The 43,837-nt window shown below is 50.5% G+C and carries 44 protein-coding genes, 1 tRNA gene, 1 pseudogene and 1 other annotated feature; of the genes and pseudogenes, 20 read left to right on the top strand and 26 right to left on the bottom strand.

The annotated features are described in order from the left end of the window. Positions 1-791: 791 nt before the first annotated feature. The 14 genes and pseudogenes from BZG84_RS16480 to BZG84_RS12830 form a co-directional block, all read right to left on the bottom strand. A pseudogene (locus tag BZG84_RS16480) lies at positions 792-1,076 on the bottom strand (IS5/IS1182 family transposase); the annotation flags it as partial. Positions 1,077-1,240: 164 nt separating this feature from the next. Next, positions 1,241-1,864: a bifunctional phosphoribosyl-AMP cyclohydrolase/phosphoribosyl-ATP diphosphatase HisIE gene (hisIE, locus tag BZG84_RS12890; RefSeq protein WP_046075334.1), complete on the bottom strand. Its 624-nt coding sequence runs from the start codon at positions 1,862-1,864 to the stop codon at positions 1,241-1,243. Continuing rightward, entirely contained in the window at positions 1,861-2,634 is a 774-nt protein-coding gene (gene hisF / locus BZG84_RS12885; protein ID WP_077480801.1) for an imidazole glycerol phosphate synthase subunit HisF, read from the bottom strand. Before hisF ends, hisIE begins: the two co-directional genes overlap by 4 nt. Continuing rightward, positions 2,616-3,353 (bottom strand): 1-(5-phosphoribosyl)-5-[(5-phosphoribosylamino)methylideneamino]imidazole-4-carboxamide isomerase, encoded by a 738-nt coding sequence (hisA, locus tag BZG84_RS12880; protein WP_077480803.1) that lies wholly within the window; start codon positions 3,351-3,353, stop codon positions 2,616-2,618. The genes hisF and hisA overlap by 19 nt, the downstream gene beginning before the upstream one ends. 6 nt (positions 3,354-3,359) lie before the next feature. Then, a complete protein-coding gene (hisH, locus tag BZG84_RS12875) occupies positions 3,360-3,959 on the bottom strand; it encodes an imidazole glycerol phosphate synthase subunit HisH (RefSeq protein WP_077480805.1) in 600 nt (199 codons plus the stop codon). Further along, complete coding sequence (hisB, locus tag BZG84_RS12870; RefSeq protein WP_077678299.1) at positions 3,959-5,026, bottom strand: bifunctional histidinol-phosphatase/imidazoleglycerol-phosphate dehydratase HisB; 1,068 nt, start codon at positions 5,024-5,026, stop codon at positions 3,959-3,961. Before hisB ends, hisH begins: the two co-directional genes overlap by 1 nt. Before the next feature lie 11 nt (positions 5,027-5,037). Next, complete coding sequence (gene hisC / locus BZG84_RS12865) at positions 5,038-6,090, bottom strand: histidinol-phosphate transaminase (protein ID WP_108743626.1); 1,053 nt, start codon at positions 6,088-6,090, stop codon at positions 5,038-5,040. Between the two features lie 2 nt (positions 6,091-6,092). After that, entirely contained in the window at positions 6,093-7,409 is a 1,317-nt protein-coding gene (gene hisD / locus BZG84_RS12860) for a histidinol dehydrogenase (protein ID WP_077678298.1), read from the bottom strand. Positions 7,410-7,415: 6 nt separating this feature from the next. Next, on the bottom strand, positions 7,416-8,312 hold the full coding sequence (gene hisG / locus BZG84_RS12855) for an ATP phosphoribosyltransferase (protein WP_077678297.1): 897 nt from the start codon (positions 8,310-8,312) through the stop codon (positions 7,416-7,418). A gap of 34 nt (positions 8,313-8,346) precedes the next feature. Beyond that, positions 8,347-8,485: a sequence feature (His leader region), on the bottom strand. Positions 8,486-8,645: 160 nt separating this feature from the next. After that, positions 8,646-8,852, bottom strand: coding sequence for a hypothetical protein (locus BZG84_RS12850; RefSeq protein WP_077678296.1), 207 nt, complete (start codon positions 8,850-8,852; stop codon positions 8,646-8,648). 81 nt (positions 8,853-8,933) lie between these two features. Further along, positions 8,934-9,410 carry a YchJ family metal-binding protein gene (locus tag BZG84_RS12845; protein WP_077678295.1) on the bottom strand — a complete coding sequence of 159 codons (477 nt, stop codon included), beginning with the start codon at positions 9,408-9,410 and terminating at the stop codon, positions 8,934-8,936. 29 nt (positions 9,411-9,439) lie between these two features. Beyond that, the gene (lpxH, locus tag BZG84_RS12840) at positions 9,440-10,174 is read right to left on the bottom strand and encodes a UDP-2,3-diacylglucosamine diphosphatase (RefSeq protein WP_077678294.1); all 735 of its coding nucleotides are present in this window, start codon (positions 10,172-10,174) and stop codon (positions 9,440-9,442) included. Between the two features lie 65 nt (positions 10,175-10,239). Further along, complete coding sequence (locus tag BZG84_RS12835; protein WP_069587326.1) at positions 10,240-10,737, bottom strand: peptidylprolyl isomerase; 498 nt, start codon at positions 10,735-10,737, stop codon at positions 10,240-10,242. Positions 10,738-10,828: 91 nt separating this feature from the next. Next, positions 10,829-11,398 (bottom strand): MarR family winged helix-turn-helix transcriptional regulator, encoded by a 570-nt coding sequence (locus BZG84_RS12830; protein WP_077481406.1) that lies wholly within the window; start codon positions 11,396-11,398, stop codon positions 10,829-10,831. A 238-nt stretch (positions 11,399-11,636) separates the two neighbouring features. On the opposite strand from BZG84_RS12830, the gene cysS reads away from it, so the two are divergent. Next, entirely contained in the window at positions 11,637-13,034 is a 1,398-nt protein-coding gene (gene cysS / locus BZG84_RS12825; protein ID WP_077481404.1) for a cysteine--tRNA ligase, read from the top strand. Positions 13,035-13,175: 141 nt separating this feature from the next. Here the strand turns inward: cysS and BZG84_RS12820 are convergent, their stop codons facing one another. After that, entirely contained in the window at positions 13,176-14,024 is an 849-nt protein-coding gene (locus BZG84_RS12820; RefSeq protein ID WP_077481402.1) for an ion transporter, read from the bottom strand. 103 nt (positions 14,025-14,127) lie between these two features. Beyond that, positions 14,128-14,766 (bottom strand): YchE family NAAT transporter, encoded by a 639-nt coding sequence (locus BZG84_RS12815; RefSeq protein WP_077455429.1) that lies wholly within the window; start codon positions 14,764-14,766, stop codon positions 14,128-14,130. Between the two features lie 582 nt (positions 14,767-15,348). Between BZG84_RS12815 and adhE the strand changes: the two genes are divergently transcribed. Further along, entirely contained in the window at positions 15,349-18,057 is a 2,709-nt protein-coding gene (adhE, locus tag BZG84_RS12810; protein ID WP_077481401.1) for a bifunctional acetaldehyde-CoA/alcohol dehydrogenase, read from the top strand. Positions 18,058-18,208: 151 nt separating this feature from the next. On the opposite strand, the gene BZG84_RS12805 is transcribed toward adhE, so the two are convergent. The 8 genes from BZG84_RS12805 to BZG84_RS12770 all read right to left on the bottom strand — a co-directional run bounded on the left by BZG84_RS12805 (position 18,209) and on the right by BZG84_RS12770 (position 26,091). Further along, positions 18,209-18,862 carry an SDR family NAD(P)-dependent oxidoreductase gene (locus BZG84_RS12805; RefSeq protein ID WP_158011498.1) on the bottom strand — a complete coding sequence of 218 codons (654 nt, stop codon included), beginning with the start codon at positions 18,860-18,862 and terminating at the stop codon, positions 18,209-18,211. Between the two features lie 264 nt (positions 18,863-19,126). Further along, positions 19,127-19,639, bottom strand: coding sequence for a VC2046/SO_2500 family protein (locus BZG84_RS12800; protein ID WP_077678292.1), 513 nt, complete (start codon positions 19,637-19,639; stop codon positions 19,127-19,129). Positions 19,640-19,737: 98 nt separating this feature from the next. Then, entirely contained in the window at positions 19,738-20,745 is a 1,008-nt protein-coding gene (locus BZG84_RS12795; protein ID WP_077480352.1) for an alpha-L-glutamate ligase-like protein, read from the bottom strand. Then, positions 20,726-22,291 (bottom strand): inactive transglutaminase family protein, encoded by a 1,566-nt coding sequence (locus BZG84_RS12790; RefSeq protein ID WP_077678291.1) that lies wholly within the window; start codon positions 22,289-22,291, stop codon positions 20,726-20,728. The genes BZG84_RS12795 and BZG84_RS12790 overlap by 20 nt, the downstream gene beginning before the upstream one ends. A gap of 9 nt (positions 22,292-22,300) precedes the next feature. After that, entirely contained in the window at positions 22,301-23,092 is a 792-nt protein-coding gene (locus BZG84_RS12785; protein WP_241825790.1) for an ATP-dependent zinc protease family protein, read from the bottom strand. 295 nt (positions 23,093-23,387) lie between these two features. Further along, positions 23,388-24,359, bottom strand: a complete 972-nt coding sequence (cmoB, locus tag BZG84_RS12780; protein ID WP_077480355.1) for a tRNA 5-methoxyuridine(34)/uridine 5-oxyacetic acid(34) synthase CmoB — start codon at positions 24,357-24,359, stop codon at positions 23,388-23,390. Between the two features lie 22 nt (positions 24,360-24,381). Then, positions 24,382-25,110 (bottom strand): carboxy-S-adenosyl-L-methionine synthase CmoA, encoded by a 729-nt coding sequence (gene cmoA, locus BZG84_RS12775; protein ID WP_077480356.1) that lies wholly within the window; start codon positions 25,108-25,110, stop codon positions 24,382-24,384. Between the two features lie 102 nt (positions 25,111-25,212). Continuing rightward, entirely contained in the window at positions 25,213-26,091 is an 879-nt protein-coding gene (locus tag BZG84_RS12770; protein WP_077678301.1) for a DUF72 domain-containing protein, read from the bottom strand. A gap of 271 nt (positions 26,092-26,362) precedes the next feature. Here BZG84_RS12770 and aspS point away from each other — a divergent pair, with 271 nt between their 5' ends. From aspS to nadA, 17 genes are all read left to right on the top strand, one after another. After that, entirely contained in the window at positions 26,363-28,138 is a 1,776-nt protein-coding gene (aspS, locus tag BZG84_RS12765; RefSeq protein ID WP_077678290.1) for an aspartate--tRNA ligase, read from the top strand. A gap of 199 nt (positions 28,139-28,337) precedes the next feature. Then, complete coding sequence (locus BZG84_RS12760) at positions 28,338-29,084, top strand: YebC/PmpR family DNA-binding transcriptional regulator (protein WP_069591057.1); 747 nt, start codon at positions 28,338-28,340, stop codon at positions 29,082-29,084. Next, a complete protein-coding gene (gene ruvC, locus BZG84_RS12755; protein ID WP_069591060.1) occupies positions 29,085-29,606 on the top strand; it encodes a crossover junction endodeoxyribonuclease RuvC in 522 nt (173 codons plus the stop codon). A 142-nt stretch (positions 29,607-29,748) separates the two neighbouring features. After that, positions 29,749-30,378 (top strand): Holliday junction branch migration protein RuvA, encoded by a 630-nt coding sequence (ruvA, locus tag BZG84_RS12750; protein ID WP_069591062.1) that lies wholly within the window; start codon positions 29,749-29,751, stop codon positions 30,376-30,378. Between the two features lie 3 nt (positions 30,379-30,381). Then, positions 30,382-31,395: a Holliday junction branch migration DNA helicase RuvB gene (gene ruvB / locus BZG84_RS12745; protein ID WP_069591064.1), complete on the top strand. Its 1,014-nt coding sequence runs from the start codon at positions 30,382-30,384 to the stop codon at positions 31,393-31,395. Positions 31,396-31,882: 487 nt separating this feature from the next. Continuing rightward, entirely contained in the window at positions 31,883-33,466 is a 1,584-nt protein-coding gene (gene cydA / locus BZG84_RS12740; RefSeq protein WP_198532181.1) for a cytochrome ubiquinol oxidase subunit I, read from the top strand. Between the two features lie 11 nt (positions 33,467-33,477). Continuing rightward, positions 33,478-34,614, top strand: a complete 1,137-nt coding sequence (cydB, locus tag BZG84_RS12735; RefSeq protein WP_077678289.1) for a cytochrome d ubiquinol oxidase subunit II — start codon at positions 33,478-33,480, stop codon at positions 34,612-34,614. A 15-nt stretch (positions 34,615-34,629) separates the two neighbouring features. Then, on the top strand, positions 34,630-34,737 hold the full coding sequence (gene cydX / locus BZG84_RS12730) for a cytochrome bd-I oxidase subunit CydX (RefSeq protein WP_069591070.1): 108 nt from the start codon (positions 34,630-34,632) through the stop codon (positions 34,735-34,737). Further along, entirely contained in the window at positions 34,730-35,026 is a 297-nt protein-coding gene (locus BZG84_RS12725) for a cyd operon YbgE family protein (RefSeq protein WP_158011497.1), read from the top strand. Before cydX ends, BZG84_RS12725 begins: the two co-directional genes overlap by 8 nt. A gap of 252 nt (positions 35,027-35,278) precedes the next feature. After that, on the top strand, positions 35,279-35,692 hold the full coding sequence (gene ybgC / locus BZG84_RS12720; RefSeq protein ID WP_077480368.1) for a tol-pal system-associated acyl-CoA thioesterase: 414 nt from the start codon (positions 35,279-35,281) through the stop codon (positions 35,690-35,692). Further along, a complete protein-coding gene (gene tolQ / locus BZG84_RS12715; protein ID WP_069591074.1) occupies positions 35,682-36,368 on the top strand; it encodes a protein TolQ in 687 nt (228 codons plus the stop codon). The genes ybgC and tolQ overlap by 11 nt, the downstream gene beginning before the upstream one ends. Before the next feature lie 3 nt (positions 36,369-36,371). After that, positions 36,372-36,818 carry a protein TolR gene (gene tolR / locus BZG84_RS12710; RefSeq protein ID WP_069591075.1) on the top strand — a complete coding sequence of 149 codons (447 nt, stop codon included), beginning with the start codon at positions 36,372-36,374 and terminating at the stop codon, positions 36,816-36,818. A gap of 9 nt (positions 36,819-36,827) precedes the next feature. After that, entirely contained in the window at positions 36,828-37,871 is a 1,044-nt protein-coding gene (gene tolA / locus BZG84_RS12705; protein ID WP_077678287.1) for a cell envelope integrity protein TolA, read from the top strand. Positions 37,872-37,974: 103 nt separating this feature from the next. Further along, positions 37,975-39,321, top strand: a complete 1,347-nt coding sequence (tolB, locus tag BZG84_RS12700) for a Tol-Pal system beta propeller repeat protein TolB (protein WP_077678300.1) — start codon at positions 37,975-37,977, stop codon at positions 39,319-39,321. Positions 39,322-39,371: 50 nt separating this feature from the next. Next, positions 39,372-39,890, top strand: a complete 519-nt coding sequence (gene pal / locus BZG84_RS12695) for a peptidoglycan-associated lipoprotein Pal (RefSeq protein ID WP_077455413.1) — start codon at positions 39,372-39,374, stop codon at positions 39,888-39,890. Positions 39,891-39,924: 34 nt separating this feature from the next. Then, positions 39,925-40,653: a tol-pal system protein YbgF gene (gene ybgF / locus BZG84_RS12690; RefSeq protein WP_077480361.1), complete on the top strand. Its 729-nt coding sequence runs from the start codon at positions 39,925-39,927 to the stop codon at positions 40,651-40,653. 388 nt (positions 40,654-41,041) lie between these two features. After that, positions 41,042-42,085, top strand: coding sequence for a quinolinate synthase NadA (nadA, locus tag BZG84_RS12685; RefSeq protein ID WP_077678286.1), 1,044 nt, complete (start codon positions 41,042-41,044; stop codon positions 42,083-42,085). 162 nt (positions 42,086-42,247) lie between these two features. Here the strand turns inward: nadA and BZG84_RS12680 are convergent, their stop codons facing one another. After that, positions 42,248-42,826 (bottom strand): UPF0149 family protein, encoded by a 579-nt coding sequence (locus BZG84_RS12680; protein ID WP_077480363.1) that lies wholly within the window; start codon positions 42,824-42,826, stop codon positions 42,248-42,250. 257 nt (positions 42,827-43,083) lie between these two features. Between BZG84_RS12680 and BZG84_RS12675 the strand changes: the two genes are divergently transcribed. Beyond that, positions 43,084-43,171, top strand: a tRNA-Ser gene (locus tag BZG84_RS12675). A 136-nt stretch (positions 43,172-43,307) separates the two neighbouring features. Here BZG84_RS12675 and BZG84_RS12670 read toward each other — a convergent pair. Continuing rightward, on the bottom strand, positions 43,308-43,837 hold a 530-nt coding region (locus tag BZG84_RS12670), incomplete at its 5' end, for a hypothetical protein (RefSeq protein ID WP_077678285.1).

Below are 43,837 nucleotides of genomic sequence, written 5' to 3'. Positions count from 1 at the left end.
AGATAGAAGCATTTTTCCTTAACATATTAATTTGAATAACTGATTAACGATTTCTATCAATCCAGAAATAGACACTGAGAGAATAAAGCCCATAGTCTGGGGGCAAGCCAGCACGAATAGAATATCCACCTATTCCGAGATTTCACCCAACTGCTAGTCCGCGCTGACTGTTGCCGGAACCGGAGTTGAAGTCACTAAAAACATAACTACTAAAGTTAGTGGCAGGCCAAAGTAAATCATCATTTTCAGCGTTAGCAGAATAAGATGTTACAAAAGCTAATAATAGTAAGAGGGGTTTCCTTTTCCTCGTAGAATAGCCTTCCTTTATATTTTATTTCTATATCTAGGAGCTGTTGATTTTTTGTGTTCATTTCTACTGCGTTATCGGATTTTCATATAGGCTAGCTACACGTCAAAATCTCGTCTTTGTATAAACTTCCTACAAAGTGTTATAAAATCTAGATAGAAAGGTCAATAGCTCCTGGTAACAAGTTTATTATTTTTTGTGAGGTTATATTTCTCTATGTTTAGTACATTACATTAATCAACAATCTCGAACATTTCCAAACCAAAACTTTTCGACCAACAATACCCGAACATTGAATAAATAAACATGTAATTTACATAATACTGCGAGCTAAAAATGTTATATAACATTTTCCTTAAATGTCAGCATTTAAGCCATGATTGGGCTAGACCGCGAGCGCTTTTTGACCCAAAAGATCGGTTTGACTAGGCGTTGTTGTTCAAGTTAGTCACCTAACTCACTGATAAGAGTGAGGTTGTTCCCATCAGTCAACTTGGCAACTAACAGGCATATCGAGTTGATTGACTTTGTTCATCACTTTCATGTTGGCCAATGCTTCGCCAACTTGTGCATCGTAATTACGTAGTGTCAGCTGAGGGCTGAGTAACTTTTTGTATTGAGACATCCCTGTTTCTGACAGAGATCGTTGGTGGTAACCCGCTTCTCGTTTCTAGTCTTCCAAGTCAGCGGATTTCAAGGCGTTGACGGCTGCATTGCGCCCCCAGTAACCCGCATTGCTGTGCGGTGGAATGACCGGTTTAATGCCTTTCCCCTGTGACCGATCTTGAGGCTTTGATGGTCTGATCGCCGCTAGAGTGGCAAGTTCAATCATTTAGGAAACAGCGCCGTTTTAAGCGACCGACTACAACTTAAAAAGCGCCGCATGTGGGCGGCGCTGGAGGGACCATGTTTACGCTAACGCGTGCGTGGGCGTTAGCCTTGATGGCGAGAGGCGAGGACTTCGGTCACTTGATGGAGGCTAAGCTCTTGGTCTTGCAGCAATACCAACAGGTGATAGAGCAAATCGGCGCTTTCGTTTAATAGCTCGGCTTTATCGCCTGCCGTGGCAGCGAGGGCGACTTCGACCCCTTCTTCCCCCACTTTTTGCGCGATACGCTTGGTGCCTTTGGCAAATAAGCTTGCGGTGTAAGAGTCATCAGGCGCGGCATCTTTGCGGCTGGCAAGCACTTGCTCTAGGCTCGATAAAAAGCCGGGCCCCGTGTGTGGCGGTTTATTGTCACTGTCAAAGCAGGTGGTCGTGCCGAGGTGACAGGTGGGCCCGTGTGGTGTCGCCGTGACCAACAAGGTGTCTTGATCGCAATCGAGTGCAATGTGCTCAAGGCTTAATACATGGCCGGAGCTTTCGCCTTTTACCCAAAGGCGTGATTTACTGCGTGACCAAAAGGTGACGCGACCGGTTTCGAGCGTCGCGTTCAGTGCATCGGCATTCATGTAGCCCAGCATCAATACTTGGCCGCTATCGCTGTGTTGGATAATCGCAGGCACCAAGCCGGCGTTTTTCTCCCAATCGATACGTTCTACCCACGTCGCCGTCATACTCTTACCTCGATCCCTTGTTGCTTTAGTACTTGTTTTAATTCGCTTATTGCGATGATTTGCTTGTGAAACACCGAGGCGGCCAGTGCGCCATCGACATTCGCTTGTAAAAAGGCGTCGGCGAAATGCGAAATTTCACCGGCACCGCCGGAGGCAATCAGGGGTACCTGACAGCGCTCTCTTACCATTTTGAGTTGGGTTAAGTCATAGCCTTGGCGCACGCCATCGCGGTTCATCATATTGAGTACGATTTCGCCTGCGCCTCGCTGTTGGACTTCTTCAACCCACGCGGCCGTTTGCCAAGGCGTAGCCTGAGTGCGGCTTTCATCGCCGGTAAATTGATAGACGTGATATTTCCCGGTCGCTTCATCGAAGAAGGAATCAATCCCGACCACCACGCACTGCACGCCAAACTTATTGGCCAGCCGTGTGATCAAATTCGGATCGGCCAAGGCCGGTGAGTTAATGGATATCTTATCCGCGCCGAATTCCAAGATTTGCTGGGCATCGGCTTCGGATTTAATCCCACCGGCGACGCAAAAGGGGATATCAATTACTTCCGCGACGCGACTGACCCAGCTTTTATCGACCACCCGGCTGTCACTGGAGGCGGTGATGTCATAAAACACCAGCTCGTCGGCGCCTTCTTCGGCGTAACGTTTGGCGAGCGGGACGATATCGCCGATGATTTCGTGATTGCGAAATTGAACGCCTTTCACTACTTGTCCGTCGCGGACGTCCAAACAAGGAATTATCCGTTTTGCCAGCATGCGATCGCCTCCTCTGCGCTAAAGTTGCCTTCCAGTAGGGCGCGGCCGACGATCACGCCTGCGACGCCAGTGTTGCGTAAGGCGCGAATGTCTTCGAGACGGCCAATGCCGCCTGATGATTGAAATGCAATGCTCGGATAGCGCTGACACAAGTCGCGATAGAGCGCCACATTGCTGCCTTGTAAGGTGCCATCGCGGGAAATATCGGTGCACAGCACATGCTTGAGCCCGACGGACAAATAATCGTCGAGGAGCGCTTCAATGGTGACGCCGGAGTCTTGTTGCCAGCCTGACACCGCCACGCGTCGCGTCCCCTCGCTGTCGATATGAATGTCGAGTGCCAATACAATGCGATCAGGGCCGTAGGTTTGCATCCAGCCTTTAACCAAATCGGGGGATTTAACCGCGGTGGAGCCGATCACTACGCGCTGCGCACCGGTGTTTAGCAGCTCAATCACGTCCATTTCGGTGCGCACGCCACCGCCAATTTGGATATTGGCAGGTGTTGATTGCAAAATCTCGGTGATTAAATCGACCTGACGTGCGGTCGGATCTTTAGCGCCGGTTAAATCCACGAGGTGCAGCCAATCTGCTCCCGCTTGATGGTAACGTGCAAACTGCTCACGCGGGTAAAAACCGTAGTCGGTTTTTTGCTGATAATCTCCTTGATAAAGGCGTACCACTTGGCCGTCTATCAAATCGAGTGCTGGTATAATCATCCTTGCTTACATCTCCAAAAAATTTTGAATCAAACGCGCGCCTACTTTGCCCGAACGCTCGGGGTGAAACTGAACCCCGAAGTAATTGCCTTGATTGATGGCCGCACTGAACGCATGGCCATAATGACATTGTGCCAAGGTGTAATCACCGACCGGCATCGCGTAACTGTGGACAAAGTAAAAGTGGCTGCCTGCGGGAATGCCATCGAATAAGGGATGGTCATTGACGGTGGCAACTCGGTTCCACCCCATGTGGGGCAGAGGCTGCCCTGCGGTATCCATCAGCTTGGTGGGTGCGGGGATGTGGCCGAGGCACTCAACGGGGCTATCGCCTTCATCGGAGTGCGTCCCCAACATTTGCATACCAAGACATATTCCCAGCAGCGGTTGCTCTACTTGCTTAACCAAATCTACCAAGCCGCGCTCGGTGAGGTTTTTCATCGCCTCGCTGGCCGTGCCGACGCCGGGCAAAAAGAGTTTATCTGCCCCTAGCACCACGTCCGGATCGCGGCTTAGTGTCGCTTGATAGCCGAGACGCTCGACAGCAAAGCGCACTGAGGCCACATTGGCGCAGCCGGTATCGATAATGACAGTCTGTTTGCGCATTACAGCACTCCTTTACTGCTTGGCAGGGCGTCGCCTTCGACCTTGATGGCTTGACGCAAGGTGCGGCCAAAGGCTTTAAATAAGCTTTCCACCAAGTGGTGGGTGTTTTCGCCCGACACCGTCAGGTGCAGAGTACAGGCCAAGGTGTCGGTCAATGAGCGGAAGAAGTGTCCAACCATTTCGGTCGACATATCGCCCACTTGTGGCTGTGGGAATCTGGCCTCAAATTTCAAATAGGGACGTCCGGACAAATCCAATGCACATTGCGCCAAGCATTCATCCATCGGCAGGCTAAACCCAAAGCGGCCAATACCGCGTTTATCTCCCAGCGCCCGTTTGAGTGCGTCGCCCAACGCGAGGGCGGTATCTTCAATGGTGTGGTGGTCGTCGATGTGCAAATCGCCTTTAACGCGAACGTTGAGCTGAAAGCCGCCGTGGGTGGCGATTTGATCCAACATGTGGTCAAAAAAGCCCAGTCCGGTTTCAATGCGGCTGCCGCCACTCTTATCCAGGTTAACATCCACCTGAATATCGGTTTCTTTGGTGGTGCGAGTGACACTGGCCAGTCGCGGCTGCTGGGTTAGACGCTCGACAATCTGTGGCCAGCCCATCACGTCACGTTGATATTTGATGCCTTGTAGCGCCATATTGTTCGCTAAGGTGATATCGGCGTCGCGATCGCCAATCACCGCCGATTGGGCGAAATCAATTCGGCCTTGCTGTAGATAGTCTTTCACCAAGCCTAGTTTGGGTTTGCGACAGCTACAGTCATCGCTATCAAAGTGCGGGCAAATCAGTACGTCTTCAAAATCGATCCCTTGTGAGCGAAACAGGGCCATCATCATGTTGTGTGGCGCATCAAAGTCCGCTTGCGGGAAGCTCTCGGTTCCCAGACCATCTTGATTGCTCACCATCACCAAGGTGTAACCCGCCGCTTGCAGGCTGAGTAGTGCAGGGATCACGTCCGGCTCAAAGGCCAATTTATCCAGACGATCCACTTGATAGTCTTCAGGCGGCTCCACAATTAAGGTGCCATCACGGTCAATAAATAAAATCTTGTCTTTCACAGTGGTTGTCCTTATTCACTGAGTTGCTGGCGGATAAAGGCCAGCACTTTTTCACATTCGTCACGGTTACCAATGCTGATGCGCAAGCTGTTGGCAACGGCGGTCTGACGCACAATCATGCCGGCACGCCCTAAACGTGCGAACACCGCGTCAGCGTCATCTAGCGTGATGAGCAGATAATTACCAAAGCCCGGATGCACCTCGACGCCGGGTAGCATACTGAGGCCGGCTTGCAGGTAGGCACGGTTGGCGGTTAAGTCTAAAACTTGATATTTCATCCGCGCTAAACCGGCCTCGGAGAGTGCTTGTTCGGCAATGTCTGCTACGGGGACCGGCACGGGATATGGCGGGATCACCTTGAGCATCAAGTTAATAATCGCGGGACTGGCGAGGGTAAAGCCGCAACGCAGTCCCGCCAGAGCGAACGCTTTTGATAGGGTGCGCAAAATGGCCAGATTATCAAAGCGTGCGAGCAAGTCGGTGCAGGTCGCTTCTGGACTAAATTCAATATAGGCTTCATCCAGTACCACAATCGCGCGATCTTGAGTGTGGGTGAGTAGCGCTTCAATATCGTCGCGGTTAATCAGATTGCCGGTCGGATTATTGGGGCTACACACGAAGATAAGCTTGATGTTGGCATCTGCCTCCAATGCGCTATCAATCCCTGCCATGTCCAGCTGCCAGTCGGCGGTGAGCGGCACTTGGGTGGTGGCGATCCCTTGATTTTCCGCACTGACCGCATACATGCCATAGGTAGGTGGACAAATCAGCACACTATCTTGGTTTGGCTCGCAAAAGGCACGCAGCAACAAATCAATCCCTTCATCGGCGCCACGAGTGGTGATGACTTGGTTCGTTTCGACGCCTGCATAATCCGCATAGGCATTAATCAATGATACCGGCTGGCAGCTGGAGTAGCGATTGAGTCCCTGACCGCTTACGGTGTAAGCGTTGTCAAAGGGTGACTCGTTGGCATTGAGCCAGACATCCCCGCTACCGCCGATACGGCGGGCTGACTGATAGGGAGTAAGCGCTTGTACTTGCTCACGGGCGAGTTTTTCGATGCTCATGCTAACGAGTCCTCTGAGGCTTGAGTTTGTTGTAGTTTAGTGAGACGAATTTCGACCGCTTGGCGGTGTGCATCCAAGCCTTCTGCTTCGGCAATACGCATCACTGTTGGGCCCAGTGCTTGCAAACCGGTGTCACTAAGCTGTTGCACTGTCATTCGCTTGGTAAAGTCGGCCAGCCCAAGGCTGCTGTAGGTGCGCGTATAACCATAGGTGGGGAGCACGTGATTGGTGCCAGAGGCGTAATCGCCCACAGACTCGGGCGAGTATGCGCCCAAGAAAATCGAGCCAGCATTATCCAACAGGGGCAACAAATCCCTTGGCTGTTGAGTTTGCACAATCAAGTGCTCCGGTCCATAGCGGTTAGAAATCGACACGCACTGAGTGAGGGTGTCGGCAATAATAATTACACTGCTGCCCAGCGCTTGCTTGGCAATCTCTGCACGGCTTAACGTCGTTAATTGTTGCTGCACTGCATCTGCCACTTTCTCTGCCATCTCGGGCGCAGGGGTCACCAGCACCACTTGCGAATCGGGGCCGTGCTCCGCTTGGCTGAGTAAATCGGCGGCAACAAAGTCTGGATCCGCGCCGGCATCGGCAATCACTAACACTTCCGAGGGGCCGGCAGGCATATCCATGGCCGCACCATTGGCAGCAAGGCTCACTTGCCGTTTGGCTTCGGTGACATAGGCATTACCCGGGCCAAAGATTTTATCCACCTTGGTTACGCTTTGAGTGCCAAAGGCCATCGCCGCCACCGCCTGTGCGCCGCCCAGAGTATAGATTTCATCAATCTCGCACAGTTTGGCACAGTATAAAATCTCATCGGCTACCGGCGGTGGGGTACACAGCACCACTTTACGGCAGCCTGCAATTTGCGCGGGTACGCCCAGCATCAATACGGTCGAGGGCAAGGGCGCGCTACCGCCAGGAATATACAGCCCCACGCGGTTAATCGGGCGGGTGATGGATTCGCACACCACCCCCGGCATGGTTTCGACTTTCAATGGCTGCGCTTTTTGCGCACGGTGAAAGGTACTGATGTTATCGTAGGCTTGGCGCAGGGATAGCTTGATATCTTCATCCAAGCGCGCTTCAGCGTCGGCCAAAGTCGCTTTGTCGAGTTTGATGCTATCCAGTTCGACACCATCAAACTTTTGGGTCAATGCTTTTAAGCTTTCATCTCCTCGCTCACGGACATCGGCGATGATCTCCGCGACGCTCGCTTGGGTTTGGGCGCCGGTTGTGATTGCAGGGCGGCACATTAAGCCTTCTTTTTGTGACTCTCCGAGTGATTTCCAGACCACAGTACGCATCGTGATTTACTCCATCATCTTTTCAATCGGCAGGACCAAAATTGAGCTTGCGCCCAACTGCTTTAATTTTTCCATGGTTTCCCAGAACAGATTCTCGGTGCTCACAAGGTGCACAGCAACACGGTTTTTCTCGTGAGCTAACGGCAAGATGGTGGGATCTTCCGCGCCGGGGAGTAGCTCGACCACTTGCTCTAAGGTTTCGCTGGGTGCGTGGAGCATGATGTATTTGGACTCTTTGGCTTGGATGACACCTTGCATGCGGGTGAGCAAGCGTTCAATCAATGCGGTTTTCTCTTCACTGAAGCTGCCTTCACGCTGGATCAATACCGCTTTTGAGCGGAATATGACTTCGGCTTCTTTCAAGCCATTGGCTTCTAAGGTGGCGCCGGTTGAGACTAAGTCACAAATCGCATCGGCAAGCCCGGCACGCGGCGCGACTTCGACGGAGCCATTGAGCATACAGGTGCTAAAGCTCACACCTTGTTTGTCCATATAGGCTTTGAGGATGTTGGGGTAGGTGGTCGCAATGCGTTGGTTGGCCAGATCTTGTGGGCCGTTATAGCTTTGGTCTTTATCGAGGGCGATGGAGAGGCGGCAGCCGCCAAAGTCGAGTCGGCGCAGCAGTTGATACTGGCTGGGCTCGCCCAGTTTGATGCGCTCAAGGCGTACTTCCTCTAGTTCGTTTTCGCCAATTACCCCTAAATCAACCACGCCGTCCATGATAAGGCCCGGGATATCATCGTCACGGACCAGCAGCAGATCGAGAGGCATGTTTTCGGCGTGGACCACTAAACGTTCACCGGTGTAATTGATTTTTACCCCGCAGCGTTTAAGCAGCTCTTGGCATTCTTTGGCGAGGCGCCCCTTTTTTTGGATGGCGATACGTAGGCGTTGTGTTTGCATGTGTGCTTCCTTGTCTAAAAATGAAAAGCTAAAAAAGAAAAAACCCTCGGAAGACGGTGCTCCCGAGGGTCTGAATCTGTTAGCTGGCTAATGACCGACGGAAGCGCTTTTTACTCGTCTTCCAGTCGAAACCATTCCTCCCGAAAGACTAGTCAGGATGATGGTGGTGATGCATTGTCATTAGCGTTGAAGTCATTTTTTGATGTCCATTTACGTTGGTCAATCTCGTCTCTTTTCGACAATATCAAAGTGAGCTTAGATTGCAACTCCCAATGTGGAGATTTTTTCACCGCCTACAGCGGCAAGCAGTGACACCAAATTAAACGGTCGCGTCTATACGTAGACATCCAGCGAGCCATCATCTTTTTTGCGTGGCGCGTTGTCTTTTTCAGCTTGTGGTGACGCATCATGATCCGATGGGTCATCCAAGCGGCGTTGTTTGCGCTCTTCAATGCTGGCCTGTTTCTTAATCGCCCAAACTTTGGTGGGTGGTGAAGAGGGCTTTCGGTACACAGGACTTAGGTTGCCAAGCCAATTCATAGTGCGTCCTCCTAGCGTCTTAACTAAAGTATCGACCAGAGAACGCAAAACTTGATTGTTTTTTGAGCAATTTAGGGTGAGTTAGCCACAACACTTTTTAAATTTGCGTCCGCTGCCACACGGGCAGGGGTCATTGCGTCCCGCTTTGACATGGCCGGGGAAGACACCATCGATATATCGCCACTGAAGCTGTCCATCGATCGTTTCTTTGACAAAACGAGAGCGCTCGTACAGACACTGAGGATCACCGTCGGCAATAAAGTGCGCTTTGAATGTCACAAAGCCAAGTTCACCTTGCTGCAGCACCTCGCTATCGAGTACTTCGAGAGATTGCCACTGATGTTGAGTCATGGTGGCAATGTCTTCACGAAACGAGCTGGCGCCACATTCACTGTGATAGGTCGCAACAATAAAATCCACCAAGCCTTTGGGGTGTGCACTATAACGAGCGCGCATCAATTGCTCCGGATGGATAGCATTGGCGGGGTTTTGATGAATGGGCGCGCAACAGTCTTGATAGGTTTTATGGCTGCAACAAGGGCATAAGTCAGTTTGCATAGCTTTCTCTTAACAATAGGCTGAATGGCTTAACGATGGATAAAGTTGCGGGTTTGTAAGTCACACCCTTGGGCACTACACATCAAGACAGAACCGTGCTCATACCAGTCGCCTAACACAATCCGTTGGTACGCGGTGCCGTGGTGATGCCACTGATGAATATGAGGGCGGTGAGTATGGCCGTGAATCATGTTAGTGACTCCCGCTTTATCCAACTGGCGCTGCACTTCTTGTGGCGTCACATCCATGATGGTGGATGACTTTTGCTGGTTGGCATTGGCACTGCCTGCGCGCATTTTGGCCGCAATCTTACGGCGCCATGTTAGCGGCAAGCACAAAAAGAGTCGCTGCAACCAAGGCTGGTGGACTTTGCGGCGAAACGCTTGATAGTCAACATCCTCTAAACACAAGGTATCCCCGTGTAAGATCAGGGTAGGGGTGCCATATAAATCGATGCACTCGAGCTCGTTTAACAGGGTTACGCCGGTTTCCATAGCAAAGCGTTGACCAATCAAAAAATCGCGATTGCCATGAATAAAATATACCGGCACGCCGCGCTCCGTCACCGCAGAAAACGCCGCTTTAATTTGTTGGTGAAACGGGCTGTTATCATCATCACCAATCCATGCTTCGAATAAGTCCCCGAGTACATAGAGCGCGTCGGCGTGTATCACTTCCTGCTGCATAAAACGTTCAAAGCAGTCGGTAATATCGGGCCGCGTTGGGCTTAAATGGAGGTCGGCAATAAAGAGGGTATGTGGCATGCGTTGGCTTTATGATGGTAATAAAAGAAAGGGTAGCCTGAGCTACCCTTGTTGACGAGTGCGGCTTAGTCTTCGATAGTCACGCTATCGATCAAGACTTCTTCAACCGGCACGTCTTGGTGGACATAACCCCAGTTACCGGTGGCAACGCCTTTAATCTTGTTCACGACGTCCATGCCATCAACCACTTCTGCGAATACACAGTAGCCCCAGCCATCTGGCGTTTTAGCTTTGTGATCGAGGAACAGGTTGTCATTAACGTTGATGAAAAACTGCGAGCTTGCTGAGTGCGGCTCCATGGTGCGCGCCATCGCAACCATACCTGTGCGGTTGCTTAAGCCGTTATCCGCTTCGTTTTTAATCGGTGCGCGGGTTGGCTTTTCTTCCATGCCAGAGGCCATGCCACCGCCTTGGACCATAAAGCCGTCAATCACGCGGTGGAACAGGGTTCCGTTGTAAAAGCCGTCACGGCAGTATTGTAAAAAGTTCTCGACCGTAGCCGGTGCTTCGTCCGCAAACATGCGTAATTTGATGTCACCGAACGTGGTATGAAGAGTCACCATGATGTAATCCTGTCATTGGCTTGGCTATAAGGAGCCAAGATTTTAGCCTAACAACGTCTCTGATCAAGCTCGATCCGTGATACAAGCCGAATTAATCCATATTCTCTGGTTCAAAATGATGCAGCAAGGTCTTCAAAAGGCCGGACAATTGGTCTTGTTGTGCTTGACTCAACGGGCTCAATATTTTGTGTAAGTTATCGGTGTGCGCCACCACTGCATCATCAATCAATTGCAGTCCAGCGTCGGTCAATGAAACATAAACACCACGGCGATCATTGGGATCTGGACTGCGTGCAACCAACCCTTTCTGCTCAAGGCGATCAATTCGATTGGTCATTGCACCTGAGGTGAGCATCAGCGATTGCAGCAGTTGGTTGGGGGTAAGCGTGTGCGGTTTGCCTGAACGGCGCAGCGTTGCGAGGACGTCAAACTCCCCCGGGTTTAAGTTGAATTGATTGAACACCTGCTGAAGGCGCGGATTGATATGCCCTACCACGCGCGCCAACCGCCCGGTAATGGCCATCGGAGAGGGGTCGATATCAGGGCGTTCTTGATGCCACTGAGACAAAATTACATCGACTTTATCGGGCGAACCGAACTCAGCTGAAGACGAGGTGGCTGGCGGCTGGGCGACTTGGCGTTGCTTCGTTGATCGTGTCATGAAAATACCGTGGTTTATTTATCGGTAAAGATTCTTTACAAAAAGCTAAGCGATCTTATCCATCAGCTCAACCACTCATGACAGTTTTTAGTAACGAGATGTGAGTGAGATCGTAGACAACAATTCGGGCAAGACAGCCTGTTGCGTGTCTGTCGCGCTTGCGTCAAGCAGGTATAAAAGGTGTAATAGTCCATTCATTCTAATTTTGTCACTATCGTAACGAGTAACCAAAACCACTATGTCGACGCCAACTAACACGTTAAAGATATACAACTCATTGACGCGAGAGAAAGAGATCTTTCAACCCATCACGCCGGGAAAAATCGGCATGTATGTCTGTGGGGTGACCATTTACGATCTTTGTCATATCGGTCATGGGCGTACTTTCGTGGCGTTTGACATGATCTCACGTTATTTGCGCCATCGTGGTTATGACTTAACGTTTGTCCGCAATATTACCGACATCGACGATAAAATTATCAAACGTGCGGCGGAAAACGGCGAAAGCTGTGAGTCACTGACTGAACGTTTGATCAGTGAAATGCATCAAGACTTTGATGCGCTCAACATGGCACGTCCCGATATCGAACCGCGCGCCACCGACTACATTGATGAAATTATCTCGCTAGTCGAAAAGTTGATTGAGCGAGGCTTTGCTTACGTTGCAGACAATGGCGATGTGATGTTTGAAGTCGCGAAATTTGACGATTACGGCAAGCTATCCAAGCAAGATCTTGAACAACTGCAGGCCGGTGCCCGTGTTGATGTGGAAGCGGCGAAGCGTAGCCCTCTCGATTTTGTGTTATGGAAAATGTCTAAGCCGGGCGAACCAACTTGGGAGTCGCCATGGGGGGCCGGTCGTCCGGGCTGGCACATCGAATGTTCGGCGATGAACTCCGCGATTTTAGGTGATCACTTTGATATTCACGGCGGCGGCTCTGACTTGCAGTTCCCTCACCACGAGAATGAAATTGCACAGTCTTGCTGCGCACACAACACCCAGTATGTGAATACGTGGATGCATAGCGGCATGGTGATGGTTGACCGTGAAAAGATGTCCAAATCTTTGGGGAACTTCTTTACTATCCGCGACGTGTTGGCGCACTACGATGCTGAAACCGTGCGCTACTTCTTGCTGTCTGGTCACTATCGTAGCCAGCTCAATTACAGCGATGAAAACCTCAATCAAGCCCGTTCAGCGCTCGAGCGTCTGTACACTGCATTGCGAGGGCTCGACGAGGCAACGCCAGCCGGTGGCGATGAGTACGTGGCACGCTTTGAAGCGGCGATGGACGATGATTTCAACACGCCAGAAGCCTACTCGGTGCTCTTCGATATGGCGCGTGAGATCAACCGCTTACGCGGCGATGATATGGCAGCGGCATCCGCACTGGGTGCGCAAATGCGTAAATTGGCGTCGGTTCTTGGTTTGCTTGAGCAAGATGCCGATAGCTTCTTACAAGGCGATGCGGGCGCGGACGATGAAGTGGCAAAGATTGAAGCCCTCATTCAAACACGCAATGACGCCCGTAAAGCCAAAGACTTTGCGGCTGCCGATGCGGCACGCGATGCGCTCACCGAGATGGGCATTGTGCTAGAAGACGGTCCTCAAGGCACCACTTGGCGTCGTAAGTAAGCCAAAGCATACCGCCCTCGAACGACTCACCCAAAAAACGGAGCCCCAAAGCTCCGTTTTTTCTTATCCGAATCTCATGCTTTTATTGGCGCTCATGTGTTACTCGCGATAGTGGCGGTGCTATTCAAATCAAAGCAGCTGTTACAGTCCGGGTGTCACCACGCGTTTGTCGGCTTCCGGCAGCTCACTACCGCAATGCTTACAAAATGACGCATCGGACTCATGGCCGCTTTTTGAACAATTCGGACACTTTACTAAGTTGCGATGCAGTGACATCTGCTGGCCAATCTCAGCGGTAATGATCCCGGTAGGCACGGCAATGATCGAGTAGCCCATCAACATGGTGAATGACGCCAAGGCCTTACCTACATCTGTTTGCGGCACTATATCACCATAGCCGACCGTGGTGAGGGTGACGATCGCCCAGTAGATGGCATAGGGAATACTGGTAAAGCCGTTTTCTGGTCCTTCAATCACATACATGAGTGCGCCGAACACGGTGACTAGAATTGCCACGGAGAAAAAGAAAATCATCACCTTGCGCGACGATAGCATCATCGAACGGAGTAAGATGTTGGAGTCTTCCAAAAAGCGCATCAACCTCAGAACCCGAAAGATACGTAAAACCCTTAGCAGGCGTACGACCATTAAATAGGTGGTGCCGGGAACAAAAATCGCGATATAGGTCGGCAAAATTGCAAGTAAATCGACGACACCATAAAAGCTACGCGCGTAAGCAGAAGGACGAGGAGAGCAGTATAGGCGCAGTATGTACTCAATGGTAAAGATGCCGGTAAAGCCCCACTCAATCCAATACAACCAGTTGGACCACTTAGCGTGAAAGCTAGCAATCGACTCCAGCATCAGTACCACCATCGAGGCGAGGATCAGCACGATCAACGCGATATCAAATGCTTTTCCATGCGGCGTGTCAGTGCCAAAAATGGTGGTATATAAATAGCGTTGTACTCGGTTTTGCGCGTCGGCCATAAGAGGTCCTTGCTATGAATGACCGTGATATTGGGCCGAAAAAAAACCGGCACTGCAACCTTTGCTGCGTGCCGGTTATACGTAACTGTGGCTCGGATTACATTTAGCTCAGTCCGGGGAACAACGCCCGCATTCCTGAGGCAATAAACTCAATGCCTAACGAGCCTAGAATAAGGCCCATGATCCGAGTAATGACGTTGATACCCGTTTGGCCGAGAAAGCGCACTACCGCAGGGCCAACACGGAACAGTCCCCAAATGCCGGCGGCAAAGATCACTAAGGTGGCAATCAGTGTCAGCGTGCTCCACGTATCTGGGTATTGAGAGCCGTAAACAATGGTGGAGCTGATCGCGCCCGGGCCAGCCAGCAAAGGCATCGCCAGCGGCACTACACCGACTTGTTCCCGACTGATCGACTCAGACTGCTCTTGCTTGTTTTGCTTACCTTCGCCGAGCTTCCCGTTCATCATGGTAAAAGCAATACTCAGTAATAGCATGCCTCCCGCCACGCGGAACGAGTCCAGCGAGATGCTGAACAAATCCAACAACATTTGTCCGGCCAGCAACGAAACAATCAAGATGACAGCGACGGCGATCGCGGCAGTATACGCGGTGCGATTGCGTTCTTGTTCATCGAGATGGGCGGTCAAGGTGACAAAAACGGGCATGATACCAATGGGGTTAACAGCGGCAAAAAGCCCGACAAAAAACTGTACGAAGATCATGGGGTCGAAGGCTGCCATGGCGACTCTCGTGATGCGGTGAGGAAGTCCAGTTTCTCTCGGGTTAATGGTTGCGTCAGTATAGCGAGCTCAGCCCAAAAACCAACCGCGTGAGCTTGCATTTTATGCATTTACTGATTGCGTTTTTTTAAACGGATTTTTTGATGTGCTACAGGTTAGCGATCTCTGTCACGCAACTTTCTCTCAGCAAACTATACTGAGGGTCGAGTGACGTGGACATAAATAACAACTTTAGCGGCTATTTGTTGAAAATTTCATACAACACCCGCCTTTGGCACTGAGGTGTAATGTAAATTAGATGTTGCATTGGTGAAAAAATTAGACACATACTCAGTGTGCTACAAAAATAATAAACCCAGTAACAATGGGGATTAAACGCAGAAATTATTGATATTGATTTGATAACAAATGATCGAGATCAAGTTGTTGATGCTGTGAAAATTTATACTCAGTTTTGAAAGTTATTTACTAAATGCCACGCACCAAACCGCGTCGCTAACTGTCAGAAACATCGGTTAGTCCGCAACAACGCTGCGGCAAGCAATTACTAAATGATTTTCAAATATGAACCAGGAGATGACTATGCCTGTCACTAATATTGCTGAACTCAACGCCATGGTTGAGCGTGTCAAAAAGGCACAAAAAGAATTTGCCACCTACTCACAGGAGCAAGTTGACAAAATCTTCCGTGCAGCCTCGCTTGCCGCGAACAATGCGCGTATCCCTCTGGCCAAACAAGCTGTTGAAGAGTCAGGCATGGGTATCTTGGAAGACAAGGTAATCAAAAACCACTTTGCGTCTGAGTTTATCTATAACAAATACAAAGATGAGAAAACCTGCGGCATTCTAGAAGAGAATGACGAGTTCGGCACCATCACTATCGCTGAGCCTGTAGGTCTTATCTGTGGTATCGTTCCAACCACCAACCCGACCTCTACTGCGATTTTCAAATCACTGATTTCTTTGAAAACCCGTAACGGTATTATCTTCTCGCCACACCCACGTGCGAAAAACTCAACCAATGATGCGGCTAAACTTGTGCTGGAAGCAGCGGTTGCAGCAGGCGCACCGAAAGACATTATCGGCTGGATTGACCAACCTTCAGTTGAGCTTTCTAACGCATTGATGAAGCATGATGACATCAACCTGATCCTTGCGACCGGTGGTCCAGGCATGGTTAAAGCGGCTTACTCATCAGGTAAACCTGCGATTGGTGTTGGTGCAGGTAACGTGCCGGTCGTGATTGACGAAACAGCGGATATCAAACGTGCGGTTGCATCTGTGTTGATGTCAAAAACCTTCGATAACGGTGTGGTCTGTGCATCAGAGCAAGCGGTTATCGTGATGGACGAAGTGTACGACGAAGTGAAAGAACGTTTTGCTTCTCACAAAGCCTATGTCCTGAGCAAAGCCGAAGCAGACAAAGTGCGTAAAGTTATCCTGATTAACGGTAACCTTAACGCAGACATCGTTGGCCAGCCCGCCACTAAGATTGCCGATATGGCCGGTGTGAGCGTACCGTCTGATACCAAGGTACTGATCGGCGAAGGTCTCGAAATCAGCATCGAAGAAGAATTCGCTCACGAGAAACTCTCGCCAACCTTGGGTATGTTCCGTGCGAAAAGCTTCGAGCACGCCGTGGATATGGCATGCAAAATGGTAGAAATGGGCGGTATCGGTCATACCTCTGGCCTTTACACCAACCAAGACGTTAATCAAGATCGTATCAAGTACTTCGGCGACCGCCTGAAAACAGCGCGTATTCTGGTGAACATCCCAACCACTCACGGTGGTATCGGTGACCTGTACAACTTCAACGTTGCACCATCACTCACACTGGGTTGTGGCTCTTGGGGCGGTAACTCGATTTCTGAAAACGTTGGGCCTAAACACCTGATGAACAAGAAAACTGTTGCGAAGCGAGCTGAGAATATGCTGTGGCACAAACTACCAAAATCTATCTACTTCCGTCGCGGCAGCTTGCCAATCGCGCTGAGTGATTTGGAAGACAAGAAACGTGCGATGATCGTGACTGACCGCTTCTTGTTCAACAACGGTTACTCTGACGATATCGAAAAAATGCTCAAAGCACAGGGCATGGATGTGACCACCTTCTTTGAAGTGGAAGCCGATCCTACCTTGAGCGTGGTACGCAAAGGTGCCGACGCGATGAAGAGCTTCCAGCCAGACGTGATCATTGCCCTAGGTGGTGGTTCACCAATGGATGCAGCGAAAATCATGTGGGTTATGTACGAGCACCCTGAAACTGCGTTCGAAGAGCTAGCAATGCGCTTTATGGATATCCGTAAACGTATTTACAAGTTCCCGAAAATGGGTAAAAAAGCGGAACTGGTTTGTGTAACGACCACATCAGGTACAGGCTCAGAAGTAACGCCGTTTGCGGTTGTAACTGACGACGAAACCGGTGCCAAATACCCACTGGCTGATTACGAGCTGACACCACAGATGGCGATTGTTGATGCCAACTTGGTAATGAACATGCCGAAGTCTCTGACTGCCTTTGGTGGTTATGATGCGATTACGCACGCTTTGGAAGCTTATGTGTCAGTACTGGCAAGCGAATACTCTGACGGTCAAGCGCTACAAGCACTGAAACTGCTGAATGAGTATCTACCAGCGAGCTATGCGCACGGTGCGAATGACCCAATTGCACGCGAAAAAGTGCACAATGGTGCGACCATTGCCGGTATCGCGTTTGCTAACGCCTTCTTGGGTGTGTGTCACTCAATGGCGCACAAAATCGGTGCTGAGTTCCACTTACCACACGGCCTTGCTAACGCACTGCTGATTTCAAACGTGGTTCGTTTCAACGCCAACGACAACCCAACCAAACAAACTGCATTCTCACAGTACGACCGCCCACAAGCACGTCGTCGTTATGCAGAAGTTGCGGATCACTTAGGTCTGTCTCAAGCCGGTGACCGCACAGCACAGAAGATTGAGCGTCTCCTCGCTTGGTTGGAAGAAATGAAGTTGAAACTGGATATCCCTGCGTCTATCCAAGCGGCCGGTGTCCCAGAAGCTGACTTCATTGCCAAACTTGATGAGCTTGCGGAAGAAGCGTTCGATGACCAATGTACTGGTGCGAACCCACGCTACCCACTGATCAAAGAGCTGAAAGAAGTACTGTTGGCCTCTTACTATGGTAAGCCATATGTTGAAGGTGAAACCTTCGAAGGCACCACGGTTATCAAGAAAAAAGATGACCAACCAGCGGCCGCGCCAACTAAAGCGGGTGCAGACAAAAAAGGTGCGAAAGCAAAAGCCTAATTTAACCTAGGTCACCGCTTAACGACAAAGACCCGCTCCGGCGGGTCTTTTTGATTTTATCCGTGGCGACGATGGCACTAGAATACAGAGCGCTTTGCTTACGGAATACGGAAAGGACTGCTGCATACTCGTATCGGGGCGTTTGCTCTTTCTACCCACTTGCCTCTAACAATCGGCCGTTAAAAGAATCGTTGGAGACGATATATTCCGCATTACGAATCAGCTCGTCATCCATTCCTCCGCTTGCGCGATTCATCGTACGTCCGCGAGGAACAATACCGCCAACGCGAATTTTGAGCCCAGATAATTCTTTAGCCCACCGCTGAGTGAGACCACCAATCATGGCACTGGCGACCGTATCTGGGGTTAAATGATGGCCAGCGACATTAATAATCACACCGGGGCGCCCACGCTGTTGCATACAAACGGCGGCGCGTTGCACGACGACGTAATAGTGTGAGGTGGAATCGGCGACCGTTTGTGGTATATCAACCAAGTTTCCATTATCCAAAAGGCTAGGCAGTATGTCGCCTTGCCAATGATTGATGAGTACATCAATACCACCAAACAGTGTGACGATTTGAGCAAAGGCATCATTGATGGATTGAGGCTGATAATCGGCTAAACAGATCGGCTGGATCCGGCCGGGATAATCTCGGCACTGATCGGCGCTTAGGCGGAGTGTCGGCCACTCGGTATCAAGCAGTACGACATCGGCGCCTAATGAGCAAAAATGTTCAGCCATGGCACGCCCGGATGGCGAGCCGCCTGCTGTGATGACGACCACCGCGTTATCTATCTTCATGGTCATTTCCTCAATCACATCAACCCTTTACGAAAAATCACTGTCTCTACAATATGTTACGAATTTCATTCACGAGAAAGTGACAACTTACCCCCAGCTTGTTCAAGCGTGGGAAGTTAATACTGGTACAGAAATACGCGGGGTGCGCAAAAAATGTTCAAAACAAGTGGGTAAATTGGGGATCGATTGCTCGGAATATATAGAGGATCACATTTTGGAAAAGGATCGCTATTTATCGTTGGGATCGACTTGCGATCTTGGTGGTTATGCGCTCACACGCATTTTGTCTTGGCAGTGCGCGGTGGTGAGATTTTCGTACAAGGTCGTCGGGTTGAGTGAGAGTCGTGCAGACTCGCTATCTGCCAACTTGCGACGCTGATGACCGGATAAATTGTGATAGACCGCCTCGTCAAATCCGTGGGTGCCTTGGGGCGGGTAGTGCATGGCAGCAGGTGCGAGCTGAAAGCGCAGATGTGCACTGGCAATCCCGCCACGGTGGAAGGCATCGGCTTGCGCACCAGCACGAACGTAATCTTCTTCATTACTGGCCGCCAACGGCTGAGGTGGGGCAAGCTGAAATTGACGACGTAGAACCTCATCATTAGTGGTCTTTTCGTCAAGCGGTGAGAGTGGTGTTGACTCATTGGCATCACCGGACATCAGGGCGAGCATCAACGCAAAATCAGAGCGACGTCCTTGCGTCACTGCATGATTCAGATTGTCTCCAAACTGCACATCACTAATGATGCGTGCTTTGTCGATGGTGTGCACTGTCACTGTCGGCGCCTTACCTTACATGTCAAACCAATGAGTCGGTTACTTTGGTTATCGGCAAGGCGCAGAGAACTTTAGTTTTTTTTTGCCTACTGAGCGTTTTAACTGACTTTCGCTAACCGCGGCTTCAGTGGCTGAGTTTGCTGGCCAGCAAAGTGACGCATGGAAAACTCAACGCGCGCTTCGGGTAACGGTGGATAGCGACAAGGCGGTAAAGACTCGATCAATCGCAGTCTGGGCAACAAGCCACAGCCATTGGCGATTTGAATCGCAAGCCCGGGACGAGCATTGAGCTCCAACACCATTGGGCCTTTGTCTTTATCAAGCACCATATCGGTGCCCATGTAACCGAGCCCAGTCATCTCCCACGCACTGGCGGCAAGGGTGAGCAATTGCTGCCAATGTGGAACCCTAAGCGTATACAAGTCTTGGTGCGTATCAGGGTGGTGAGTGATGGGGCTGTTAAATTGCACCGCTTTTAATGCATAACCAGTTGCAAGATCCAGCCCAACCCCAACCGCGCCTTGGTGCAGGTTAGCCTTACCGTCTGACGCTGAGGTTGAGAGACGCATCATCGCCATCACAGGATAGCCTTGAAACACAATCACACGAATATCAGGCACGCCTTCATAACTAAAGCCGTTAAAGCTGTCATCGAACGCGATTAAGTTCTCAACCACCGCCACATCGGCTTTACCGCCGAGGGAAAACAAGCCCGCCAAGGTGTTGGTAATATGGCGTTCAACGTCGTCATGACTGACTTCTTTGCCGGAGGCTTTAAAATAGCGCCCTTGGTGATTTTGAGTGATCACCATGATCCCTTTACCGCCAGAGCCCTGGGCTGGCTTAATCACAAAGCCCGGCCAGTTTGCGACCATAGCGTGAATGCGCTTAACATCCGCTTGGCTATCAATCACACCAATCAAGTCCGGCACCGTCGCGCCGGCTTGTTGTGCAATCAGTTTGGTTTTGAGCTTATCATCCACCAGTGGATACAAGCGTCTATCGTTGTAGCGGCCAATATAACGAATATTGCGTTGGTTCATGCCCATCACGCCCGCGTCATTGAGGCGAAAGGGCGACGCCAGTTTAGCGAGGAGTGTTCGCATCATCACCTCCTGAGGTGGGCGCAAGGCCGTGACTTTTTTCATTAGCAGCAAGTGGGCGGAAGCGCTTCAGCTCAGAGAGGCGATAGCCCGTGTAGTTACCCAGCATTAAGATCAGGGCCAGAATCACTAACTGCACACCAATGAAGTTAAAGGTCAGATGGCGAACCAACTCATTGGTCATCGCGAGATAGACCAGCACTGCGGTGAGAAGCGAGCCGCCTCCTTGAACAACCACCTCTTTGGCGCCTTCTTCTTCCCATAGAATGGACATCCGTTCTATGGTCCATGACAAGATGATCATTGGGAAGAAGGTAATGGTCAGTCCTTCGATTAAGCCGATGTGGAACGCAATCACACTGAACACGGCGATAATCAAAATCACGGTAATAATCACCGCGGAGATTCGCGCCACCAGCAATAAGTTGAGCCGGGAGAGATAACTTCGGATCACCAAGCCCGTACCAACAATCAGCACAAAGCCAACAATGCCGGTGATTAATTGGGTTTGCACAAACGCGACTGCAATCAATACTGGCATAAAGGTGCCAGAGGTTTTTAAGCCAACAATGACCCGCAAGAACACCACAATCAGCGCGCCAATTGGGATAAGCATGATGGTTTTGAACATCGCTTGCTCTTCAATCGGCAAGCTATGGATCGAAAAGTTGAGCAGATCGTCGGCGTTCACTTTGGCGGTGGTCGCCTGCTGCGGGCTGATATCCTGAGAAATGATTGAGAAGTTGACATGACTGTGCTCACCGCCTGTCACTTCAAGCAAAGGACCGCCCCGTTGGTTCCATAGGAGAACGTCGTCGCGATGGCCATTTTGTCCGGTGGTGAGATCGAATAAATGCCACTGTGTGTCTTGCCACACTTGGATCATTGGTGAGATGCTTTGGCGACGGCGACCGTCTTCTAACTTCAAACCACCCACAACGCGGGCATGGATCCCTTCTAGCGCCAATGTCTTTTGAACCGCATCTGGCTTATCAAAGGCGTTAAGCAACAATGCCGCGTTTTGGCTGTCGGTGCTGTTAAATTGTTTGATTAGCTCTCTGGTCAGGGTGATGTTATCCGCCGAACGAGAGCGAGCACGATCGAGTAAGGCGAGCGCAGCGTTTTTAGCCGCATTGTCCATTACCGGGGCAGCAACGGTGTCGTGCTCCGGTGGCGTCATGGTATAGCGGGCACTGTCATCCACCAGCATTTGGTTTTTGAAATAAAGGGTTTGTTCGCCGGTGGCGGTGCGCGTTGACCATTGCGCTTGGCGACCATAGTCGGTGTCAAGCAAAGAAAACCCATAGCCTGATGACGAGGTGCTTTCGTCAATCAGAGTCAGGCCGGGTTGGCTATCGGGCGCGGCAAGATTCACCTTCACCGGCCCACCGGTGGCATCAAAATTGATGCGCGCTTCAATCTGCCACACTTGGCGAGTTTCATCAGCGAGCCATGGCACGCCGTAAACCATATGACGGTATGCGCTTAACGCGATACCTGCCAAGACCAGAAAACCGATTAAAAAGTAAAATGGAACACGTGAAACCATAAAGGTGACCTATTTTTGGTTAGCGTCGTTACTGCTAGCGTCCGGTTGCGTTTCAGGCTCGTACTTGGGGTGAATATGTTCTTGGCTGACATCGACCACTGCGAGATCTTTGAAGAACTCTCGGCCCAGTAGGACGGGATATTCCATGTTGGTGCGATCAGCGAGCGTAAATTGGGTTTTTTCGTGGATACTGCCGACACGGATCCAAGCTTCCACAACTGGACGGCGATCGGTTTTATCGGTGGAAGATTGGCGAATACGCACCCAGCGCTTCACCGGCATTTCCATAAACACGGGTTCGTCGTTATTTTCGCTGTGATTGACGTTAAACTTCACCCAAGTATCACCATCGCGCTCAAATTCTTGAATATCCACAGCATTCAATGAAGATGTTTCGGCGCCGGTGTCAACGCGAGCTTGGAATGTGCTTTCTACCGCGTCAAACCATACCCATTCACGGGCACCCAATAAGACTTTATCGTCGTTGACCGGGACACGAACCACTTTCTCTTTCACCTTTACTTCCGGTTTGGCATCCGCCATGTTGGCGTACACTTTCGCTTGGGTACGCTGCATCACTTTCAGTTGGCTTTCGATCGCACTGATTTTGTCAGACAGACGAGAAAGCGCATCATCATGATTCGATAATGACGTGGATAGAGTTTGCTGTTGCTGATTGGTTTGTGCGGCAACATGGTCAATTTTGTCCAATGTTTCTTGGTGTTGGTGCTGTGAGGTGAGGGTACAACCTGACATCGTTAAAAAGAGCGCACTAATCAGTGAGCAGCGAAATAACATCATAATCTCCAACCGGTGCAAAAATGGCTCAATCACGCCTCAGTCAGGCGCCGAACGGTGAGCGCAAATTCTAATCGATGCGGCGAAGATGGGTAGGGGTATTCTGTCAAAAGTTAGTCAGGATTGACTGAGTGATGGTTTTATCGACGTTTTCTGTCACTTTTTGCCCGTTATCTTTTTGATCTGGATAGAAAATATGGCGTGAACGGGAAATAAAGTCGAGGCGGTTAAATAATGTTCTGCTTGCTGAACGTCAAGCCAAGGTGCGCCTCTTGTCAAACCAAGAGGCGCACAATCATTAATCAGGGTTACGTGCGACCAAAATGGCACGTTTAGGGGCGGGATAGCCTTCTACCGTAAGATGCGGATTGGCAGGGTCAAGGTAATCGGGCAGTGAATTATGGGTCATCCACTCGGTACTGCGCTGCTCATCCGTGGTGGTGACGCACTCATCGACAATACGCACATCGACAAATCCGACTTTCTCCAGCCACACTTTTAACGCGCGGGCAGACGGGAAAAAGTAGACGTTACGCATTTGTGCATAACGGTCGGAGGGGACCAATACCGCGTTTTCATCGCCGTCAATCACCAGCGTTTCCAGTACCAGCTCGCCATCTTTACGCAATTGATCTTTGAGTTGGATCAGATGATCGAGCGGGGAGCGGCGGTGATATAACACACCCATACTAAACACAGTGTCGAATGCACGCAGCGCTGGTAGTTTTTCGATCCCTAAAGGCAAAAGGTGAGCGCGCTGGTCGTTGCCCATCAAGCGGCGGATAGCGTCGAACTGCATCAAGAAAAGCTCTGATGGATCAATACCGACGGTCAGCGCAGCGCCTTCCCCCAACATACGCCACATGTGATAGCCATTACCACAGCCAACATCCAAGATGTAACGGCCTTTGAGTGGCGAAATATGAGGAAGCACACGATCCCATTTCCAGTCAGAGCGCCATTCGGTATCAATATCAATGCCATGCACCTGATACGGACCTTTGCGCCACGGATGGAAGCTACGTAATAAGTTTTCGAGTTTTTTGCGTTCACCGGACGGCAGGCTTTGGTCATCGCCAATACGCACCGCATCTTTCAGTTCAACCGTCTCGGGCGCGGTAGTTGGGATCTTATTAAGCACCTTAATCCACTTCGGCATATCGCCATGCGGCTGGTTTTGCCACTCCGCTAATTGGGCTGGGAGAACCTCCAACCAGTGGCTTAGGCGATTTTTGGCAATAAGCTGATAGAAGTCAGAAAAATCAAACATGAAACTACTCGTACCGGTTGGCTTACTTGATGGCTAGCATAGAGCCGAAGTTAAAACACTGGAACCACATGGCAACACTACTAAAACCGATATCACTCAATCGGGCTTTGTGGGTGCCAATACTGTCTGGACGCATGACGTTCTCAAGGGCGCTACGCTTTTGGCTAATTTCTAGCTCGCTGTACCCATTGGCACGTTTAAAGTCATGGTGTAGGTCAATCAAAAGCTCGTTGGCGGTGTCATCATCAAAGCAGTACTTTTCCGATAAAATCAGAATGCCACCGGGATTAAGTCCTTGATAAATTTTGTTTAACAAGGCTTGGCGGTCGTCAGGACTTAAAAATTGCAGGGTAAAGTTAAGCACAACCATAGACGCATTTTGGATCTCGATATCTCGAATATCCGCTTCTTTGACCTCTACGTCAGCGGCACCACGGTATGCATTTACATGGAGACGACAGCGTTCGACCATCGCCGATGAGTTATCTACCGCGATAATCTGGCAGCTTGCGTGTTCGATATGGCGACGCATCGATAAGGTGGCCGCGCCCAATGAACAGCCCAAATCGTAGATATTGGTATTTGGCTTGGCAAAACGCTGCGCCAACATCCCAATCGCCGAAATGATATTGCTATAGCCCGGTACGGATCGTTGAATCATGTCCGGAAAGACTTCGGCGACGTTCGCGTCGAAGGTAAAATCACCCAGTTTTTCAATGGGCGCCGCGAAAATTTTATCCTGATTAGCCATGAGAGCCCCTACAAATCAGCCAATGCCCAGCAGTAAAAGCGGCGTATTGTAGTGAATTTTTCCCCGTCTGTCTTTATTCTGCCTTGCCATTGTCCCAGGCGATTACAGCAGCGAGAACTGCTGTGACTGTGCCGCGCGTTGCACACTGGCGAGAGGGGGTGATAATTCAAGGCGTTGGTAAAGCGCCGCGGCAAGCGCAGGAGCCTGATCATTATCTGAAGTATGGATCATTAAATAAGGTGTTTTCCCTTCATTCATCCAGTGCTGCAATTTGGCGATCCACGGCGTAAAGAACGCGGCATTTTCATCGAGAGTTGGGTGACCGATAAAGCGCACCATGGGCGCATCATGGGTGGCGATAGCATGAACCGGCACGCGGGGCTTTTTCTGTTGTGCGTCAATAATCGCCGGCGAGTCCGGTTTGGCGGCGAACACGGGGCGGCTGTCCATGATCACACGATTCGCCTTATGTTCCAGTAACAGGCGATTCAATTGACGCTCGGCGTCGCCTTTGGCAAAAAATGCTGGGTGACGGACCTCGACGCCAACTGAAAAATCCGCGGGTAATTGCTTTAAAAAAACAGCCAATGCCGGCAAGCCCTCGGGACCAAAACGGGCAGGGAGTTGGATGGTCCATTGCCCTACCTTTTCATGGAGCGGCGCCATCAGGGTGATGAAATCTTGCGTCAATGTTTGTGCATGGCGCAATTGGCACTGATGGGTAATGGTTTGCGGAAATTTAAAGGTAAACCGAAACGTATCCGGCGTAGCCGCGGCCCAATTGGCGACTGACGTGCTCGAGGGTGAGGCATAAAAAGTCGTATTGCCTTCAACCGTATTAAACACCTCCGCATAGCGCGCTAAACGATCGGCCGTCTTAGTGCCCGGAGGATAAAAGTGATGTTGCCAGCTGGGGTGGGACCATTGTGTCAGCCCAAGGCGCAGGGGCGGTACGGAAACGTGATTTAACGTCAGGGACATGGCTTGGCTTTTATCGGTCAATCGAGATGGTGATAGCCTAATCGGAAGTGCGCCAAAAAACCATTCATCGCCCAAACAGAATAAAAAAGCGCGATCGCTTTACCAAGGGAGGGGCTTTTCCTTTATAATGGCAGGTCTTTGACAGTAACGGCACCAATGGGGGCGTACCGTCAGGTACGACAGACGCTGTTACCCGAATTCCCCTCAGTATTTGGCAGGCTTGTGCCCAAGGGGGCAAGCGGAATAATCAGAATCAGATCAGGAATACTCTATGCGCACCCAATATTGTGGTCACCTGAATAAAGCCCATGTCGGGCAAGAAGTAAGTCTTTGTGGTTGGGTTAACCGTCGTCGTGATTTGGGCGGATTGATTTTTATCGATATGCGAGACCGTGAAGGGCTCGTGCAGGTCGTGATCGATCCTGATATGGGTGATGTTTACGAGCAAGCGAACAAGCTACGTAACGAATTCTGTATCCAAATTCGCGGTGAAGTGCGTGCGCGTCCAGACAGCCAAATCAACCGTGATATGGCGACCGGTGAAGTTGAAGTGGTGGCAACTGGGTTAGACATCATTAACCGCAGTGCCCCGTTACCGATCGACTTCAACCAATTCATCTCTGAAGAACAGCGTTTGAAGTACCGCTATCTTGACCTGCGTCGTCCAGAAATGAGCGACCGCATCAAATTGCGTGCGAAAGCGACCAGCTTCGTCCGTCGTTTCTTGGATAGCAATGACTTTTTGGATATCGAAACGCCGGTGTTGACCAAAGCAACGCCAGAAGGCGCGCGTGACTACTTGGTTCCTAGCCGTGTGCACAAAGGCAGCTTCTATGCCTTGCCACAATCGCCTCAGCTGTTTAAGCAGTTGTTGATGATGTCAGGTTTTGACCGTTACTACCAAATCGTGAAGTGCTTCCGTGATGAAGACTTGCGTGCTGACCGTCAGCCAGAATTTACACAGATCGATATCGAAACCTCGTTCATGAGCGCCGAGCAAGTGCGCGAAGTGACCGAGAAAATGATTCGCGAAATGTGGCAGTCGCTGCTTGACGTCGACTTGGGTGCCTTCCCAGTCATGAAATATGAAGAAGCGATGCGTCGCTTTGGCTCTGACAAACCGGATCTGCGTAACCCGCTTGAAATCGTCGATGTGGCGGATCTGGTCAAAGACGTTGAATTTAAAGTCTTCTCAGGCCCAGCAAACGATGAAAAAGGCCGCGTTGCCGTCATCCGTGTACCGGGCGGTGCCAGCCTGTCTCGCAAGCAAATTGACGAATACACCAAGTTTGTGGGTATCTATGGCGCCAAAGGACTTGCATGGCTGAAAGTCAATGACCGTGACGCAGGCTTGGACGGTGTTCAGTCACCGGTAGCGAAATTCCTTAATGCGGACGTGGTTGAAGGGATCCTTTCACGTACTGAAGCACAAACCGGTGATATCATCCTGTTTGGCTCAGATAAAAAGTCAGTAGTCACCGAAGCGTTGGGCGCATTGCGCGTGAAGCTTGGTCTGGATCTCGAACTGACAGATACCCAAGCATGGGCACCGCTGTGGGTGGTTGACTTCCCAATGTTTGAGGAAGACGACGAAGGTAACCTTCATGCAATGCACCACCCATTCACCGCGCCAACTGACGTGACCCCAGAAGCGCTGAAAGCGAATCCGGCAGCGGCGAACTCGAATGCTTACGACATGGTTATCAATGGCTATGAAGTGGGTGGCGGCTCAGTACGTATCCACAACCCAGAGATGCAAGCGGCAGTATTCGAAACCCTTGGTATTGGCGAACAAGAGCAGCGCGAGAAGTTTGGCTTCTTGCTGGATGCACTCAAATTTGGTACCCCACCACACGCAGGTCTGGCGTTTGGTATGGACCGCTTGGTGATGCTGCTGTCTGGCACTGAAAACATTCGTGACGTGATTGCTTTCCCGAAAACCACGGCAGCGGCCTGTTTGATGACAGATGCGCCAAGCATTGCTAACGAAGCAGCGCTTGAAGAACTGGCGCTTAGCATTACTGCGGCGGCGGAACAAAGCGAGTAACGTCATCCAGAGACGATAAGTCCGATCACGGGCAACAGCGTTTGTCCGTTAACTCCCATGACTAAGTGCGATACCTATCTCGCGGTATGGCCTTAGTATGCGGGGATTTTCATCAACGCGCCTCCGACTGCAAAGCCAAGGCGCGTTTTTTCTTATTACTCCTTTCACGTGAGGGGAGCGCAAAAAACGGAGAGTCGATATGGCAGGTCACAGTAAGTGGTCGAACATTAAACACCGTAAAGCCGCTCAAGACGCGAAGCGCGGTAAGATTTTCACCAAACTAATCCGAGAAATTGTGGTGGCAACCAAAGAAGGTGGCCCCGAAGCAGAAACCAATCCTCGCCTGCGTGCCGCGGTCGATAAAGCGCTGTCTAACAATATGACCCGTGACACCATCAATCGTGCGATTTCGCGCGGTGCGGGCGGTGATGGCGACGACAACATGGAAACGGTGATCTACGAAGGCTACGGTCCTGCGGGGACGGCGGTGATGGTAGAGTGCATGACCGACAACCGTAACCGTACCGTGTCTGGTGTGCGTCACGCATTCTCAAAATCAGGCGGTAATCTGGGGACAGATGGTTCGGTGAGCTTCTTATTCGAGAAAAAAGGTGTAATCACCTACGCTTCAGGGCTTGACGAAGATGCGGTGATGGAAGCCGCGTTGGAAGGGGGAGCCGATGATGTGGTGACTTACGACGATGGCTCGATGGATGTCTACACCACGCCAAATGATTTCGGCAATGTAAAAGATGCCTTGGACAAAGCGGGTTTCGAGGCAGAGCGTGCTGAAGTCACACAAGTACCGTCGACCAAAGCGGAGCTGGATGCGGATACCGCCCCTAAGCTACTGCGTCTTATCGATATGCTAGAAGACCTTGACGATGTGCAAGAAGTCTACCATAACGGTGATATCTCCGACGAAGTGGCAGCGAGCTTAAGTTAAATGGCAATCATACTGGGCATTGACCCAGGTTCGCGGATCACCGGCTACGGCGTGATCCGCCAACAAGGCCGGCATTTGGAGTACCTTGGCAGCGGCTGTATTCGTACCGACAGTGAGGATTTACCCGGCCGGCTCAAGCAAATTTATGCGGGGGTGAGTGAAGTGATCACCCAATTTCAGCCGGATAACTTTGCGATTGAGCAAGTGTTTATGGCGCGTAATGCCGACTCCGCGCTGAAGTTGGGTCAAGCTCGCGGCAGTGCTATTGTCGCGGCCGTGAATGCAAACTTACCGGTGTCAGAATATGCGGCCCGTTTGATCAAACAAGCCGTCGTGGGGAAAGGCAGTGCGGATAAAAAGCAGGTGCAGCACATGGTCACCCATATGTTGAAGCTCAATGCCACCCCACAAGCCGATGCTGCCGATGCGCTTGCCGTGGCGATTTGTCATGCGCATACCTATCACACCATGATAGCGATGGCGGGCAAAGCCAGCTCTGCGCGTCGCGGGCGGTATCGTTGACTCCCTGACGTTCTCATCGCATTTGGTGAGAGCGTCTTTTCTCCTCAAATCGAGCATTTGTCTCATCTCTCCGCCCTAAGACTGGATATAGATCCAGTTATTATTTATCCTTGTCGACAAAGTAAAAAACTGAGAGCACATTGTGATAGGCCGATTACACGGAACCCTGCTAGAAAAGCAGCCCCCTGAGATTTTGATTGATGTCAATGGCGTTGGCTATGAAGTGAGTATGCCGATGAACTGTTTGTATCAATTGCCAGAAGTCGGTGAGGTGGCCACCATTTATACGCATTTTGTAGTGCGCGAGGATGCGCAGCTTTTGTTTGGCTTTAGTGGTAAACGTGAGCGAGCCTTGTTTCGAGAAGTGATTAAGGCCAATGGCGTCGGACCCAAACTGGGCTTGGCGATTTTGTCCGGCATGACGGCTCACCAGTTTGTCGATAGTGTTGAACATAATGATGTGTCCACCTTGGTTAAAATCCCCGGCGTAGGTAAGAAGACGGCAGAGCGTCTGGTGATTGAAATGCGCGATCGGTTGAAAAACTGGGAGGCATTTGATCTCTTTACGCCTTATACCGACGCCGCCGATGGAAGCGGTGCACCGACGCGTCAGGCGCCGACCACTGTCTCATCTGCTGCTGACGAAGCAGTGAGCGCGCTGGTGGCGTTGGGCTATAAAGCCGCGCAGGCTGAGAAAGTGGTGAAACAAATCGCAACCGACGAAATGAGCAGTGAAGACGTCATCCGACACGCACTGCGTTCAATGGTGTAATCCATGATAGAAGCTGATCGTTTAATCTCCGCGCAAGCCAATCATGATCGGGAAGAAGACGTGATTGACCGCGCGATTCGTCCCAAATTATTGGACGATTACCAAGGGCAAGATCATGTCCGTGATCAAATGGAAATCTTTATCCATGCCGCACGTAAGCGACAAGAGGCGTTGGATCATCTGTTGATTTTCGGCCCGCCGGGGCTGGGGAAAACCACCTTGGCAAACATTGTCGCCAATGAAATGGACGTTAATATTCGTACCACTTCAGGCCCTGTATTAGAAAAAGCCGGCGACTTAGCGGCGCTTTTGACCAACCTTGAACCGCATGATGTCTTATTCATTGATGAAATTCACCGTCTAAGCCCAGTGGTTGAAGAAGTGCTTTATCCGGCGATGGAAGATTATCAATTAGACATTATGATTGGTGAAGGACCAGCGGCACGCTCCATTAAGATTGATTTACCACCGTTTACCTTAGTTGGTGCGACAACACGGGCAGGCTCCTTGACTTCGCCACTGCGCGATCGTTTCGGGATCACCCAACGGCTTGAATATTACAATGTTCATGACTTAACGGGGATTGTAAAACGCAGTGCTCACTGCCTCGCGCTTTCGATGGAAGACGAAGGCGCAGTAGAAGTAGCACGCCGCTCTCGCGGGACACCACGTATTGCGAACCGACTGTTGCGCCGTGTACGAGACTATGCCGAAGTGAAAGGCAGCGGCCACATTTGCGCGGATATTGCGCAACGAGCACTGGATATGCTGGATGTGGATAGCCAAGGGTTCGATTACATGGACCGTAAGCTACTCAATGCCATCATTGAAAAGTTTGATGGTGGACCGGTTGGGTTAGATAATTTAGCGGCCGCGATTGGCGAAGAAAAAGACACCATTGAAGATGTGATTGAGCCGTATTTGATCCAACAAGGCTATTTGCAGCGCACGCCGCGAGGTCGCATCGCCACCCAACGCGCTTACCTGCACTTTGGCTTTGATCTACCGCAGCCCTAAAACAGGTCAAGCAAAATAATTGATAAATCGCCCCATTGGCCGCCAACCAATGGGGTTTTTTGATCTAGATTAAGGTTATGTAGCACGTGACCCCGTATTGTGGCGACAACTGCCCGTGTCAGTCGCATCGCGTGAGTGAGAGCTAGCTTCAAAGGCTGCGCCATCATCATCGCTTTTCTTTGTGGTTAATCACATTTTTATAAATTATCGTCATTGGCATGCTGGTTTTGCAGCTTGCTCGACAAACCGATAACGACAAAGTTAACGACAACACATTGTGCGTCTAACATTAGAAATAGCTTAATTAGATTTATTTTAACTATAAGGCAACGTTAACGTTTCAAGCGTGTAACAAGCGAGCGGTTATTGAGAAAGTGTGTGTGGCTTTCCCCGCGTCAGCAGTGGTGACAACTGCGCGCAGGGTGAGAAAGAAAAACGAACGATACCTCGTATCGGCACCGAGAAACGGTGTGAAGGAGTGACCATGATTACCGATATCGTCGATTTATCGCGGCTGCAGTTTGCGCTGACCGCGATGTATCACTTCCTGTTTGTTCCCTTAACACTCGGCATGGCATTTTTGCTGGCCATCATGGAATCCCTGTACGTGATGACCGACAAGCAAATCTACAAAGACATGACCAAGTTTTGGGGCAAATTGTTTGGTATTAACTTTGCGCTCGGTGTGGCAACAGGCCTCACCATGGAGTTTCAATTTGGTACCAACTGGGCGTACTACTCCCACTATGTAGGAGATATTTTTGGGGCCCCACTTGCCATTGAAGGACTGATGGCTTTCTTCCTTGAATCCACTTTTGTGGGCCTATTCTTCTTTGGTTGGGACCGGCTCAGTAAGCGCCAGCACCTGATGGTGACTTGGCTGGTGGCCTTAGGCTCAAACTTTTCTGCGCTTTGGATCTTGGTGGCTAACGGTTGGATGCAAAACCCAGTCGGCGCTGAGTTCAATTTTGAAACCATGCGTATGGAAATGGTTAGCTTTGCCGAGGTGGTCTTTAACCCTGTCGCTCAAGTGAAGTTTGTTCACACAGTCGCGGCTGGCTACACCACCGGGGCGATGTTCGTATTGGGCATCAGTGCTTACTATCTGCTAAAAGGGCGTGACTTGGCGTTTGCTCGCCGCTCGTTTGCGATTGCCGCGTCGTTTGGTATGGCGGCTATCTTGTCAGTGATTGTGCTGGGTGATGAATCTGGCTACGAGCTTGGCGATGTACAAAAAGTGAAGTTGGCCGCCATTGAAGCGGAGTGGCATACCGAAGAAGCGCCGGCGGCGTTCACAGTACTCGGCCTGCCGAATCAAGAAACCATGCATACTGACTATGCGATTAAAATTCCTTATGTGATGGGCATTATCGCCACCCGCTCGCTAGATAAAGAAGTGACAGGTCTGCGCGATTTGGTGACTGAACACGAGCTGCGTATTCGTAATGGTATGGAAGCTTATGCATTACTTGAAAAATTACGTGGCGGTGAGAAAACACCAGAGAACATCGCAGCCTTCAATGAAGTGAAAGGCGATCTTGGCTATGGGCTACTGCTAAAACCCTATACCGATAAAGTCGTAGATGCGACGGAAACCCAGATCCAGCAAGCCGCGCAAGACTCGATTCCACATGTTGCGCCTTTATTCTGGAGCTTCCGCATTATGGTGGCCTGTGGCTTTGCGATGTTGTTTATCTTCGGCATGAGCTTCTGGCAAACCACCCGTCAGCGTATTGGTGAGAAACCATGGCTACTAAAACTGGCGATGATCGGTATCCCACTTCCTTGGATTGCCTGCGAAGCTGGCTGGTTTGTTGCCGAATATGGCCGTCAGCCTTGGGCGGTGGGTGAGATCTTACCTGTGCACATGGCAGCTTCAAACCTGGCTGCAGGCGATATCATTTTCTCGATGATCGCTATCTGTACCTTATACAGCTTGTTCCTGGTGGCAGAGCTTTATCTGATGTTCAAATTTGCGCGCCTAGGGCCAAGTAGCCTAAAAACAGGACGCTATCACTTTGAGCAGCAAGGCAACCGAGAAGCGGACTTTAGCCGTCAGATTGAAGCATAAGGAGAGACAGCATGTTTGATTATGAAATTTTACGGCTGATCTGGTGGGTCCTCATCGGGGTGCTACTGATTGGTTTCGCCGTAACGGACGGCTTTGATATGGGCGTCGGCGCGCTACTCACGGTGATCGGTAAAACCGACAGTGAACGTCGTGTGATGATTAACTCGGTGGCGCCGCACTGGGACGGAAACCAAGTGTGGTTGATTACCGCAGGGGGCGCGCTGTTTGCCGCTTGGCCTTTGGTCTATGCAACTTCGTTTTCGGGCTTTTATGTCGCGATGATCATCACTTTGGCGGCATTGTTCTTCCGTCCAGTTGGGTTTGATTATCGTTCCAAGATTGAAGACACCCGCTGGCGGACGCTGTGGGATTGGGGCCTATTTGCGGGTGGGTTTGTGCCACCGATTATCTTCGGGGTGGCATTTGGTAACCTGCTGCAAGGCGTGCCTTTCCAGCTCAGCGATCTGTTGATCCCAACGTACACGGGCAGCTTCTTTGCACTGCTTAACCCGTTTGCTTTGGTGTGTGGCCTAGTGAGCTTAGGCATGATTGTGTTGCAAGGGGCGACGTGGCTGCAAATGAAGACCACAGATGCACTGCATGAGCGTGCACGTGTTGTCGCGCAAATCAGTGCGTTGGCAACCACGGTTTTGTTTGTACTTGCTGGTTTTTGGATCCAACACATCGATGGCTACGTGATTGTGGGCGAGATTGCTAAACAAGCCCAATCCAACCCATTGATTAAAGAGGTTGCGGTACAAAGTGGTGCGTGGATGCAAAACTATCAAGCCATGCCAATCTTGTGGCTTGCACCGATAGCTGGTGCGCTGATGCCGCTGTTGGCGCTGATTGCATCGCGCGTTGAACGCGGTGGTTGGGCGTTCCTGTTTTCAAGCCTGACCATTGCCGGGGTGATCCTAACGGCAGGCATTGCAATGTTCCCCTTCGTGATGCCATCAAGCACCTTCCCAGGCCATAGCTTGACCCTTTGGGACGCCACCTCAAGCGAACTGACCCTGTCTATTATGACGGTGGTGGCGTGTATCTTTGTTCCTTTGATTTTGTGTTACACCCTGTGGTGTTACATCAAAATGTTTGGTCGCTTAGATGCCAAGTTTATTGAAGACAACAAACACTCACTGTACTGATTAAGGAGCCTGCATATGTGGTATTTCACTTGGATTCTCGGCGTCCTGCTGGCTTGCGCGTTCGGTATTATCAATGCCCTGTGGCTTGAACATACTGAGGCGATGGATAAAGACAATGAGTGATCACACTCACGCACCAAAGGGGCGGGCTTTTCCCGGCCCTTGGCGCCTGCTGTCACTTGCCTCAGCCTTGTTCTGGGGCGGTCAAGTGATGTGGCACCCTCAAGCGCTTGCCACGCAGATGGGGGGCTTTAATGTGCTCATCGGGTTGGGATTGCTATATGCAACCTGCATTGGCGTTATTCATGCGGTGGGCTTTTGCGCCCAAGGTCGCTGGAGCCAGTGGCTAACGTGGCCGCCTTTGGGGTGGCTTGTGAGCATGATGCTGCTTTGGGTATGGCTGATGCGTTAAATAGCGTTCTACATACGCTTAAGCAAACGTGGCATCGGCGTCAAGGTGCGTAAAGTGACATCCAAATGACAAAAGCACCCAAGTGGTGCTTTTTTCTGCATTTAAGTGCCGAAAAAGCGCGAAACTTTGGGGCATATCACTTCTCTTGGTAAGAATTGTTCAGAATCCGAGGCTCGTATCGTGCGAGCATTTCTATGCGTAAACAACTTAGGTATAGTATTTGCCTATCTCTAAGCGACAATGGGTAAAGAAATGACAGGATCTGTGCCGTTTCGCTGGCCGATTCGCATTTATTACGAAGACACCGACGCGGGTGGGGTCGTTTACCACGCCAACTACCTCAAGTATTTTGAGCGTGCGCGCACTGAACTGCTGCGCGAAGTGGGTGTCAATCAACACACACTCTTTGACGACAATATCGCTTTTGTTGTTCGCCATATGGATATCGACTTTCAACGTGGGGCACGATTAGACGATGCCCTCGAGGTTGTCACCACAGTGTCAGGCATCGGGCGAGCGACCTTGACGTTTTGTCAAACTTTGGTGAATTCTGAGCAACAAACATTGTGTGCGGCGACGGTTAAGATAGCCTGTGTCGACCCAACAGTGATGAAACCCAAATCGATTCCAACACAGATAAAATCGGAGATATTACGTGACCGCTGAACTTTCCATTCTCGACCTGTTTTTGCAAGCAAGCCTGCTTGTTAAGGGAGTGATGTTGATATTGCTGGGTATGTCAGTGGTGTCGTGGGCGATGATTATCAAACGCTCTAAAGTCATGCAGCAGGCTTTTGGTAAAGCAGAACGCTTTGAAGACCGATTTTGGTCGGGAATTGACCTTTCTCAGCTTTTCCAAGAAGTGCAAGCACGAAAAGACGCCCTGACGGGGAGTGAGAAAATCTTTTATTCAGGCTTTAAAGAATTTGCCCGTTTGCACCGCAGCAATGGCAAAGTTCCGGAGGCGGTTATGGAAGGCACTGCGCGTGCCATGCGCGTGTCGCTTTCTAAAGAAGTCGAAGAGCTCGAAACGCACTTGCCTTTCCTTGCGACCGTGGGCTCGATCAGCCCTTATATCGGCCTGTTCGGGACTGTGTGGGGCATCATGCACGCATTTATTGCCTTGGGCGCGGTTAAACAAGCCACACTTGCTATGGTTGCCCCAGGTATTGCCGAAGCCTTGGTAGCAACCGCCATGGGTCTGTTTGCCGCGATCCCTGCGGTGATGGCCTATAACCGACTGACTGCGAAAGTCTCCAAGCTTGAACACAATTACATGAACTTTATGGAAGAGTTTTCAAGCATCTTGCACCGTCAAGCGTTTGCGGCAACCCAGGAGTAATCCATGGCGTACCAACCGAAACGACGCAAAATGACGGCAGAAATCAATGTGGTGCCATACATTGATGTGATGCTGGTGCTGTTGATTATCTTTATGGTGACGGCCCCCTTTGTAACGCAAGGGGTGGATGTTGAGCTGCCCAAAACGGCGGAAGCGAAAACCGCCGCAGAGCTAGCCAAAGAAGAAGACAGCGGTGCGTTTATCATTGTTGAAGTGGATAAGGACGGCCAACTAGGCTTGAGTGTGAATAATGGCGACATGGTTCGTGGCTTAAGTTTGCAAGACACCTTGGTACGCGTAAAAGCCGAGCTGCAGCTTAATCCTAATTCTCCGGTCTTAGTGGGAGGTGATGGCCGCGTGCCTTACTCGGAAATTATCTTAACGCTCGATGCGCTCAATCAGGCCGGTGTGTCATCGGTAGGTCTGATGACTGAACCTTATGAGTCATAGGGAAAAGCAATGAGCGAAACAAAGAAAGCCACCCCTAAAAAAGACTCGTTAGCGCCTGCGCTGGCGATATCTGCCGCGCTCCACCTTGTGCTCGTGATTGTTCTTCTCGTTGGCGCGGACTTTGGAAAAACAGCTACGCCAACCCCGAAAGCGGGGAGTACGATTGATGCGACTGTGATTGACCCCGCGGTAGTCAATGCTCAAGCACAGAAGATCCGCCAACAGCGTGCCCAAGCCAAGCAAGAAGAAGCGGAACGACTTAAGCGACTAGAGCAGCAAGCGCAGCGTCTTGAACAACAGCGTGAACAAGAAGAGCAGCGCTTACGCGAGGTGAAACGGCAAAAGCTTGAGGCTGAGCGCCAAGCACGTGAAGAGAAAAAACGTCTTGCCGAGCAAAAAGCCCAAGCAGAGGAGCAAGCGCGCATAGCGCGTGAAAAAGCCCAACAAGCAGAGCGCGAACGTCAACGTAAGCTGGAAGAAAAACGTCAGGCTGAATTAGCCGCGAAGCAGGCAGAAAAAGCACGTCAGCAAAAACTGGCGGAACAACGCAAGGCGGAAGAGGCAGCGAAAAAAGCAGAGGCAGAGCGCCAACGCAAGCTAGCAGAGCGTAAAAAAGCGGAAGAGGAAGCCCGCAAAGCGGAGCAAGCGCGCCAAGAAGCAGAGCGAAAAGCCGAAGAGGCAAAACGCCGACAGCAAGAGCAAGAGGCGGCCTTGAACGATTTGTTCTCTGGCCTTGAATCTGAGGCCAGTCAGCGGCAAAGCGCACGCGGACAATTTATCCAAGATGAAGTGGCGCGTTATGGCGCCATTTTTACCCAAATGATCCAGCAACGCCTGCTTGTTGACGACGGATTTACGGGACAAGAGTGTGTGGTAAATATGCGCCTTTCGCCAACCGGTCTGCTTTTGGACGTAAAAGAAAAAGCGGGCAATACACGCTTATGTCGCGCAACTAAAACCGCGGTGGTATCTGTATCTCAGTTTCCCATGCCAGATGATGGCGACATTATTGCCAAACTGCGTGAGATTGAGTTAACGGTTAGACCTAACTAATTGACAGGAAAAAGACATGATGGAAGTGAGCCTAGCTGGTGGCACAAATACGATGACAAATAGATCTAGTCAAGCCATATGGCAGCGCGCCCGAACGCGCGGTATGGCGTTGATGGTCATGCTATTTGCCTGCCTGCTTTTAGCCACGCAACCTGCACACGCAGCACTCAAGTTAGTGATCACTGAAGGGGTAAACTCAGCCCGTCCCATTGGGGTGATCCCCTTTCAGTGGAAAGGGCAAGGTGAATTACCGGAAGACGTGTCGGGCGTAGTTGGTTCAGATTTACGCCGTAGTGGTAAGTTTAACCCGTTATCGGTTAGCGAAATGCCGCAAACCCCTTATCGCGACAGTGATGTCGACTATAACGCTTGGACTGCGTTGGGTGTGGATTCAGTACTAACTGGCACCATCACGCCAACCGCTGATGGCCGCTATCAAATTGATTATCAGTTGATTGATATCGTCCGTGGTCAACTCACCGGCGGAGAAAGTAAAGGATTGGGCGCGGACGGCCAGCTGGTCAAAACCGACGATCATTTATTGGTGAATAACCGCGCAACTGTGAAAGCCAGCGATTTACGCCGTTATGCGCATCGTATTTCAAATATTGTCTATGAAAAGCTGACCGGCGAAAAAGGTGCTTTCCTCACGCGTATCGCGTATGTCGTAATTGACGAGGATGCTGATTATCCGTATCAGCTGCGTTTATCGGATTACGATGGATTTAACGAGCGATTGGTGTTGCGTTCAAAGCAGCCTCTGATGTCACCAGCATGGTCTCCAGATGGTCGCCAATTAGCCTACGTGAGCTTTGAAAACGGCCAAGCGGAAATCTTTATCATGGATATCTACACCGGTGAGCGTGAAAAGATTTCTTCGTATCCGCGCCACAATGGGTCTCCGCGTTTTTCTCCAGATGGCAGCCAATTGGCATTGGTGCTCTCGAAAACCGGTAGCCTGCAGGTGTATACCTTCGACCTTAAAACCAAGAAGCTCACTCAAATTACGCACGGCCGCGCTAACAGCACTGAGCCATTTTGGGATCCAGATGGGAACTCGCTCATCTACACCTCTGACCGGGGTGGCAAACCTCAGATTTATCGCGTAAATTTAGCCGACGGGACCAGCAGACGTATCACTTGGCAGGGCAACCAAAATATGGGCGGGCAACTCACGCCAGACGGTCGCTTCTTGATTATGGTGAACCAGTCAGCGTCGGGATATAACATTGCCAAGCAAGACTTAAACAGCGGGGCGGTGCAAATTCTGACCAAAACCTTGTTGGATGAGTCGCCAAGTATTGCGCCAAATGGCAGCATGGTGATTTACAGCTCGGTATATGGACGTAAAAACGTGTTGTCGCTTGTCTCTGTAGACGGTCGCTTTAAAGCGCGGCTTCCGGCAACCAACGGGCGCGTGCGTGCACCAGCCTGGTCACCTTACTTATAAGTTTTTAATTTTAAACAACGTGCGCTAACTTTCTAGAAAAGGAAAATAGAATGCAAATCAATAAAGTACTAAAAGGTCTGGCGGTGGCACTGCCGATGTTTACCTTGGCCGCTTGTAGCTCAAGCGACAGCGCAACGGGCAGCGGTGCGGGCCAATCAACCAATCAAAACGGCACCACCGTCGTCTCTCCGGTTGACGGTCAAGGCTCAATGACAGAGCAAGAAATCCGCAACCAAGAGCTACGTCAGTCGCAAACCGTTTACTTCAACTTTGACGATTCGTCAGTTCTGCCACAATACGAAGACATGCTGGATGCGCACGCGACTTACCTGCGTAACAACCCAGCAATGGAAGTTGTGGTTGAAGGTCACGCAGATGAGCGTGGTACCCCTGAGTACAACATCGCGCTGGGCGAGCGCCGTGCAGAAGCGGTATCTAAGTACCTACAAGCACTGGGCGTTCCTGCAAGCCAGATCTCAATCGTAAGCTACGGTGAAGAGAAACCATTAGTTCTTGGCCAAAGCGAAGACGCGTACGCGAAAAACCGTCGCGCAGTATTGGTTTACTAATCCTCCCTTTAGGTGATGGATAAAAGGTATGACAATGAACAGTAACTCTGTGCGAGCTCTCGCGCTGGCGTTACTGGTGAGTGTGGCAGCCCCAGTGGCTGCCGCACCTGCTCCGGTGACAGAAGTAGGGTCAGGTGGCACCGCCATTGAGCGCCTAGAGCGCATGCTGCAAGCGCGTAATCAAATGCAGCTCGATATGCAGCGTCAACTTGATCAAATGGCGCAAGAATTAAGCAATTTACGCGGTAACGTTGAACGAAATAGCTACGACATTCAACAAGTGGTTGAGCGTCAACGGGACCTCTATCGAGAAATCGATGATCTGCGCACGGCGAAATCCGCAGCGCCTAAAGAAACAAAATCCACTGATGAAAACCCATCAGTGAACTACACCAGCGATCAAACTGAAAACGCGGCGTATGAAGCAGCCGTGAATCTGATCTTAAAAGAGAAAGACTACCAAGGGGCGACCAAAGCGTTTAATGCGTTTTTGCAAAAATACCCAGAGTCTGTCTACACCGCCAATGCCCATTACTGGCTGGGCCAGCTTTTCTTCTCCAAGCGTGACTTTGAGCAGGCGAGCAAGGAATTTACTGCCGTAAGCCAGTTTAAAGATTCCAATAAACGCGCCGATGCCTTACTCAAACTGGGTTTAATTGCTCAGAAGAAGGGCAACACAGCGCAAGCCAACCAGTATTTCCAACAAGTCATTGATACTTATCCGGATTCTACCAGCGCTAAACAAGCGAAAAATGCGATGTAGGCAATAAGGTCCTAGGATCCTAGGGCCTAGGATCCTAGGAAAATGAATACAGAGCGCTTCGCTTACAGAATACGGGAAAAGGCAACTCGTGCGCGCATTGTCCTTTTGCTCTTTTCTGTACTCTGTATTCAGTCATCTGTATTCGGGAGTGGGAATACAGAGCGCTTCGCTTAAGGATTACGGGAAAAGCAAAATCTGGCACGATATGCTTTTTCCGTATTCCGTAATCTGTCGTCTAGAACCTAGAACCTAGAACCTAGAACCTAGGACCTAGGATCCTAGGTCCCAAGATCTAGGACCCAAGATCTAGGCTCTAAAACCTGCGCTCTAGGACTCCAGCCCCACTCACGTTATACTACCCGGACTGGAAGTAAGCATGAGTAATCCCATGAGCCAAGTGATTGAAACGTCGCAAAGGGTTTATCCCTTTCCGCCGAAACCTGTGGCATTGAGTGACGCTGAGAAAAAACAACATGTTGCACGCATTAAACAACTGCTAAAAGAAAAAGATGCTGTGCTGGTCGCTCACTATTACACGGACCCAGAGATCCAAGCGCTCGCCGAAGAAACAGGCGGATGCGTGGCGGACTCATTAGAAATGGCCCGTTTTGGTAATCAACATCCAGCCAAAACCTTAATTGTGGCTGGCGTTCGCTTTATGGGCGAAACAGCCAAAATTCTGACTCCCGAAAAAACGGTATTAATGCCTACACTGGACGCGGAGTGCTCACTGGACTTGGGTTGTCCGGCGGATGAGTTCACCAAGTTTTGTGATGCGCACCCTGATCACACTGTCGTTGTCTATGCCAATACGTCCGCCGCTGTGAAGGCGCGTGCCGATTGGGTGGTAACCTCGAGTATTGCGTTGGAGATTGTCGAACACTTAGACAGCCAAGATAAGCCGATCATTTGGGGTCCTGACCGCCATCTTGGCGCTTATATTGAAAAAGAAACCGGCGCTGACATGCTGCTATGGCAGGGTGAATGTGTGGTGCATGATGAATTCTCGGCCCAAGCGCTTGAGAAAATGAAGCACCTTTATCCAGACGCGGCGATTTTGGTTCACCCGGAATCACCGGCGAGCGTGGTGAAAATGGCCGATGCGGTGGGCTCGACCAGTCAACTGATTAAAGCGGCGCAAACCTTGCCGAATAAAAAGCTGATTGTGGCCACCGACAAAGGCATTTTCTACAAAATGCAGCAAATGGTGCCGGAAAAAGAGCTCGTTGAAGCACCCACAGCCGGCGCGGGCGCGACCTGTCGAAGCTGTGCCCATTGCCCATGGATGGCGATGAATGGTTTGAAAGCGATAGAAAACGCGCTCGAAAACGGTGGCAAACAGCATGAAATCCACGTGGATGCAGCATTACGTGACAAGGCGTTGATCCCTCTTAATCGGATGCTTAACTTTGCCGCGGAAATGAAAGGGTAACACCGTTCCTAGGTCCTAGGAAAAGATGACGGAATACAGAAAGAGCAAAAGCCCCGATGTGCGCACGATTTGCTCTTTCTAGTCTCTAGTCTCTAGAAGCGATGCGTCTCGTCTCTTCCCGTACTCCGTGAGCGAAGCGCTCTGTATTCCGTCGTCCAGGACCTAGGCTCCTTCCTGATCTTCCGCCAGTGTCGCACCATGATGTGTAAGGCCACATAACATGATTGGCATCGCATTATATATTTCTTCAAATTGCGCTAACTCTTCTGCGCCTTGTGCTTCCATGGTGGATAGCGCCGTTTCTGGATCATAGAGCAAGCTGATTGACAGCACGACACCGCCGAGAAGGGCATTGCTTTCGGTGTTTTCCGGCATCAAGGTTTCCCAATCATCACGCGTTAAACTCCAGCCTTGGAGCAAGCCTTCGGCAAAATCACGTGTTGCTTGGTTGACGATCTCTGCATCATCAAGAGCACAACCTTCTGGCCAGTGCCATTGTTTGTCTAACAGCTGTTGGCGCTGTTCATTCCAAATATCGACAATCAGGTTCGCGTAGTCTTCAAATTGCTCGTGATTTTCAAACGGTGCTTGTTCTGCACCGCCCCAAAGCACAGGCAGCCACTCACTGGGGCTAATCACATGGGGGGCCGCAGCCATGGCGGTAACAACGCCACGGGTTTGCATCTCATTCAATAGCTTGTCGCTATCGGCATGTTGGGCAAGAAATTCAGATAAAGTCATTACAAGTCTCAGCCAGCTGTTATCGTTAATGGTCGGAGTTTAACAGTTTTCGTTCTCGCTTGCGTTGTTACATCATGGATTCCCACGTCTTTCCATTCCAAATTCTCCAGCGAATAAGAGAATTAAAGTGGATGTGGCGAGAAAGCAGTCATTCGCACCAATAAAGGTGCTTAACCGGTTGACCCCAAGGCGGCAACTCACTATAGTACACCCCCGTTAGCGCAGATGGCTTTAGCTTCTTAGCGCTAAAACAATATGGTGAGGTGTCCGAGTGGCTGAAGGAGCACGCCTGGAAAGCGTGTATACGGCAACGTATCGAGGGTTCGAATCCCTCTCTCACCGCCATTTTAAAAAAAACCGCCCTCGTGGCGGTTTTTTGCTATCTACAGTTCTCTTCTTACAACCACTCGCGTAATGCTTGTGCGCGAAATACCAATATTACCGGAACGCTTACATGTCGCGGTGATGTCTTATGCGGGTTTCACATTTGGTTACTGCCACTCATCGGTAGTGGTTTGAGTAACGGATTGGCGTTACGGCATTGATTATTGATCAGTGAAAAGCGCGGCACGGGCTTAGGCTGACAGTGTGATGCAATTGGGTGAAGCTCCTGAATAAATTGGTCTAGCTGATTATATTCCTCAACCTGCTTTAATAGCTTGGCTTGTTCTGCTGGGCTCATCGTTTTTATGGAGTAAACAATATAGCGAGCCGGGCCTTCACAGGGCGAATAACCCATTGGGAAATAGCGGCATTGATCAAGTGTTTCTGCATACGTTTGATGGCTAACAGCAAGCAGCGCTTCCCTCAGGTGTTTATGCTGTACTTTAGGCGGCACACTTTTACTGGCTTGGTTGTTATTAATAGCGGAATTACTCGCAGACTCTGGGTCTTTTGAWGCGATTGACTGACACCCTAATAACATAAAACTCATTAAAAAATTGAGTGTAATCGTTTTAATGAGTGAAACTAAATCAATAGATTTCATAATAAACCTAAATAGTGCATGGA

The sequence above is a fragment of the Salinivibrio sp. PR932 genome (genome assembly GCF_001996125.1).
GTDB lineage: Bacteria > Pseudomonadota > Gammaproteobacteria > Enterobacterales > Vibrionaceae > Salinivibrio > Salinivibrio proteolyticus.
This window is presented reverse-complemented; position numbering and strand designations above follow the sequence as displayed.

Coding starts and splice junctions, on each gene's coding strand:
- hisIE (WP_046075334.1), bottom strand. CDS start 1,864: ATGACGGCGACGTGGGTAGAACGTATCGATTGGGAGAAAAACGCCGGC.
- hisF (WP_077480801.1), bottom strand. CDS start 2,634: ATGCTGGCAAAACGGATAATTCCTTGTTTGGACGTCCGCGACGGACAA.
- hisA (WP_077480803.1), bottom strand. CDS start 3,353: ATGATTATACCAGCACTCGATTTGATAGACGGCCAAGTGGTACGCCTT.
- hisH (WP_077480805.1), bottom strand. CDS start 3,959: ATGCGCAAACAGACTGTCATTATCGATACCGGCTGCGCCAATGTGGCC.
- hisD (WP_077678298.1), bottom strand. CDS start 7,409: ATGCGTACTGTGGTCTGGAAATCACTCGGAGAGTCACAAAAAGAAGGC.
- hisG (WP_077678297.1), bottom strand. CDS start 8,312: ATGCAAACACAACGCCTACGTATCGCCATCCAAAAAAAGGGGCGCCTC.
- BZG84_RS12850 (WP_077678296.1), bottom strand. CDS start 8,852: ATGAATTGGCTTGGCAACCTAAGTCCTGTGTACCGAAAGCCCTCTTCA.
- BZG84_RS12845 (WP_077678295.1), bottom strand. CDS start 9,410: ATGCAAACTGACTTATGCCCTTGTTGCAGCCATAAAACCTATCAAGAC.
- lpxH (WP_077678294.1), bottom strand. CDS start 10,174: ATGCCACATACCCTCTTTATTGCCGACCTCCATTTAAGCCCAACGCGG.
- BZG84_RS12835 (WP_069587326.1), bottom strand. CDS start 10,737: ATGGTGACTCTTCATACCACGTTCGGTGACATCAAATTACGCATGTTT.
- BZG84_RS12830 (WP_077481406.1), bottom strand. CDS start 11,398: ATGACACGATCAACGAAGCAACGCCAAGTCGCCCAGCCGCCAGCCACC.
- cysS (WP_077481404.1), top strand. CDS start 11,637: ATGTCGACGCCAACTAACACGTTAAAGATATACAACTCATTGACGCGA.
- BZG84_RS12820 (WP_077481402.1), bottom strand. CDS start 14,024: ATGGCCGACGCGCAAAACCGAGTACAACGCTATTTATATACCACCATT.
- BZG84_RS12815 (WP_077455429.1), bottom strand. CDS start 14,766: ATGGCAGCCTTCGACCCCATGATCTTCGTACAGTTTTTTGTCGGGCTT.
- adhE (WP_077481401.1), top strand. CDS start 15,349: ATGCCTGTCACTAATATTGCTGAACTCAACGCCATGGTTGAGCGTGTC.
- BZG84_RS12805 (WP_158011498.1), bottom strand. CDS start 18,862: ATGAAGATAGATAACGCGGTGGTCGTCATCACAGCAGGCGGCTCGCCA.
- BZG84_RS12795 (WP_077480352.1), bottom strand. CDS start 20,745: ATGCGAACACTCCTCGCTAAACTGGCGTCGCCCTTTCGCCTCAATGAC.
- BZG84_RS12790 (WP_077678291.1), bottom strand. CDS start 22,291: ATGGTTTCACGTGTTCCATTTTACTTTTTAATCGGTTTTCTGGTCTTG.
- BZG84_RS12785 (WP_241825790.1), bottom strand. CDS start 23,092: ATGATGTTATTTCGCTGCTCACTGATTAGTGCGCTCTTTTTAACGATG.
- cmoB (WP_077480355.1), bottom strand. CDS start 24,359: ATGTTTGATTTTTCTGACTTCTATCAGCTTATTGCCAAAAATCGCCTA.
- cmoA (WP_077480356.1), bottom strand. CDS start 25,110: ATGGCTAATCAGGATAAAATTTTCGCGGCGCCCATTGAAAAACTGGGT.
- BZG84_RS12770 (WP_077678301.1), bottom strand. CDS start 26,091: ATGTCCCTGACGTTAAATCACGTTTCCGTACCGCCCCTGCGCCTTGGG.
- aspS (WP_077678290.1), top strand. CDS start 26,363: ATGCGCACCCAATATTGTGGTCACCTGAATAAAGCCCATGTCGGGCAA.
- BZG84_RS12760 (WP_069591057.1), top strand. CDS start 28,338: ATGGCAGGTCACAGTAAGTGGTCGAACATTAAACACCGTAAAGCCGCT.
- ruvC (WP_069591060.1), top strand. CDS start 29,085: ATGGCAATCATACTGGGCATTGACCCAGGTTCGCGGATCACCGGCTAC.
- ruvB (WP_069591064.1), top strand. CDS start 30,382: ATGATAGAAGCTGATCGTTTAATCTCCGCGCAAGCCAATCATGATCGG.
- cydB (WP_077678289.1), top strand. CDS start 33,478: ATGTTTGATTATGAAATTTTACGGCTGATCTGGTGGGTCCTCATCGGG.
- cydX (WP_069591070.1), top strand. CDS start 34,630: ATGTGGTATTTCACTTGGATTCTCGGCGTCCTGCTGGCTTGCGCGTTC.
- BZG84_RS12725 (WP_158011497.1), top strand. CDS start 34,730: ATGAGTGATCACACTCACGCACCAAAGGGGCGGGCTTTTCCCGGCCCT.
- ybgC (WP_077480368.1), top strand. CDS start 35,279: ATGACAGGATCTGTGCCGTTTCGCTGGCCGATTCGCATTTATTACGAA.
- tolR (WP_069591075.1), top strand. CDS start 36,372: ATGGCGTACCAACCGAAACGACGCAAAATGACGGCAGAAATCAATGTG.
- tolA (WP_077678287.1), top strand. CDS start 36,828: ATGAGCGAAACAAAGAAAGCCACCCCTAAAAAAGACTCGTTAGCGCCT.
- tolB (WP_077678300.1), top strand. CDS start 37,975: ATGGCGTTGATGGTCATGCTATTTGCCTGCCTGCTTTTAGCCACGCAA.
- pal (WP_077455413.1), top strand. CDS start 39,372: ATGCAAATCAATAAAGTACTAAAAGGTCTGGCGGTGGCACTGCCGATG.
- ybgF (WP_077480361.1), top strand. CDS start 39,925: ATGAACAGTAACTCTGTGCGAGCTCTCGCGCTGGCGTTACTGGTGAGT.
- nadA (WP_077678286.1), top strand. CDS start 41,042: ATGAGCCAAGTGATTGAAACGTCGCAAAGGGTTTATCCCTTTCCGCCG.
- BZG84_RS12680 (WP_077480363.1), bottom strand. CDS start 42,826: ATGACTTTATCTGAATTTCTTGCCCAACATGCCGATAGCGACAAGCTA.